The sequence below is a fragment of the uncultured Brevundimonas sp. genome (genome assembly GCF_937870815.1).
In the GTDB taxonomy this organism is placed as follows: Bacteria; Pseudomonadota; Alphaproteobacteria; order Caulobacterales; family Caulobacteraceae; genus Brevundimonas.
This window is the reverse complement of sequence record NZ_CALMZS010000138.1, coordinates 1-53,993: the sequence shown is the minus strand read 5'-3', so window position 1 is coordinate 53,993 and position 53,993 is coordinate 1. Positions and strand designations below refer to the sequence as shown.

Below are 53,993 nucleotides of genomic sequence, written 5' to 3'. Positions count from 1 at the left end.
CATTTCGAATAGGCGCGGTCCGGCGTCATCTTCAGGTCGTGCATCGAGTACAGGATGCGGCGGTGAACCGGCTTCAGCCCGTCGCGCGCGTCCGGCAGGGCGCGCGAGACGATGACGCTCATGGCGTAGTCGAGATACGAGCGGCGCAGCTCGTCCTCGATGGTGATGGTGGAGATATCGCCGCCTGCGCCCGACGAAGGCGGCAGGGCGTTGTCATAGGTGTCGTCGGTCAAGGAAATCGGGCTTTGAATGGCCGGAATCGGAACGTGATCCGCTGACGGTTTTCTAGCATCCGGGGGCTGCGGAGGCAAAGCGAAGCCGCCGAACGACGCCCGCTACGCAGGGATTTTGACCCATGCGCCCCGTCCGCGTCGCCGCCCTCGCCATCGCGCCCGTCGCAGCCGCCCCGTGAATCAGGCTCCAGCCGGGCTGGCCGGCCTCAGTCGGCCCGGAACTGCAGCTCCGCCAGCCGGGCGTAGAGGCCGCCGCGGGCCATGAGCGCGGCGTGGGTCCCCTCCTCGACCACCTGGCCGTCGTCCATCACCACGATGCGGTCGGCCCTGAGGACGGTGGCGAGCCGGTGGGCGATGACGATCGTGGTGCGGGCGGCCATGGCCGACTCGAGGGCCGCCTGCACCAGCCGCTCGCTCTCGGCGTCCAGGGCCGAGGTCGCCTCGTCCAGAAGCAGGATCGGGGCGTCGCGGACCAACGCCCGGGCGATGGCCAGCCGCTGCCGCTGGCCGCCGGACAGGCTCTTGCCGCGCTCGCCCAGGGGCGTGTCGAAGCCTTGCGGCAGGGCCTCGATGAACCCCAGGGCCTGGGCCTCGCGGGCGGCCGCCCGCACCTCGTCTTGGCTGGCCGTTTCTCTACCGAAGCGGATGTTTTCGGAGGCGGAACCGGAAAACAGCGGGGCCTCCTGCGAAACCCAGGCGAAGCGGTCGCGCACCGCCGTGGGATCGACCTCGCGCACGTCGACGCCGTCCACGGAAACCACGCCGGCCTGCGGGTCGTAGAAGCGCAGCAGCAGGCGGAACACCGTGCTCTTGCCGGCTCCGGACGGACCGACCAGGGCCACCGTCTCGCCGGGCCGCACGGTCAGGGAGAAGCCCTTCAGGGCCGGCAGGTCGGGCCGGCCGGGGTAGCTGAAGTCCACCGCCGACATGGACACCTCGCCCACCGGGGGCCGCGGCAGGGGGCGCGGCGAGGCCGGCGCGGCGATCTGGGGCGCGCTGCGCATCAGCTCGTCGATCCGCTCCATGGCCCCGGCCGCCTTCTGGACGTCGCCCCAGCTCTCGCCGAGCGCGCCGACGGCCGCGGCCGAGAACACCGACAGCAGCACGAACTGCAGCAGGGCGCCGGGCGTCATGCGGCCGGCGATCACGTCCTGCGCTCCCAGCCACAGCACCAGGGTGACGCCGCCGAACATCACCGCGATGATCATCGCCGTCATCAGGGCCCGCGCCCGGATCCGGACCAGCGACACGCCGAAGGCGGTTTCGACCGCTTCGCCGAAGCGGGCGATGGCGCTCTTTTCGCGCCCGAAGGCCTGCACCGTCTCTATCGCGTCGACGCTCTCGCCGGCGAAGCCGACGGCGCTGGCGAAGCGGTCCTGCGACGCCACGGTCAGCCGGCGCACCTTGCGCCCGAACAGGAACAGCGGCCCCAGCAGCAGCGGCACCACCAGCAGCACCAGGCCGGTCAGCTTGGGGCTGACGATGAACAGCAGGATGGTCCCGCCGATCAGGGTCAGGAAGTTGCGCAGGGCGTAGGACACCGAGGTCGTCAGCAGGGCCTCGACCAGGGCGATGTCGGTGGTCAGGCGCGACAGCACCTCGCCGGTGCGCATCCGGGCGTAGAACGACGGGTCCAGCGTCAGGATGCGCTCGAACAGGCCCTTGCGCACGTCGGCGACGACGCGCTCGCCCGTCTTGGTGACGAAGAAATAGCGGACCGCGGTGGCGAGGCCGAGGAACAGGGCGTTGGCGGCCAGCACCAGGAACCACAGGTTCAGCTGCTCGCCCCCGTCGCTGAAGCCGTTGTCGATGGCCCCCCGGGCGGTCACCGTCAGGCCCAGCGAGGCGACCGTCGACAGGACGAGCCATACGGCGGCCATGGCCATATGCCCGCCATGGCGCAGGGCGTAGGGCAGCAGCCGGGCCAGCGGACGGACGTCGCGGCGCCGGGCCCGACGCGCTCCGGCCTCGCCCATCTGTTCGATCAGCAGGGCGCCGGCGCCCGGCCGTCCGCGAAGGTCGGCGGCGTCGGAGGCGGGAGCGGTGGTATCTGTCATGGCGCGCGCCTCTTGCCCCGGAACGCCCCCCGGTGTAAACGCCGCCGCTCATTCCCGCCCAGCCCTTCCGCAGGGATGTCGGCGGGTTTTCTCATTTTCGCGCACGGACGGTCGGCATCGTCACCGCGCAGAGACCGGACAACGACCATGAAGGCCGATACCCACCCCGACTATCATTTCATCACCGTGACGATGACGGATGGAACCACCTACAGGACCCGCTCGACCTACCAGAAGGAAGGCGCCGTGCTGAACCTGGACATCGACCCGCTGACGCACCCGGCCTGGACCGGCGGCAACCAGCAGCTGATGGACCGCGGCGGCCGGGTCTCGCGCTTCAACAACAAGTTCGGCGGCTTCATCAAGAAGTAGGTCTGGCATTGGGGCCACACCCGCGGCCAAGACGTTCACGAAGGCGTCGGTTCCCGGACCGGCGCCTTTCTGTTTGTCAGGAACGCCGATAACATGATGGTGTTGGACCACCGGTGGCGCGACGCAAGTCCCGCGTGGCATGGGCGAAGAGCATAGTGATGAATCGACGGCAATTGGGTCTGGGCGCGGCGGCCGCGGCCCTCGCGTCGGCCAGCGGGATGGCCGCGAGGGCCCAGACCCGCGATCCCGCGGCTGTCGCCTTCTACGACACCTTCAACGACCAGCTGGCGCGGCTGCCGACCGCGATCCAGCCGGACGTGCGCGCCTTCTACGAGATGAACGGCTGGCGGCCGGTGTGGACGCCGGAACGCCTGCGCGGCCTGCGGGCCGTCGCCGGACGCGCCGAACGTCACGGCCTGTCCCAGGGCGATTTCTTCGACTTCGACGCCCTGGCCTCCGCCCCCGCGGCGGCCGAGATGCGCACCACGGCGGCCGCCCTGGGCTATGGCCGGGTGCTGGCCGAGGGCCGGGTGCGGCCGGAGACCGTCGAAGACCTGTGGGAGATGCAGAAGAATCGCGTCGACCTGCCCGCGGGCCTGAACGACGCCCTGGCCCAGAATCAGCTCGTCGACTGGTTCGAGGGGCTGGCCCCGACCGACATCGGCTATGCCAACCTGTCGGCCGGCTATGTGCGTTACCGCCGGATGATCCGCGACGGGCGCAGCTGGCCGGCGTTCCGGCCGGGCCCGACCATCGAGCCGGGCATGAGCGATCCGCGCATTCCGGTCCTGATCGAACGGCTGGTCGCCGAGGGCGACCTCGCCCCGGCCGCCGGCGCCCGCCCGCCCGGCATGGAGACGGTCTACGGCCCCGAGCTGGAAGAGGCCGTGCGGGGCTTCCAGGTCCGGCACGGCCTGGCCTCCGACGGCCGCATCGGCGTTGGCACCCAGCGCTCCCTGTCCGCCTCGGCCGAGGATCGCGCCCGGCAGATCGCCCTCAACCTCGAGCGCCGCCGCTGGCTGAAACGCGACATCGCCCCCGAACGGATCGAGGTCAACACCGCCGCGGCCATCATGGTCTACTGGAAGGACGGCAAGCCGGTCCATTCGAACCGCGTCATCGTCGGCTCGCCGGCCCACCAGACGCCCAGCCTGGAGAAGCAGTTCGCCTCCGTGGTGGCCAATCCGCCCTGGTACGTGCCGGCCTCGATCGCGCGAAACGAAATCCTGCCACGGGGCCCGGCCTATCTGGCCAGCCAGAACATGTACATCTCGAACGGCATGGTCATCCAGCGCGCCGGCCCGACCGCCGCCCTGGGCTATGTGAAGTTCGAACTGCGCGACAGCTACGCCATCTTCCTGCACGACACGCCGGCCAAGTCGGCCTTCAGCCTGGCCATGCGGCAACGCAGCCACGGCTGCGTGCGGGTGCAGGATGCGGTCGAGTTCGCCCGCCTGCTGTTGTCGCCCGATCCGGTGCTTCTGGCCCAGTTCGACGCGGCCCAGGACGCGCGTCAGACCAGGCGCATCCAGACCGGCCGCGAGATCACCGTGCGCCTGCTCTACTGGACGGCCTTCGTCGACGGCCAGGGCCGCGTGGCCTTCCGCGAGGACGTCTACGGGCGCGACGACAAGCTGGCCGCCGCGCTCGGCATCGCGGTCAGCCTGCCCAAGGTGGTGGACGACGGCGGCGGCCGCGACGCCGACGACGTCGGGCCGTAGGCGTCAGTTCCGGAACGCCGCCGTCAGCCGGTCCAGCTGGCTCTGCACCGGATTGACCGCCTCTTCCTCCGGGGCGTCCAGATACATGCGCCGGTCGAGGTGCAGGACCCGGTCGTACAGCTTCTCGGCCCGGACCAGATACTCCACCAGGGCGATCGGCAGCTCGGGGTGGGTCGGTCCGGCCTCGATGTTGCGGTCCGCCAGCCGATAGCGGTCGGCGCACGCCGCCGCCGCGGTCATGTCGCCCTCGCGCACCGCCCGCTGCACCAGCAGCCAGGACGCGATCTGCATCAGCCGGGTGGTCAGCTTCATGCTCTCCCCGGCGTAGGCCAGGGCCGTGGCGCGCGACAGCAGCTTGGACTCGCGCCGCCCGTCGCCGTCGAGATAGGCCGCGGTCTCCTCGACCAGTTCCATCCCCTCGCGGAAGGTGCGGTCGAACAGCTCCGACCGGGCGAAGTCGTCGACGACGGCCGCGCGGCTTCGTCCGGCGGGGGGCATGGGATGGTCGCTGGGCATCAACTCGGTCTGACTCATGTGCGAGGCGCATCCGTAACACGGCCGGCACGGTTTCGCGCGGTGCATGAGCCGTTTGCAACGCCCATGCCAACCGGCTGATTCAAGGAGGTTTCAGGAGCGGAAATTGAACATGGCGTCGGCGGCGTTACGCTGCGAGGACTTGCCCTCGATGGCGGCGTTCGAGCGCGCGATCTCCGCTTCGAGCCCGGCGATACGCTGTTTCAGGTCCTCGACCGAATAGCCGTCCAGGTCCTCGCGCGTCAGCGCGATCAGGGGGGCGCCGCGCGCCGGACGGGGCTCCAGATCCTCGAACATCACCGCCTCCTTCTTGGCCAGTCCACAGGCAAGCGGCTATCTGAACGCCCGGACAGGGACGATTGCAAGAACGGGGAGCCGATGCGGGCTGTCGAAATCACCGGCGGGTCGGGTCCCGCGGAGGCGCTGACGCTGGTCGAAAAGCCCGATCCGGTCGCCGGGCCGGGCCAGGTCCGCATCCGCGTGCGCGCCGCCGGGGTCAACCGCCCCGACATCCTGCAGCGCCTCGGCCGCTATCCGGCCCCGCCGGGCGCGTCCGACATCCCGGGACTCGAGGTCGCCGGCGAGGTCGACCAGACCGGCGAGGGCGTCTCCCGCTGGGCCGTCGGCGACCGCGTCTGCGCCCTGCTCGGCGGCGGCGGCTATGCGGAATACGCCGTGGTCGACGCCCGCCACGCCCTGCCCGTGCCCGACGGCCTCGACCTCGTTCAGGCCGCCGCCCTGCCCGAGACGGTCTGCACCGTCTTCGCCAATGTCTTCGAGGCCGGCGCGCTGAAGGCCGGCGAGACCCTGCTGATCCACGGCGCGACCAGCGGCATCGGCGTCACGGCGATCCAGATGGCCCGGGCGGCGGGCGCCAGGGTGATCGCCACCTCCCGCGGCGCGGCCAAGGCGGAGGCCGCCCGGGCCCTCGGCGCGGATCTCAGCCTCGACGCCGGCTCCGACGACCTGGAGGCGGCCATCACGGCCTTCGGCGGCGTCGACGTGGTGCTCGACATGGTCGGCGCCGACTACGCCGCCCTGAACCAGGCGGTGCTGAAGCCGTTCGGCCGCTGGGTGGTCATCGCCACCCTGTCCGGCGCGCGGGCGGAGATCGACCTCGCCCGGCTGATGATGAACCGGATCGTGCTGACCGGGTCGACCCTGCGCGCCCGCCCGGCGGACGAGAAGGCCCGGCTGATCGCGGCGGTCGAGCAGAGGGTCTGGCCCTGGGTGGCGGCCGGCCGGGTCCGCCCGCCGATCGAGGCGACCTTCCCGCTGGAGCGGGCCGCGGCCGCCCACCTCAGGCTCGAGGCCGGCGACCATGTGGGCAAGGTCGTGCTGACGACCTGACCTCACCAGCGGCCGCGGCGGCCCACCGGACGGAGCGACGAGATGCGGTCGTTCATGCCGTGCTGTTGCAGGTTCCAGACGTCCTCGCTGAACGTGCGGCAGACGCCGCGGAAATAGGCGTCGGTGCAGGCTTCCCACACGCCGCGGAAACGCATCGAACTGATCACGTCGTTGAAGCCCGAATTGCGCAGATTCGGGATCGCTCCGCGGAAGGTGGCCGAGGCTCCGCGATAGTGGGCGTCGCGATAGACGGTGATCTCGCCGCCACCCTGACGGGGCCAGCCGTGCCCGTAGCCGTCGCCGTAGTCGTCGCCGTAGTCGTCGCGGCGGCGGTCCTCATAGGTCCCGCGGTAGGGACCGCAGGCCAGCCGGCCGTTGTCGTTGCGGATCTCGTAGTCTGAACAGCGATTCAACTCGATCGACGTGCCGCGGACATCGCCCCGGCGGTCGCGGCAGTCGGCGTAGAGCCGGCCGCGATTGACGTATTCGCCGCTGCAGCTGTCGCGGTAGTCGCCCCGCGGGGCGACATAGGGCGCGGCCTGCTGGACCGGGCCGGACATCAGGGCCGCCGCGGCGAGGGTTTCGACAAGCATGGGTTCCCTCCATCGAGATTTCCACGACGCGCAAGGCGTCGGCGCCACACTGTCCGGCCTCGCGGATGAACCGTGGCTGTATGCGGATGTCGGCTTTCGTTTTCTTTTGCCGCGAATGGGCCTATATCGAACCCTTCAGCGCCCGGCCGAAAGGTCGGGCGCCGTCGTCTCCGGAGTCCGCCGCGGCGGGCTGAAACAGAAGCAAAGACGCTCATGACCGACATCCTGATGCCCAAGGCCACCGCGGTCTGGCTGGTCGACAACACCTCCCTCACCTTCGAACAGATCGCCGACTTCTGCGGCCTGCATCCGCTGGAGGTGCGCGGCATCGCCGACGGCGACGTGGCCCGCGACATCCGCGGCGCCGATCCGCTGGTCAACGGCCAGTTGACCCGCGAGGAGCTCGACAAGGCCCAGAACGACGAAAACTACCGCATGCAGGCCGTGGTCAGCCGCCACGCCGAACTGCTCAAGAGCCACAAGCCGGCCCCGAAATACACGCCGGTGTCGCGGCGGCAGGACCGTCCCGACGCCATCGCCTGGTTCGTCCGCAATCACCCCGAGGTGACCGACGCCCAGATCGCCAAACTGCTCGGCACGACCAAGTCGACCATCGAGAGCGTGCGCAACCGCACCCACTGGAACAGCCCCAACATCAAGCCCGTCGACCCGGTGACGCTGGGCCTGGTCGGCCAGCTGGCGCTGGACGAACTGATCAGGAAGGCGGCCGAGAAGAAGGCCAAGGACGACGCCAGGAAGGGCGGCGCCACCCTGCAGCCCGCCGACGCCGCCGAGCCCGCCGAGCCGGAATTCGTGCCCGAGGCCCGCGAACGGCGCGGAGCCGAGCCGACCGCCGAGTCGGTGTTCGGCAAAAAGGACTGACGAAAACGGCCCCGGAGCACGCCCCGGGGCCGACCTCTGGTTTCAGTGCGGGAGGCGGAGCTAGTGGGCCCGCGCCTCCAGGCTGGTGATCTGTTCCTTGAGCCGGAGCTTCTTCTGCTTGAGCTCCCTTACACGAAGCGGGTCCGTCGAAGGGTGGGTCATTTCCCGCTGGATGGTCTGGTCCAGCAGGCGGTGACGATTTCCCAGTTCGCGGATACGAGCTTCGATGGTCATGGCTTGCGCCTCCATGTCATAGGGACCACTAGATTGAGCGCCCGGCTTGACCGGCTGTGGAATCACTTTCCGGTGAGGCCGCCGGCCGTCCGGACCCGACGACCGTGGACCCGAATATGGCCGATGATGTGAACGGAGCCGTACGGAACCCGCCGGCGCCGCCCCGCCCGCGCCTCGTCGTCGGAATTTCCGGAGCCTCCGGCGCAGCTTACGGGGTCCGGGCCCTTGAGGCGCTGCGTGACCTCGGGGTCGAGAGCCACCTCGTCGTCACCCGCGCGGCCCTGCTGACGCTGTCCCAGGAGACCGATCTGTCGGCCGACGAGCTGATGGCTCGCGCCGATGTGGCGCACCGGCTGAACGACGTCGGCGCCTCGATCGCCTCGGGGTCGTTCCGGACCATGGGAATGATCGTCGCCCCCTGTTCGGTGCGGACGATGAGCGAGATCGCCACCGGGGCGACCTCGACGCTGCTGACCCGCGCCGCGGACGTGGTGCTGAAGGAGCGCCGGCCGCTGGTGCTGATGGTGCGCGAGACGCCGCTGCATCTGGGCCATTTGCGCACCATGACGGCGCTGACCGAGATGGGCGCGATCATCGCCCCGCCCCTGCCCGCCTTCTATGCGAAGCCTGCCTCGATCGAGGAGATGGTCGACCAGTCGGTGGGCCGGGCCCTGGACCTGTTCGGGCTCGAGTGGTCGGGGGTCCGCCGCTGGGCGGGGCTGAAGGCCGCGCCGGCGAAATGACGGCCGGCGACTCCCTCTGGACCTGGGCGGTGCGGGCCTATGGCTCCCGGGGCGTGGCCGAGGCCTGCCTGCACCTGCAGGACGCCGCCGGCCAGAACGTGCCGCTGCTGCTCTGGGCGGCGTGGGCGGCGCGGACCGGGCGCGCCCCCGACGCCGACACTCTGGAGGCGGCCTGCGACATCGCCCGGGCCTGGCAGGAGGCGGTCATCGCGCCGCTGCGCGAGGTGCGCCGCGCGCTCAAGGGCCGCAACCCCGATCTGGACGACGCCGACCGCGAGGCGGTCCGCGCCCAGGTCAAGGCCGTGGAGCTGGAGGCGGAGCGCCGGCTGCTGGCGGCGCTGGAGGCGCTGACCCCGGCGCCGGAGGGTGCCCCGCGCCCGGTGCTTGCGGCCCTGATCGCGGCGGCGCGGCAGTGGTCGCCGATGACGCCGCGTCCCGGCCTGACCGCCCTCGCCGAACGGCTTCCGGCGTGAACCGGCGCGCGCTATAAGCCCGCCTCCGGGGCCCGACCATGAACGACGACGATCCGTTTCTGAGCGAGGAAGAGCAGGCGCTGCACGCCCGGCTCAAGGAGTTGCGCCAGGAGCATGCCGACCTCGACGCCTCGATCGAGGCCCTGGGCCATATGCCGGTGCCGGACCAGCTGATGATCGCCCGGCTCAAGCGCAAGAAGCTGACCCTGCGCGACGAGATCGTGAAGATCGAGGCGATCGTCCTGCCGGACATCATCGCCTGAGGATCAGGCCAGAAGACGTTTCACCGTCTCCGGGTCTCGGCGAATGGCCGTCAGATAGGCTTCTGTCGCCGAGTCAGCCCGCGTTCGACCCTGTTCGAGGTCTCTCAATCGCCCCACCTTGAAGCGATAGGTCCGGGCGAACGCGACCTGCGACAATCCCGTGGCCCGGCGCGCCAATCTGACTTTCCGTGCGGCGAGCATACGGTCCAGCTGATCACCGGACAAAGGTTGGGCGTCCGGGTCGGCGGCGGCCCGGGCCTCAACCTCTTCTTCCGGCAAGCCGTCCAGAAGGGCGCGCTGTTCATCAGACAGGCTGAAGGGCTCGCCCCTACGAAACCGATTCATAGGCTTTTCGCTCATGCGCCAAGGCCTTTCGAGCCGATATGATCCGGATGAGCGCGTCGGTCTTCTCCGTGTAGACCACGAAAAGCAGACCGGCCCGCGACCGGCCGATCGCGCGGCCCCGATATTCCCCGCAGCTGTCGCGGTCTTCGTCGATCAGCAAACGGTCGTCGTCGAACACCTCGGTGGCCAATTCGAACGGAACCCCGTGCTTGGCGAGGTTCGCCGCCGCCTTCGCCGGGTCCCATTCGAACTCCACACATAGCTCCCTTATATACGGAAATTCCGTATATGCCAATCACCGCCCCTTCTTGCGCACCCACATGGCGGCGTCGGCCTCGGCCAGCCAGACCTCCGGATCGGTATGACCGGCGAAGGCGCGGACGCCGAACGAGCCGCCGAGGCCGGCCGAGCGGCCTTCCCATTCGAACGGCGCCTCTTCGAGGGCGGCGGCCAGCCTCCGGGCCTTCTCCCGGCCCTCCTCGAGACCGGCGTTGAGCATCAGCAGGCCGAACTCGTCCCCCCCCAGCCGGCCGACGGCGTCGGACTCGCGCAGGTTGGCGCGCATCATCTCGGCCACATGCACCAGGGCGGCGTCGCCGGCGGCGTGGCCGAGGCGGTCGTTGACGCCCTTGAAGCCGTCCAGATCGAGGTAGAGCAGCACGGCCGGCACCTCATGGCGCTGGCAGAAGGCCATGGCGCTCTTCATGGCGGCGATGAAGCCGCGCCGGTTCAGGGCCGGGGTCAGCACGTCGTGGTCGGCGGCGGCCTCGGCCGCCTCGGCGCGGCGGCGCAGCGCCTCGACCTCGGCGCGCAGTCGCTCGATCTCGGCGATGGGGTCGATGACGGCCGCGTCGGTCACAGAAGAAAATCACTCCCCGGCCGGCGACTCACCAGGCTCCGGCCCGGAATGAGCCTAACGCCGTCGGTTGCGGGCGCAACGCGAGTCCTGTATCGCGCCGCTTTCCCGCGAAAAGGGCGCGCATCGATGGCGACCGAGACTCCCCCCGTGGCGATCATCATGGGCAGCCGCTCGGACTGGCCGACCATGAAGCACGCCGCCGACGCCCTCGACCGGCTGGGCGTAGCCTGGGACGCCCGGGTGGTCAGCGCCCACCGCACCCCCAAACGCCTGGTCGACTTCGCCACCGGCGCCCGGGCCGCGGGCTTCAAGGTCATTATCGCCGGGGCCGGCGGCGCCGCCCACCTGCCGGGCATGGCCGCCTCGATGACCGAGCTGCCGGTGCTGGGCGTGCCGGTCGAATCGAAGGCCCTCAAGGGCATGGACAGCCTGCTGTCGATCGCCCAGATGCCCGGCGGCATTCCAGTGGCGACGCTGGCCATCGGCGAGGCCGGCGCGAAGAACGCCGGCATCCTCGCCGCCCAGATCCTGGCCCTGTCGGATCCGGTGCTGGCCGGGCGCCTGACGGCCTTCCGCGAAGCCCAGACCGAGGCGGTGCACGAGACGGTCGAGGACTGAGTGACGACGCTTCCCCTGCCCCCCGGCTCGACCCTCGGCATCCTCGGCGGCGGCCAGCTCGGCCGGATGCTCAGCCAGGCGGCGTCGCGGCTGGGCTTCAACGTCGTCATCCTCGATCCGGAGGAGAACAGCCCGGCCGGCCGCGTGTCGCAGGGCCAGATCGTCGCCGCCTATGACGACCCCACGGCCCTGACCGTGCTCGGGCGGGTGGCCCGGGCGGTGACCTTCGAATTCGAGAACGTGCCGGCCGCCTCGGTCGAGCGGCTGGTCGAGGGCGGAGCCCTGGTGGCGCCCGGCCCGAGGGCGCTGGCCGTGGCCCAGGACCGGGTCGAGGAGAAGACCTTCCTCAACGGCGTCGGCGCCGGCACCGTCGACTTCGTCGCCGTCGACGACCTCGACGACCTGCTGGCCGGGCTGGAGCGGCTGGGAACGCCGGCGCTGCTGAAGACCCGCCGCGAAGGCTATGACGGCAAGGGCCAGGTCTGGGTCCGCTCGGCCGCCATGGCCGCCGACGCCTGGCGCGCGGTCGGCGAACGGCCCGCCATCCTCGAGGCGAAGGCCGACTTCGCCCGCGAACTGTCGGTGATCGCCGCCCGCGGCGCCGACGGCAAGATCGCCGTCTATCCGCTGGGCGAGAACATCCACAGGGGCGGGGTCCTCAAGACCACCCTCGCCCCCGCCGCCGTCGACGCGAAGACCGAAAAACGGGCGAAGGCCATCGCCAGGGCCGTCCTCGAGGGCCTCGACTATGTCGGCGTGCTGGGCGTCGAACTGTTCGACCTCGGCCGCGGCCGCCTGCTGGTCAACGAGATCGCGCCGCGGGTCCACAACACCGGCCACTGGACCCAGGACGGCTGCGTCTGCGACCAGTTCGAACAGCACATCCGCGCCATCGCCGGCTGGCCGCTGGGTCCCACGGCCGCCCACGCCAGGGTCGAGATGACCAATCTGCTGGGCGACGAGGTCGAGCAGTGGAAGACCCTGGCCGGCAAGCCCGACGCCCGCCTGCACCTCTACGGCAAGGCCGAGGCCCGCCCCGGCCGCAAGATGGGCCATGTGAACCGGGTGAAGCCGCTGTAGGCCGGGTGTCCAGATTGGTCGGATAAGCAGCTCGTGCTATATGTCCGATATGTCCAATGACACGAATATCGAGCTGTCTGAAGCAAAACGGATCGTGGAAGGCGTTCTTCGGGAACGGCTGGGATCCGCCGGTTTCGCGCGCGCCATGGTCACTGAAGGTCGAGATCTGGATGGAAACCGGATTCTAAAAATCCGTTCCGTTTTCAAGAAGGGCAAGACATCGCTGCGCGGCCTTGATTCGATCAAGGCAATTCACGAGGTGCGGCGCGCCTTGCTCAAAGCCGGTGATGATCGATTCCCCCGGATCGTCCACGAACTGCCGGAAGACAAGGCCGCTTGAGCGAACTTATCAAGACTGCTCGGCGGCTGGCCAATGCGACTGGACACAAGCCGAGTCAGGCGGATTTACGCAGAGCCGTCAGCACCGCCTACTACGCCATGTTCACTGCGCTGGCGACGCTATGCGCTAATCAAGTGGTTGGTTCGTCTCCCCAGAAGCGGGCGCTTCCGGAATGGGCTCGCACCTTCCGTGCTTTGGATCACGGACGGAGCGAAACCGTAATGAATGAACTCGACCCAGAACGAAAATCGAAGGCAAGGCGGGGCATTGCTTCGTCCATCGATAACTCCGTCGAGATTTTCGCCGAAACGCTCGAACGCCTTAAGCTTGAGCGCCACGCAGCTGACTACGATCCGACTCCCTTGAAGCTCAAGCGCAAGAGTGTCTTGAATCTGATCGACGAGGCCGAGGCCGCCAACTTGTTGCTTGATGGCGCACCTGACGACGCAAAGAGGCAATTGGCGTTCGCTTGCGTAGTGGGCAAGCGAAAAGGGAGCTAACCCCTCGCCCCATACCGCATCCGGCTCAGCGCCTCCGTCATCTTCCTCAGCGGCGCGTCGAAATCCTTGCCGGCCTTCCATTTCTCGAAGGCCATGACGTTGTCGATGCGGCGGGCCACGAAGGCCTCGGCGGCGTCCCGGCCGTCGAACCAGCGCAGGGTCAGGGCCGGGATCAGGATGCCCGACAGGATGGCCCGCTTCGAATAGTGGTTCCAGTCGGTGGCCGTGTCCCCGGCCCAGTTCCACAGCTGGTCGGCGCTCTCCCACGCCAGCTTCAGCCCCAGGTCGGCGTTGGGCGGCAGGGCGAGGAAGGCGGCGCAGCGGCGCGTCGCCTCCAGATCGGCCGCCCCCGCCTCCAGCCGGGCCGAGACGGCGCGGGCGATTCGCTCGCGAATCTTCAGCGACGCGGGATCGAGGTCCGACAGGGCCGCCAGCGCCCGTGCGTCGTGGCGCCGCGACAGCAGGGCGGCCAGATCGCGCGCCCCATTGGGCAGCAGCAGTTCCTCATCCCCCCGCGATAGGCCGTTCGCCGCGCAGGCGGCGCGGACCATGCGACTGTTCCAGCCCAGGGCCGGGGCGCGCTCGATCGCCGCGTCCAGCACCGCCTGTTCCGTGCGGTCGGCCCAGTCGGCTTTGGGAGCCTCGGCTTTGAGAGCCTCCCCCTGCGGCGGCTCGTTCGACAGGTGTGGCGCGTCGGTCATGGCGCCAGCATATGCCCGTCCGGCGGGCGTTTCGACCCTTCACATCTTGCCGCGGCGATCTGGACAGGGCGGGGCCGCTCGTGTATCAGCCCGCCTTCACTCGCGGACCCCCGTCTGACGAGGATGAGATTTATTTGTCTGCCCGTCTCCCTCACAGGACGCGGCGGGCGGCCAAAGGAGAGTTTCACCTGGTTCAGATTTTCGTCCGCGACAACAACGTCGATCAGGCCCTCAAGGCGCTGAAGAAGAAGATGCAGCGCGAAGGCAGCTTCCGCGAGATGAAGCGCCACGTCCACTACGAGAAGCCCTCGGAGAAGCGCGCCCGCCAGAAGGCCGAGGCCGTGCGCCGCGCCCGCAAGCTGGCCCGCAAGCGCGCCCAGCGCGAAGGCCTGCTGCCGCCGCCGAAGCCCCGGGTTCCCGGCGTGGGCGGCCCGAGCCGCGGCTAGGCCGACGTTCCGGACAGAAGATCAAAAGGCCGCCCCCGGGAAACCGGAGCGGCCTTTTTCATTGCGCACCTGGCTTCCTTCTCCACCAAGGGGAGAAGGTCGACGGCGCCCCTATCGCCCCCGGCCGATCGCCCCGGCGAAGCTCCTCCAGTTCAGCTTGACGTCCGACAGGGCGCCGGCCCGGAAGGCGCGGCCGGCGATCCACACCATCAGCAGGGCGAAGGCGAACATCCCCGCCATGGTGCCGGCGATCTCGATCATCGGCGGCTCCGACGGGGCGCGGGCGCTCATCAGGAAGGGGGTGAAGAACGGCACCCACGACAGGACCTGCACCACCGGCGCGTCCGGGGTGCGGATGGCCATCTGCATGACCAGCAGCGGCACGACCAGGATCATCATGATCGGCCCCATCAGCGTCTGGGCGTCGCGCGGCGTCTCGCAGAAGGCCCCGATGGCGGCGAACAGCACGGCGTACATCAGATAGCCGCCGACGGCGTAGAGGGCGAAATAGCCGATCAGGCCGCGCTCCAGCAGCACCTCGCCGATCATCGGCGCATACTGCGGCAAGCCGGCGATCAGCCCGGCCGCGCCGATGCCGCCCCAGGCCAGCAGGACGGTGACGGTCAGCAGGGCCACGCCCAGCACCTTTCCGGTCAGGATCTCGGTCGCCGAGGCCGACGACAGCAAGACCTCGAGAATCTTGTTGGACTTCTCCTCCATCACGCTGTTCAGCAGGATCGAGGCGCCGGTGATGATCAACGACCACAGCAGGAAGCCCGAGGCGAGGCCGATGATGCCCGGCAGTTCGTCGCGGAAGGAGGTTTCCCCGCCGCTGGCCGAATTCGGCGACAGCGTCCTGACCTCGGGCTCGAACCGCTGGGTCGACTCCACCACCGCCAGGTCGATGCCGGCCGACCGGAACACCTCGCGGCGGTGGGCGTCCTTCAGGACGCGCCCGACGAAATTCGCGACCGCACCATCCGAGGCCCGGCGGGTCCACACCCGGGCGCCGGGCCCCTCCCCCGTGCGGTCAAGCAGCACCACCGCGTCGAGCCGCCGCTGGGCCGGCGCCTCGTCGCCGAGATGGCGGCGAACCAGCCGCTCGCGCGCCGTCCCGGGCGGCGAGGCGGCGAGGTCGGCGGGCGGCGCGACGATGGTCATCTTCGGCCCGTCCAGCTGATCCAGCGCGGCGCCCGCGGCGGAGGCCCCGGCGGCCGCCTCGCGGAGGCGGTCACGGCTGGCCTTCTCGTCCTGCAGCGCCGCCTGCACGGCCGCCGCCAGACCGGCGGCCTGCGGCCCCTCCTCCAGCACCACCACCTGCCGTATCGGCTCGCTGGTCTTCATCAGGATGGGCACGGCGCCGCCCAGCACGGCGAACAGCGGAAAGGCCAGCAACGACAGCCAGAAGCCGACGGTCCTGGCGTAGGCGGCGAACTCGCGCCGGGCGATCAGCAGGGTGCGGTTCATCGGGCGGCCTCCGCGGCCTGGACGGACTGGTCCTGATCGGGGTTGTCGCCGGTCAGGCCGATGAAGGCGTCGTGCAGGCCGGGCTCGCGCAGTTCGAAGCGGCGCACGTCGAGACCGCCGAGGAAGGCGGCCCTGAGCGCGTCCTGGCCCTGGCCTCCGGGCGCCAGCGCCGCCTTGAGGACGCGGACGCCGTCCGCATGGGAGATCACCTCGACGCCGCTGACGCCCGGCAGGCCCGCCGCCTGCTCGGGGGCGATGGCGCCTTCCAGTTCGAGAAAGCGCGGGGTGGTGGCCCGGGCCTCGGCGACAGTGCCCTCGAACGCCTTCCGGCCGCGGGCCAGCAGCACCACCTTGTCGCACAGCCGCTCGGCGTGCTGCATCACATGGGTCGAGAACAGCACCGTGGCCCCGTCGGCGGCGAGGCCGCGAATCATCGCCTCCAGCCCCTGCTGGTTGACCGGGTCGAGGCCGGAGAACGGCTCGTCGAGGATCACGAACTCGGGGCGGTGCACGACCGCGGCGATCAGCTGCACCTTCTGGGACATGCCCTTGGACAGCGCCTTCATCTTCTTTCGCTTCGCCTCCCCCAGGCCCTGGGCGTCGAGCATCTCGCGGGCGCGGCGGCGGGCCTCGCCGGTCGGCAGGCCCTTGAGCGCGCCGAAGAAGGCGATGGCGTCGACTGGCGTCATCTTCTTGTAGAGGCCGCGCTCCTCGGGAAGGAAGCCGATGCGGTCGCGCACCTTGCGGCCGTCGTCGGCGCCGAGAATGGTGATGCGGCCCGAGGTGACGGGCTGCAGGCCGAGAATCATCCGGATGGTCGAGGTCTTGCCCGCGCCGTTCGGGCCCAGGAAGCCGCAGATGGAGCCCTTCTCCACCGCGAAGCTGAGATCGCGCACGGCCTGGAAGTCGCCGTAGCGCTTGCCGACCCCGTCGAGCGTCAATGCCGCCGCCATATGCCCTCCGCGGTTTCCGGATTCCGCCTGCCTTGGTAGGTCTGTAAAGGGTGTTTTACAACAGAAGATCGCCGCATCCCCGTGCCCCTGTCATGAATTCCGTGTCATGCTCGCGGCATAGAAGTCGGCTCCCCGACCGGAACCCCGAATGCCCTACGATATCTCGCCCTCCCCCGTCGCGCCGCAGGCGGGGTCGCGGCTGTGGACCGCCGGGGCCAGCGCCGCCATCGCCATCGCCGTGCTGCTGGGACTGGCCGTGCTGCAGCCCGAACTGTCCTGGCCGTTGCTGGCCGGCGCGGTCCTGGGGGCGCTGACCGTCTGGGCGGCCAACCGGCGGCCGGCCCGGACCTCCCGGCCGGACGCCCGCGCGGCCGAGACGGTCCCCGACGCCCCCGCCGCCGACACCGTCCTGCTGGAGCAGGTGTTCGAGGCCCTGGCGGACCCGGTGCTGGTGGTCGCCGGCAGCGAGGCCGACGACATCTCGGACCGGCGCATCCTGGTCGCCAACGCGGCGGCGCGCGAGCGGCTGAGAATCGCCCGCGGCGGCGCCCTGCTGGTCTCGGCCCTGCGCGAGCCGGCGGTGCTGGAGGCCATCGACGAGGCCCTGTTCGGCGGGGTGGAGCGCAGCACCGACTACGCCGGCGTCGGGGCGCAGACCCGCCACTGGCGGGCGCTGACCCGCCCGCTGTCGCCGGTCGACGGGCGGGCGCTGGCCCTGGTGGTGCTGCGCGACGAGACCGATGTGCGCCGCATGGAGCTGATGCGGGTCGATTTCCTCGCCAACGCCAGCCACGAGCTGCGCACGCCCCTCGCCTCCCTGTCCGGGTTCATCGAGACCCTCAAGGGACACGCCCGGGACGACCCGAAGGCGCGCGACAAATTCCTCGACATCATGGCGACCCAGGCCGACCGGATGGGCCGGCTGGTCGCCGACCTGCTGTCGCTGAGCCGGATCGAGCTGAACGAGCATATTCCGCCCGCCGGCCGGGTCGACCTGGCCCGGGCGGCGTCCGACGTCATCGACGCGGTCAGCGTCCTGTCGGCCGAACGCCAGGTGCGGGTCGTGCTGAAGGCTCCCCTGACCGGCGCCCCGGTCCACGGCGACCGCGACGAGATCGTGCAGGTCGTCCAGAACCTGGTCGACAACGCCATCAAATATTCGACCGCGGGCGACACGGTCGAGGTCGTGGTCCGGCCGGACCTGACCCTGGAGCAGGTCGCCGCCCCGTGGTCCGGCGGCAGTCGGGGCGAAGGCGCGACGCGGCTGCCGCTGGTCACGCCGGACCGCCTGGCGGGGCTGCGATACGCCGCCGTGGCCGTGCGCGACCACGGCCCCGGCCTGGCCCGGGAACACCTGCCGCGGCTGACCGAGCGATTCTACCGGGTCGAGGGCCAGAAGAGCGGCGAACGGCTGGGCACCGGCCTCGGCCTGGCCATCGTCAAGCACATCGCCACCCGCCACCGCGGCGGCCTGACCGTCGAGAGCGCGCCCGGCCAGGGCGCTGAATTCACCGCCTACTTCCCGGTGGCCGCCCCGAAGGCGGGGTCCGGCCGCTCATGACGGAGGTGTGGCGCGGGGACGGCCGGCGTAACAGAACTGTCACTGACGCGTCGTAATCCGCTGACCATTCGCGGGCAGGTTCCGCCGCGAACGACGGGGCCGCCCCGGCCGCTCCGATTCTCCCGGTTCCCGGACCCGCATGACCTGGCTCTTCCTGCCGATCCTGATCGCCGCCGCGGCGGCCGCCTATGTCGGCGCGCGCCTCATGGCGCGGCGGCGCCAGAAGGGCGTGCGGGCCCATTCCCGGCCCGGGCAGTTCGGCGCCTGGGCGCTGATCTGGACCCTCGTGCCCGGGCTGGTCGTGCTGATCGCCGCGGCGCTGCTGACCCCGTCGATCGAGAGCGGCCTGATCGTCGCCGGCGCGCCCGAGGCCGTGGCCGAGCTGGAGCCGCTGCGCCGGACCGCCTTTTTCACCGACGCCCGCGCCGTCGCCGCCGGACAGCCGGCCGCGCAGGTCTGGACCACGCCCCATGCCGAGCTGCTGGCGGCGGAAGGCGCGCGCATGGCCTGGATCGGCCGGATGCTGGATCTCGCCGGCGTGGTGCTGGCGGCGCTGGCCGCCCTGGCCGGGGCCCTGTTCGCCTTCAGCCGCATCCGCCCCGACATGCGGGCGCGCAACCGGGTCGAAGCCTGGATCGTGGGCCTGCTGTTCGCCAGTTCGGCCGTCGCCGTCCTGACCACGGTCGGCATCATCGCCGCCCTGGTGTTCGACTCGATCCGCTTCTTCGCCTCGGTGCCGATCGCGGAATTCCTGCTCGGAACCCAGTGGAGCCCGCAGACCGCCATCCGCGCCGACCAGGTCGGGTCCAGCGGAGCGTTCGGGGCCCTGCCGCTGTTCGCCGGCACCTTCCTGATCATGCTGATCGCCATGGCCGTGGCGGCGCCGGTCGGCCTGTTCGCCGCCATCTATCTGTCGGAGTACGCCGGCCCGGTGTTCCGCGCGACGGTCAAGCCGGTGCTGGAGGTGCTCGCGGGCGTGCCGACCGTAGTCTACGGCTTCTTCGCCGCCCTGACCGTGGGGCCGGCCTTCCGGGAATTCTTCAACGGCCTCGGCGTCATGCTGGCCGGCGGGCCGCTGGACGGGATCGGCCAGTATCTGATGCTGGTCCAGAACCAGATGGCCCTGGTGGCCGGGGCGGTCATGGGGATCATGCTGATCCCCTTCGTCAGCTCCCTGTCCGACGACATCATCAACGCCGTGCCGCAGTCGCTGCGCGACGGCTCCTACGCCATGGGGGCGACCAAGTCCGAGACGGTCAAGCGCGTGCTGCTGCCCGCCGCCCTGCCCGGCGTGGCCGGGGCGATGCTGCTGGCCATGTCGCGGGCCATCGGCGAGACCATGATCGTGACCATGGCGGCCGGACTGGCGGCCCGCCTGACCCTCAATCCTCTGGACACGGTGACGACGGTGACGGTGCAGATCGTCACCCTGCTGACCGGGGACCAGGAGTTTGACAGCACCAAGACCCTGGCCGCCTTCGGCCTCGGCCTGACCCTGTTCCTCGTCACCCTGGCGCTCAACATCGTCGCCCAGCGCATCGTCCACACCTACCGGCAGCAATATGACTGAGGCGGCGATCCCTTCGGACCAGCGGACGCCCGCGGCCCTGGCGGCGCGCACCGAGCGCCTGCGCGCCGGTCTCAGACGCCGCTACGCCCGCGAGGGGCGGTTCAAGCTGTACGGCCTGCTGGCCATCGGCGTGGCGGTCGGATTCCTGCTGCTGCTGCTCGGCCGGATCATCGAACAGGGCCACACCGCCTTCTACGCCCACACCGTGACCGTGCCGGTCTATCTGGACCCGGCCCGCATCGACCGCGCCTATCCGCAGGGGACCAATTTCGAGCTGCTGGTCGCCGAGCAGCAGCTGGCCCGCCTCGGCCTCGAGAACGATCCCGCCGGCGCCGCGGCCACGGCCATGCGCGGCCTGTTCTCGTCGGAGCTGAAATTCGTCGTCGCCGAACAGATCGCGGAGCAGCCCGGGCTGATTGGCCGGACCCTTCCGGTCGCCGCGCCCCTGTCCGACGACGCCGACCTGTATCTGAAGGGCGAAATCTCGCGCGCCACCCCGGCCGCGCAGCGCCGCCTGTCCGACCGGCAGATCGACTGGCTGGACCGCATGAAGGCCGAGGGCCAGGTCGCCAGCCACTTCAACCGGACCCTGCTGACCCGCGGCGACTCCACCGAGCCGGAACAGGCGGGCCTGCTGGGGGCCCTGGTCGGGTCCGCCCTGATGCTGCTGGTCACCGCCCTGCTCGCCCTGCCGCTGGGCATCGGCGCGGCCGTCTACCTCGAGGAGTTCGCGCCCCGGGGGCGGCTGACCAATCTGATCGAGGTCAACATCAACAACCTGGCGGCCGTGCCCTCGATCATCTACGGCCTGCTCGGCCTGGCCCTGTTCATCAACTGGATGCACCTGCCGCGGGCCAGTCCCCTGGTCGGCGGCCTGGTGCTGGCGCTGATGGCCCTGCCCACGATCATCATCGCCACCCGCTCTTCGCTGAAGGCGGTGCCGCCGTCGATCCGCGAGGCCGCCCTGGCCATGGGCGCGTCCAAGACCCAGACGGTCTTCCATCACACCCTGCCGCTGGCCATGCCCGGGGTGATGACCGGGGCGATCATCTCCATGGCCCACGCCCTCGGCGAGACCGCCCCGCTGCTGCTGATCGGCATGATCAGCTTCGTGCCGGGCATACCGCAGGCGGTGACCGAGCCCTCGGGCGCCCTGCCCTCGCTGATCTACATCTGGGAGAACGCCTCGGAGCGGGCGTTCCACGAGCGCACCGCCGCGGCCATCATGGTTCTCCTCGCCTTCATGATCGTCATGAACGCCGCCGCCGTCCTGTTACGGCGCCATTTCGAACGCCGGTGGTAGTCCTATGAAATTCAAACTGTTTCGAGCACCGGACGACACCCAGGGCGGGTCCTCCGCCGAGCCGTCGGTGATCGCCCCGCCGCCGGTCCAGCACAGCGCCGATCCGGACGCGCCGATCAAGATTTGCGCCCGCGACGTGTCGGTCTTCTATGGCGACAAACAGGCCCTGTACGATGTCTCGATGGACATCGCGGACAAGACGGTGACCGCCCTGATCGGACCGTCGGGCTGCGGCAAGTCGACCTTCCTGCGGACCATGAACCGCATGAACGACACCATTGCGGGCGCCCGCGTCACCGGACGGATCGAGATCGACGGCGAGGACATCAACGCCAGGACGGTCGATCCGGTGCTGCTGCGCGCCCGCGTCGGCATGGTGTTCCAGAAGCCGAACCCCTTCCCCAAGACCATCTACGAGAACGTCGCCTACGGCCCGCGCATCCACGGCCTCGCCGACGGCAAGGACGAGCTGGACGGCATCGTCGAGGCGTCGCTGAAGCGCGCCGGCCTGTGGGACGAGGTCGCCGAACGCCTGCACTCGCCGGGCACCGGCCTGTCGGGCGGCCAGCAGCAGCGGCTGGTCATCGCCCGGGCCATCGCGGTCGAGCCCGAGGTCATCCTGATGGACGAGCCCTGCTCGGCCCTCGATCCGATCGCCACCGCCCGGATCGAGGAACTGATCGACGAGCTGCGCGAGCGCTACTGCATCGTCATCGTCACCCACTCCATGGCCCAGGCCGCCCGGGTCAGCCAGCGCACCGCCTTCTTCCACCTCGGCCGGCTGGTCGAGATGGGCGACACGGAGGAGATCTTCACCAATCCGCGCGAACGGCGCACCCTCGACTACATCACCGGCCGCTTCGGCTAGGACCCGCCATGACCCAGCACACCGTCAAGGCCTATGGAGACGAACTGGATCAGTTGACCGCCGAGGTGGCCCGCATGGGCGGCCTGGCCGAGGCCCAGGTCGCCGACGCCATCGAGTCCGTCGCCCGGCGCGACGTGGCCCTGGGTCGGTCCGTGGTCGAGCGGGACGCCCGGCTGGATTCGATGCATCGCGAGATCGAGAAGAAGGCCATCCGCCTGATCGCCCTGCGCCAGCCGGTCGCCTCGGACCTGCGCCGCACCCTCGCCGCGATGAAGCTGGCGGTCGATCTGGAGCGCACCGGCGACCTCGGCAAGAACATCGCCAAGCGCGGCCTGATCCTCGCCGAGAGCGAGCCGATGCAGCCGCTGACGCGGTCGATCGAGCGTATGGGCAAGCTGGTCTCGATGCGTCTGCGCGACGTGCTGGACGCCTACGCCGCCGGCGAGCTCGACCGCGCCGTGGCGGTCTGGAGCACCGATGACGAGGTCGACGAACACTACAACAGCCTGTTCCGCGAGCTGCTGACCTACATGATGGGCGATCCGCGCACGATCGGGGCCTGCACCCACCTGCTGTTCATGGCCAAGAACCTCGAGCGCATCGGCGACCACGCCACCAACATCGCCGAGACCATCCACTATGAGATCACCGGCGAGGAATTCCTCGGCGAACGGCCGCGCTGGAACCCCGACGACGCCGAGGCCTCACCCGAACCGCCGACGACCGCCTAAGCCCGGAGAATTGCGTTGCAGCCTTATGTTCTGGTGATGGAAGACGAGGACGCCCTGGCCACCCTCGTCCAGTACAACCTCGAAAAGGAAGGCTACCGCGTCGTCATCGCCGCCGACGGCGAGGAGGGCATGCTGCAGATCGAGGAGCGGCTGCCGGACCTGGTGCTGCTGGACTGGATGCTGCCCAAGCTGTCCGGCATCGAGGTGTGCCGGCGCATTCGCGGCAAGGCCGAGACCCGCAACCTGCCGATCATCATGCTGACGGCGCGCGGCGAGGAGACCGACCGCGTGCGCGGGCTGGACACCGGCGCCGACGACTATATGACCAAGCCGTTCTCGATGGTCGAGCTGAACGCCCGCATCCGGGCCGTGCTGCGCCGCATCCGTCCCGGCCTGGCCGACGACCGCCTGACCCACGGCGACATCGTCATCGACCGGGTCGCCCACCGGGTCCGCCGCGCCGGGACCGAGATCCACCTGGGCCCGACCGAATTCCGCCTGCTCGACCACCTGATGCAGCACCCCGGCCGGGTGTTCAGCCGCGAACAGCTGCTGGACGCGGTCTGGGGCAGCGACGTCTACGTCGAGGCGCGCACCGTCGACGTCCACGTCGGCCGCCTGCGCAAGGCCCTGAACATCGAGGGCACGGTCAATCCGATCCGGACGGTGCGCTCGGCGGGCTATTCGCTGGACCTGGGGGGCTGACGGGAATCGACCCCGTCGCGGCGGGCCGGTCCACCGGGGCGGAACAGGCCGCCGCCGCCGCCGCGGAGGAGGCCTTCTGAGGAGGCCTTCTTCCATCAGGTGCGCGAGTTCAAGCCGGAAGCGATGCGGGCCCACCAGACGTACTGCCGGGCGATCCGCCCCTGACCGACGCGACGGCTTCACATGGCGCGTTGTCGCGCAGGGTTCCCCGGCTCGCGAGGGCGGCCGGGCCCGAACGCCGTCGCCGGGCCCAGGCCCTGCCGGCGCGCCCTGTCAGAATCCCTTCGGATTCGGTCCGAAGCGGTTGTCGCCCGGCTGGCTGTCGGTGAGACCGATCCACAGCAGGAAGCCGAGCCCGACCAGGAATATCAGGCCGAACAGGCCGATCGCCGGACCGATCAGGGCGATGATGGCCGCCGGATCCTCGTTCTCGAGCGCCGCCATGTTCATGAAGGCGGTGGCGCCGATCATCATGGCGGCCACGATGGCGCCGACGATGCCGACCGCATAGGGGATGGCCGCGAGCCAGCCCGTGTGCCCCATGTCGTGCAGCCGCTTCACCGTGATCGCCAGGTTCGGCCAGATCAGCGCGATCGAGAGGATGAAGCCCAGCAGCGGGATCCAGCCCAGCACGACCCCGAGGCCGAAGCAGACCAGCCAGCCGATCCAGAAATGCGATCGCCGCGTGCGGCCCTCGAACGAAAAGAACAGGTGCTTCCAGTCGAAGCTCTGCACCTGGGTGGGCGATTCCGTGGTCATCCGATCCTCCCCTGAACGACGGGGGAGCATGACGGACCGGACAGGGCTTCGCAAGCCGGTGTTCGTCGGGGCCAAGCTGACCTTCGCGGCCGGCGAACTCGCCCGGCATGGCGGAGGGGCGGCCACTGACCGCCCCTCCTGTTGTCGGAGATCCGGCCTTACCTGACGCCGATCGGGTCGGGGTTGCCGTCCGGATCCCCGATCACCGGCCCGCCGTTGCGGACCGCCCCGGCCAGCAGAAGGCCGGCGAGGTGGGGCGTGGCCATCGAGGTGCCGCTGATGGTGTTGTAGCCAGCGTCCTTCCAGGTCGATTTGATCGACGAGCCCGGTTCGGCATAGTCGATCGGAGGGTTCCCGAAGTTCGAATAGGAAGCCCAATTGTCGCCGACCGCGAAGGCCGAGACGGTGTAGACGTTCGGGCCATTCGCCCGGGCGGGCGAGTGGTTGTTGGCGTTATTGCTGTCATTGCCCGCGGCAAGGGCGAAACGAACACCGCCCGAGGCGGCCGAAACGACGGCGTCGTCGAGCGCCTGGCTGACGCCGCCGCCGAGGCTCATGTTGGCCACGTCGCCCGACCGGCCGTATTGGGCCACATAGTCGACCCCGGCGATGACGCCCGAGGTGGTGCCGCTGCCCCGTCGGTCGAGCACGCGGACCGACACCACCGAGGCTCCGGGCGCAACGCCGATCACACCGATGGTGTTGTCCAGGGCGGCGATGGTCCCGGCCACGTGGGTGCCGTGTCCGTTCAGGTCATTCGGCGAGCTGTCATTGGAGAGGAAGCTGCGGCTGCGCGCAACGTCGACCTGCAGGTCCGGGTGGTCGAGATCGATCCCCGTATCGATCACCCACGCGGTGGCGAACGTGCCGGCCGCCCCGCCGTTGACCCGTGCAATGCCCCAGGGGGTCTCCTGGGCGGGTTGAACGCCGCCGCCGGGCCTCGCTTGAGCCCTGATCGGAGGAATGGAGAAGACCCGGTCCTGCTCGCAGTAGGCGATATTCGCACTGGCCGCCGTGACACGTTCCAGCGCCTGCGGCGGGAGGTCGGCCGCAAAGCCCTGAATGGCCACGCTGTAGACGTGCTTCACCCGGCCCCCGCCGGCCTGGACCGCCCGGTTGGCTTCCGCCCGGGCGTTTCCGCGAGACACTGCGCCCTTCTTGAACACGCAGACGTAGCTGCCGGGAACGACATCACCGGCCTCCTGGGCCTGGACCTGGGCCGGCAGGGCCAGGGCGGCCAGTGAGACGCTCGCAATACCTAGAATTGTAAGTTTCAACACACCATCTCCCTCTGATGTTGTGAATACGGTCAAGCTCGCCGGTCACAACCGGATTGATGCTATGAACAACATTTCGCCGTGTCGATGAAAAATTTCGTCACAATCAAATATTGCTCAAATAATTATACAGTCGATCAGGCACGAAATATTGCCCACGGCGCAGACACGTCGTGGTCTTTGGTCAAGCAGGACTGTTGATGGGCTCAGATCACTGCGTCAATCCGGCCTCATCGGTAATAAGGCGCGCTTCGGACTGATTTTCGAAACGGCGGTGACGAACGATGCGTGGCGTAATGATGATGTAGAGTTCGGTCTTCGAACGGGTCGACCGATCGACACGGAAGAGGTTTCCAAAGAGGGGAACGTCTCCCAGCAGAGGAACCCGGGACGTGGTGGTGAGCGTATTCTCCTGCGTCAGTCCTCCGATCACGAAGGTCTCGCCGTCCCGCACCGACGCCGAGGTTTCCGCCTCCCGCTGGCTGATCGTCGGATAGCCCTGGGAAAATCCCGTCACTGAGGAGACCACGCAGTAGATTTGCGACGTCACGAACCCGTCTGAGCTCACGCGCGGCGCGATCTGCAAGGTCACCCCCACATTGACGTACTGGACCTGCTGCGAGACGGCGTTGACCCCGGACAAGGCGATCGACGTCAGGATCGGCAAGGCGTCGCCGGTGATGATCTTCGCGGTCGCGCCGCTTTGCGCGGCGATCCGGGGGCGGGAGACGATCCGCCCCTCGCCGAGCTGCACCTGCGCATAGATGCTGGCCTGCAGCGCGCCCGAGGGGAGCGTCATCTCGGGGTCGAGCCCGAAGGGCAGGTTCGATCCAGTCTGCAGCGTCCCGACCGCGATCTGTCCGGCCGGATTGTTCAGGTCGATGCCGAGGTTGCGAACGCCCTGCTCGGTGAGTTCGACGAACTGGGTCTCCAGAATCACCGAGTCCACCGGGATGTCGATCAAGGCGATCTGCTCCTTGATCCGCGCAATTCGCTCCGGCGTGCCGGTGATCCAGATGGCGTTCAGGCGGCGGTCGATCGCGAGACCCTGGCCGGGGAAGGACTCGCCCAGGGGCACGCTCTCGCGCTGCTGCTCGATGCCGTTGTTGAAATTCTGCTGCGTGCTCGACCCCACCGACCCGAACCCCGGCTCGCGCCGGATGAAGACGTTGTTGGGCTCGATCGTCTGGCCTTCGATGAGCAGGCCGATGACTTCGCTGACGTCGGCGTATCTCAGCGGTACGAGTTCCGAAGCGTCGCCCCAGATGTCGCCGCCGGCCGGGGCGCCCTGGGCGTAGGCCGGAAGGTCGCTCGCGGGGACGACGGCCTCGCCCGTCGAGCCCAGGGGCCGGACGCCCGTGGCCTCTTCCTCGCTGATCCGGGTCAGCGTAACCTGAAATGCCCTGTCTCCGGCCGGCTCGACCTTGATGGAAGCGGGCTCGGAGGTGTTGAAGCCGAGGCGGAGGTCGCCGCCGGAACTGTCGAAATTGACCTGCCGGACGAGGCCGTTCGGGAGCCTCGGGGGGACGACGCGAGGCGCCCGGAGCGTCGATCGCAACACCAGTTCCGGCCGCCGCGGGTTCGTGTTCACCGCCGCATGGGGCGGCTCCGCCGGCGAGAAGCGCAGCAGGAAGCCCGCCTGGCTGTCGCCTTGGGTGATCAGGGACATCTCCTCAAGCACCGACGGCACTTGAGCTGTGCCCGGGGCCGCGCTGAAGAGCACGCTGGCCGCCATCAACACACTGGCCACCCAGCGGAAAATTACCGTCTTGTTGGCTTGCAAATGACCTGGACCCGCACCTTGGGACGGTCAGCCTAGTGCACGCCGATCGGATATCAAGCCCTCGGTATGAAGTGTAGGCGCCTGTACAAAACCGGCCGGAACCAGAAATGCCAATTTCGCCAGCCCAAGTAGAGCCGGCCCAAGTAGATTCGTCTAAACTTCTTCCCGTCGTCGGCTCGCCGAGATCCTAGTTTATTTCGGGCCCTGGAGGCAGGCGTTAGACTGAAAACCACCTCCCGTTGCCGAAGCTTGACTGTAAAGAAGGTCGAGGTTTTCGAGGAGACCGCGCCGTTGGGTCGGGCCCTACCCTTCCCCGACGTCTTCCGGCTCGAGCTCGTAGACGGTGGCGCAATACTCGCAGGTCACCCGGATCTTGCCGTCGTCCTCGACCATCTCCGCCCGCTCCTCCGGGGAGAAGGAGGACAGCACCGTGCCGATGCGGTCCCTGGAGCAGCGGCATACGGCGCGCAGGGCGCGGGGGTCCTCCAGCCGCACCCCGTCCTCATGGAACAGGCGGAACAGCAATGTCTCGGGCGACAGGGTCGGGTCGATCAGCTCGTCGTCGCCCAGGGTCTGGAACAGGGCGCGCGAGCGGTCCCAGGCCTCCTCGGTCGAGCCGCGGGCGGCGTCGCCGGCGATCAGCTGGATCAGCGCCCCGCCCGCGCGCCAGACCGTGCCCGCCCCGATGATCACGGAGCCGATGGCCAGCCGCACCCGGGTCGGGATCTGCTCGGACTGCTGGAAATAGTGTTCGGCGGCCAGCGACAGGCTCTCGCCCTCGATCGGGGTGATGCCCTGGGTGCGCTCGAAGTCGGGGCCGCGGTCCAGCGTCATCACGAACAGCCCCTCGCCCAGCAGGGTCCGGGCGCCGGGGCGGACGAACCCTTGCGAGACGGCGGCGACCTCGGCCGCGTCGAAGCGGCAGTAGCCGCGCAGATGGCCCCGGGTGTCGTAGTCGGCGACGACGTAGCGGACCGGCCCGTCGCCCTGGGCCTGGACGATCAGCCGGCCCTCGAACTTCAGGCTGGAGCCGATCAGGGCGGCCAGGGCGCAGGCCTCGCCGAGCAGGGCCGCGACCGGTTCCGGATAGGCGTGGGCCGACAGGATGGCGTCGATGGTCGCGCCCAGCCGGACCAGCCGGCCGCGCACCGGCCAGCCCTCGATCTGGAAGGCGGCGGCGAGATTGTCGGCCGCGGGAGCGGCGGGCGCGCGATCGGTCACGGCGGTCCTTCGGGAGGCGGAGATGCGGAAGCGCCGCAAGATAGGCGCCCGTATCGTGATTGGTAAGGGCGGCGTGCTAGAGCAGGAACCGGCGGGATTCCGGTCCCGTTCCGAATGAGTCCCCGATCCTTTGCAGCCGGCCCGTTTCATGACCAAAGCGACGCTCAAGCCCCTGAAGCAACAGGCCATCGTGGTCACCGGCGCGACCTCGGGCATCGGCCTGGCGGTGGCCCGGCGGGCGGCCCGGGCCGGGGCCTGCGTCTTCCTGATCGCCCGCGGCGAGAGCGATCTGAAGGCCCTGACCGAGGAGTTGCAGGCCGCCGGCGCGCGGGCGGCGTGGGCCGTCGCCGACGTGGCCGATTACGACGCCCTCGCCGAGGCGGCGGACAAATGCCGGCGGCTGTTCGGCGGCTTCGACACCTGGATCAACAACGCCGGCGTTTCGATCTTCGGGGCGATCCGGGAGACGGCGCTGGAAGACCAGCGGCGGCTGTTCGAGACCAACTACTGGGGCGTGGTCAACGGCTCGCTGGTCGCCGCCGAACACCTGCGGGGGCGGCCCGACGGCGGGGCCATCATCAACGTCGGCTCGATCCTGTCCGACGCGCCGATCCCGGTCCAGGGCGTCTATTCGGCCTCCAAACACGCGGTCAAGGGCTTCACCAACGCCCTGCGCATGGAGCTGATGCGCGACCAGGCGCCGATCACCGTCAGCCTGGTCAAGCCGGCGGCGATCGACACCCCCTACAACCGGCACGCCCGCAACCTGACCGGCCAGGCGGTGCAGAATCCGCAGCCGGTCTATGCGACCCATGTGGTGGCCGACACCATCCTGTACTGCGCCGAGCACCCGATCCGCGAGATCACCGTCGGCGGCGGCGGCCGGCTGATCGCCAGCTTCTATTCGGTCCTGCCCGGGGTGGCGGAACCTCTTTTCGCCCGGTTCGCTCCCTCCCTGATGCGGGACAGGCGTTCCGCCTGGCAGCCGGACGAGGACGGGCTCTACGACCCGACCGAGGACGGTCTCGATGAAGAGGTCTACTATCCGATGGTCCGACAGTTCTCCGCCCTCGCCGAAGTCAGGAAACACCCCGGCGTCGCCGCCGGCGTGGTCGCCATCCTGGCCGGCGTCGGCCTCGCCACCCTGCTGCTGAACCAGCGCACCGGGCCGACGCGGCTGGAAACCCTGCGCGGCCGCCTCGATCCGCGCGGCTGGGTCGACGGCCATGGCCTGCGCACCCGGCTCGAGGATCTGACCGAAACCGTGCGGCGCGGCGTCGGCGAGGCCGGCGAACGGGCCGCGGACCTCGGCGGCGACGCCCGTCACCGGTCGCGCCGGTTCTTCGAGGACACCCGGCACAGCTCGCGCAAGGCGCTGAAAAAGCACGGCAAGCGGGCCCGTCTCTACGCCTCCGAGGCGGGGACCTACGCCCGCGGCCACGCCCGGGAGGGCGGCGCCATCCTGGCCCTGGCCACGATTGCGGCGGCGGTCGGCGCGGCGGCGATGGACGCCCGGCGGCCGGACAGCCGGCTGCGCAGCCTCGGCCGCTTCTGACGCCACCGCGATCCCGCCATTGCTGCGACTGCGAAGGTGGGCCAAGGTCGCCCCATGGCTGACCCTATCTTCGTTTTCGACTTCGATTCGACCCTTGTCCGCATAGAGACGCTTGAGGCCCTGGCCGACCTGGCCCTGGCCGGGGCCGCGGACGGAGACGCGATCAGGGCGGAGATCAGCCGGCTGACCGATCAGGCCATGGCCGGAGAGATCGCCTTCGGCGAGGCGCTGCGCCGCCGCCTCGCCCTGCTGCCGCTGACCCGCGAGCACGTCGTCTCCCTCGCCGAGCGCATCCTCGACGAGGGCACGCCGTCGGTGCGCAAGAACCTGGCCTTCTTCCGCGACCGGCCGGGCCGCATCGTCATCGTCTCGGGCGGCTTCCGCGAGATCATCGCCCCCGTCGCCGGGCGGCTGGGCGTCGCTCCGGACCGGGTGCTGTGCAACGATCTGGTCTACGACGCCGCGGGCCGGGTCGCCGGGGTCGACGAGGCCAACCCCCTGTCGCACGCCGGCGGCAAGGCCACGGCGCTGAAGGCCCTCGGCCTGGCCGGCCCGGTCGTCATGATCGGCGACGGCTGGACCGACGCGGAGGTCAGGCAGGCCGGCGCCGCCGACCGATTCTACGCCTTCACCGAGGTGGTGCGCCGCCCCCCGGTGGTCGCCGCCGCCGACGCCGAGGTGCGCTCGATCGACGAATTCCTGCATCTGGAAGGACTGTCGGGCCGCTGGTCCTATCCGCGCAGCCGGATGCGCATGCTCCTGCTCGAGAACATCCACCCCGCCGCGGTCGAGCGGCTGGAGACGGCCGGCTACCAGGTCGAGACCGCCGCCGGCGCCCTGGGCGAGGACGCCCTGATCGAGCGCATCCGGGGGGTCCATGTGCTGGGCGTGCGCTCCAAGACCCAGGTCAGCGCCCGCGTGCTCGACGCCGCCGACAGGCTGATGGCCGTCGCCGCCTTCTGCATCGGCACCAACCAGATCGACCTCGACGCCGCCGCCGGGCGCGGGGTGGCGGTGTTCAACGCGCCCTACTCCAACACCCGTTCGGTCGTCGAGCTGGCGGTCGGCCTGACCATCGCCCTGTTGCGCGACGTCGCCGACAAGTCGACGGCCATGCACCGGGGCGAATGGAACAAGTCGGCGACCGGCTCGCGCGAGCTGCGCGGCAAGACTCTGGGCATCGTCGGCTACGGCGCCATCGGCTCGCAACTGTCGGTTCTGGCCGAGGCGCTGGGCATGCGGGTGATCTTCCACGACCTGACCGAACGGCTGGCCCTGGGCAATGCGCGGCGCATGCCCTCTCTCGAGGCCCTGCTGACCGACAGCGACGTGGTCAGCCTGCACGTCGACGGGCGGGCCGCCAACGCCAACCTGATCGGCGCCGCCGAGCTGTCGCGGATGAAGCCCGGAGCCCTGCTGCTGAACCTGTCGCGGGGGCATGTCGTCGATGTCGGGGCCCTGGCCCAGGCGCTCGGCTCGGGCCGCATCGGCGGGGCCGCCCTCGACGTCTTCCCGGACGAGCCGGCGACCAACGCCGATCCGTTCGACAGCCCGCTGCGGGGCCTGAAGAACGTCATCCTGACCCCGCACATCGGCGGCTCGACCGAGGAGGCCCAGGAAGCCATCGCGGAGTTCGCGGCCGAGCGTCTGCTGGCCTATCTGAACCGCGGCGACACCACCTTCTGCGTCAACCTGCCGAACGTGCAGCTGGCCGAGGTGACCGGGGCCCACCGCATCCTGCACATCCACCGCAACCAGCCCGGCGTCCTGGCCGAGCTGAACCGCGCCCTGGCGGCGGCGGGGCTGAACATCCTCGGCCAGCATCTGAAGACCGACGAGCGCACCGGCTATGTGATCACCGATGTCGACCGCGACTACGATCCGGCCGCCCTGAAGGCGCTCAGGAATGTGGCCGGGACGCTGCGCTTCCGGATGCTGCACTGAAAGCTTCCCCGACGGCATCTTGCGCGCGCGCGAAAGCGGCGCAGAGTGTCATGCAACGGTCGCATGATGACGGCCGGGGGAGGATTTTCGATGTCACGTTTCCTGCGTAACGCGGCCGCCGCCGCGCTGACCGTCGCCGCCGTCGGCGCCTTCGCGTTCACCGCCAGCGCCCAGAGCTACGGCCGTCTGGTCGTGTTCGGCGACAGTCTGAGCGACAACGGCAACCTCTACGCCCTGATCGGCCAGCCGACCTCGCCGCCCTACTACCAGGGCCGCTTCTCGAACGGTCCGGTGTTCACGGAACTGCTCGGCTTCGACGCCGGACGCTTCACCGCCGGCGCGCCCGTGACCGGCAGCGTCAACTACGCCTTCGGCGGGGCGCGCACCGACAACGCCGCCCTGCCCCCCGGGATGCGCAACCAGTTGCTGGCCTACACCGGCGGCGGCGGAACCTTCGGGGCCAATGACCTGGTCAGCGTCCTGGGCGGGGCCAACAACATCTTCCAGGCGTTCCCGGCCGCGGCGGCGAACCCCTTGACCGCCCAGTCGACCATGCAGGCGGCCGCCACCGCCGCGGCGGCGGACATCAGCTTCATCGTCAACTCCGTCGCCGGAGCCGGGGCGGGCACGATCCTGGTCGGCAACCTGCCGCGTCTGGGCGTCACGCCGCAGTTTTCACCGACCAATCCGCTTGTGGGGCCCAACGGCTCGGCGCTCGCCGATTTCGCCGGCACGACCTTCAACTCCGCCCTGGCGACGGGCCTGTTCGCGGTCGCGGCGAACCAACCCGACGCCAACATCATCCTGATGGACCTCTACAAGATCAGCGATCCGCTGGCCGCCAATCCGGCCGCCTTCGGCCTGACCAATGCCCGCGACGCCTGCTTCAACGGCGTCACCGTCTGCGCCAGCCCCGACACCTATCTGTACTGGGACAGCGTCCACCCCACGGCCGCGGGGCACCGCCTGATCGCCGCCCTGGCCGACGACTATCTGCGCTACGGCGACCGCGGCGCCCAGTCGGCGGTCCAGGCCGAGACCGGCTTCCGCCAGCGGGAGGATCTGCTCGACCTCGCCGGCGAGGGCCTGTCGGCGCGCGGGACGTGGGAGCCCGGCTCCCACCTGACCTTCGACGCCCTTTACGACAGCGTCGAGACCGACGCCCGCGGCGTCATCGCGGCGGCCGACGCCACCGGCTGGGGCGGGCGGCTGGGGCTCGACCACGTCATGTCCGAGACCCTGCGCTTCGGCCTGGCCGGAACCTTCCGCACCGCCGAGGTCGGGGCCGGGCCGATGGCCTTCGACGTCGAGACCTACGCCTTCGACCTCTACGCCGGCTGGCGGGCGGGGTCGATGTTCGTCAGCGCCACGGCGGGCGGCTCGATCGACCACTACGACGACATCACCCGCGTCACCGCCCTGGCTCCGGTCGTCCACAGCGGCGAGACCGACGGCGGCGGCCTCGGGGCCCGCGTCCAGGCCGGGGCCTGGTTCGACATGGGCGGCGTCGCCCTGTCGCCGCGCGTCGCCGTCACCTTCGTCTCCACCGACGTCAACGGCTACGTCGAGCAGGGCGCCGCCGCCCAGTACCAGTACGAGGACCGGACGGTGCAGGGCGCGGCCGCCGAGGTCGCCCTGCGCGCCGAAGGCGGCGGCGACGGGATGAGTTTCTGGGTCGAGGGCGGCTATCGCGACAGCTTCGCCGAGAGCAGCGACGCGGTCCGGGTCGGCATCGCCGGCAACCCGGCGCGGATTCTCGAACATGAGGTCGAAGACCCGTTCGGCGGCTCCCTGATCGCCTCGGCCGGGCTTGAGGCCGAGGTCGGCCCGGGCACGGTTTCGCTGGGCTACCGCGGCCGTTTCGGCGACGCCGCGGACAGCCACATGGGGGCCGTCACCTTCCGCCTGCCGCTGCCATAGTCGCGGGCCGGATCACCGACGGGCGCGCCAGTCTTCGGACGGCGCGCCTTTTTCGATTTCAGGATTTTGCTGATTTTGTTCGCCTTTTTATGGCTCCGCTGCGACTTCCTGTCGCCCCGGCGGAACCTTTTCGGCCCCAAAGTCGCCCGGCCCGCCCCCTAGAAAGGCGGTTGTCCCGGTCGCCGGCCGAGAGCGTCGCCAGTCGTGCGGCCCGTCGGCGCCCTTCACCGCTCAATGAGCCGAAAAGACGGAGCTGACGCCGCCCATGCGACGACTGTTGCCGACCGTACGGTCGTTCCTGTTTCATTCCGGTCAGGCCGCCGCCCTGGCCTCGGTCGCCGTGCTGGCCATGGCCGCGGCTCCCCCGCCGGAGCCCTACCAGCCGCCGACCGAGGCCGAACGGGCCGAGCCCGAGGCGCCTCCGGTGACCGCGGTGGCCCGTCCGGCCGGCCCGATGACGCGCCTGATCGCCTTCGTGACGCCGCTCAAGGGCTACGCCATCAACTCGGCCTTCGGGTTGCGCCGCCTCGCCGGCGAGGCCCGGGCGCGCCAGCACAAGGGCGTCGACATCGCCGCACCGCAGGGCACCAGCGTCTTCGTCGCCAGCGAGGGCGAGGTGACGCGCACGGGCTATGAGGCCGCCGGCTACGGCCGCTTCATCGAGGTCCGCCACCCCAACGGCATGAGCACCTTCTACGCCCACCTGAACCGGATCGACGTGGCGCCGGGCGATCGCCTGGCCTCCGGCGAGGCCATCGGCCTGGTCGGATCGACCGGTCGCTCCACCGGGCCGCACCTGCATTTCGAGGTCCGCCGCGACCGCGCCCAGGTCAATCCGACCTCGGTGCTCGGCCAGGCCTTCGAGGTCGAGGTCGAGGTGTCCGTCTAAGATTTTCGCCACAGCCACGGTTTCTTCACCCCTTGGCCGGATGCTGTCCGGTCATAAGGGGGCGACGTGGACCGGATCCTGTACTGCCTGGTGGTCGAGCACGACTGGCGCTGGACGCTGGCGGCCGCGCTGCTGTGCGTCCTCGGGCTCGGCGTCGCCTTCCGGCTGCTGGTCGAGGCCCAGACCCTGCCGCGGGCGCGGCGCCGGGAAGTCGCCCTGCTCGGCGCCGTGGTCGGCGGGGTGGCGGCCTTCTCGACCCATTTCCTGGCCATGCAGGGCTACGACGCCGGGGGCGAGATCCGCTACGGCCTTGCGCTGACCCTGCTGTCGCTGATCCTCGGCGTCGGCGGGGTGGCGATCGGCTCGGTCATCATCCTGGCGAGGTGCGGCCGCCTGAACCGCGGGCTCGGCGGCATGGTCGGCCTCTCGGGCGTGGCGGCCATGCATTTCGTCGGCGTCGCCGCGCTGGACCTGCCGGGCCGCGTCATCGGATGGCATCCGGGTCTCGCGGCGGCGGCCGTCGCCGGCGGCCTGGCCGCGGCCCTGCTGACCGGGGCGGTCGTCTACGGCCCGGGCGCGGCGCGGTTCGTCGCCGCCTGCGCGTCCGGCGCCCTCTCCATCGTCATTCTTCACTTCACGGCCATGAGCGCCATGGTGGTCGCGCCCGACCCGGCGGCGGCGGCCCACGGCCTCGGCCCGAGCCTCTCCGCCCCGGCCATGCTGGCGGTTCTGGTCCTGATGGTCATGGGCCTTGTCGCCGTGGCCGGCGCGGTCTCCTGGATGGGCTATATCTCGCGTTCGGGCGCGCTGAGGCAGATTCGCGAGGCGATCGACGCCATGCCCGACGGCCTGGCCTTCTTCGACGCCGACGACCGGCTGGTCCTGTGGAACAACCGCTACGACGAGGTGAACCCGGAACTGTCGTCCAATCTCCAGGTCGGCATGACCTTTCGGGAGATCATCCGGATCGGCCTCGAAGAAGGGCTCTACGCCGAAGCCAGGGGGCGCGAGGAGGCCTGGCTGGCCGAACGGCTGGAGGCCCGGCGCGCCCTGTCGGCCACCATGGAGCAGCGCATCGCCGGCGATCGCTGGCTGCGCGTCGCCGACCGCCGCACCGCCGCCGGGGGCATCGTCACCGTCTGCACCGACATCACCGATCTCAAGAACGACGCCCGGGCCCTGGCCGAGGCGCGCGACGCCGCCGAGGCGGCCAACGCCGCCAAGAGCCAGTTCCTGGCCAATATGAGCCATGAGATCCGCACGCCGCTGAACGGGGTCATCGGCGTCGCCCAGGCCCTGGTCCATACCGGCCTGACGCCCCGGCAGACCGAGATGCTCGACCTGATCCAGTCGTCCGGGCGCACCCTGCAGGTGCTGCTCAGCGACATCCTCGACCTCGCCCGGGTCGAATCCGGCCGGCTGGAGCTGTCCGAAGAGGCGTTCGATCTCGGCCGCGCCGTCCGCGACGCCGCCCATCTCTATGAGGCGTCGGCTCGCGACAAGGGGCTGCAGTTCTTCGTCGAGATCGCGCCGGAGGCCGACGGCTGGATCGAGGGCGACGTAGTGCGCCTGAAGCAGATCCTGACCAACCTGGTGTCCAACGCGGTCAAATTCACCACTGAGGGCTTCGTCAGCCTCACCGCCGCCGCCGGCCCCGACCGGGACGGCGTTCCGACTCTCCGCTTCTCCGTCGAGGACACCGGCATCGGCTTCGACAGCCAGACCCGCGAACGTCTGTTCAGCCGGTTCGAACAGGCCGACGGCGCCATCACCCGCAAATTCGGCGGCTCGGGCCTCGGCCTGGCCATCTCGCGCCAGCTGGCCGGGATGATGGGCGGCGACCTCGACTGCGAAAGCGAGCCCGGGGGCGGTTCGGCCTTCATCCTGACCGTGCCCTTCAGGGCGGCCCAGGCGCCGGCCGCCGCCGTCGAGGGCCCGGCCGGAACCCTCGCGGCGACCAGGGGAACCGTCCGTGTGCTGCTCGCCGACGACCACCCCGTCAACCGCCGCGTCGTCGAGATGATCCTGGCCCAGGCGGACGTGGCCCTGACCTCGGTCGAGGACGGCGCCCAGGCCGTCCAGGCGTTCAGGGACGGCGGCTACGACATCGTGCTGATGGACATGCAGATGCCGGTCATGGACGGGCTGACGGCGACCCGGGAGATCCGTCTGCACGAGGCGGCCATGGGCCTGGGCCGCACGCCCGTCGTCATGCTCACGGCCAACGCCCTGCCCGAACACATCGCCGCCGCCCGGGAGGCCGGGGCCGACCTGCATCTGCCCAAGCCGTTCGACGCCGCCGAGCTGATGAACCTGATCGCCACCCTGCCGGCGGCGATGGCCAGTTCGATGGCCGCCTGATCCCGCCTATTCGTAGCCGTGCGCGGCCTCGTTGATGACCTGCGAGGGCATCGACGAGAAGTCGACGCTGACAGATTGGGCCGCCTTGGCGCGGAAGGTCTTGATGACGTGCTCGAGGCGCCGACGCACCTCGCGCTCGGCCTCGGTTCCGTCGGTCAGGTTCAGCGGGGCGAGGCAGAAATCGATGATGGCGGTGGGATTGTTCAACGGTTGCATGGGACGTCTCCTGCTTATTCGGCCGCCACGAACTGGGCGGTCTCGGTGGAATCCTTCAGCGCCGTGGTCGACGACTGGCCGTTGGAGATGACGGTGGCGACCTGGTCGAAATAGCCGGTGCCGACCTCGCGCTGGTGGCGGGTGGCGGTGTAGCCGGCGGCCTCATTGGCGAACTCGCGCTGCTGCAGTTCGGAATAGGCGGCCATGCCGCGGTCGCGGTAGCCGTCGGCCAGTTCGAACATCGCATTGTTCAGGCTGTGGAAGCCGGCCAGGGTGACGAACTGGAATTTGTAGCCCATGGCCCCCAGTTCGCGCTGGAATTTGGCGATGGTGGCGTCGTCCAGCTTCGCTTTCCAATTGAAGGACGGCGAGCAGTTGTAGGCCATCAGCTTGCCGGGATGCTCGCGCTGGATGGCCTCGGCGAACCGCCGGGCGTCGTCGAGATCGGGGTGCGAGGTCTCCCACCACAGCACGTCGGCGTATCGGGCGTAGGCCAGGCCGCGGGCGATGCAGTGGTCGAGGCCCGTGCCCTCCTTCAGGCGGAAGAAACCTTCCGGCGTGCGGTCGTCGCGCCGGATGAAGGGATGGTCCCGTTCGTCGACATCCGAGGTGATCAGCTGGGCGCTCTCGGCGTCGGTGCGGGCCACGGTCAGGGTCGGCGTGCCCATGACGTCGGCGGCCAGTCGCGCGGCGATCAGGTTACGCTCATGCGCCGCCGTGGGGATCAGCACCTTGCCGCCGAGGTGGCCGCATTTCTTTTCGGAGGCCAGCTGGTCCTCGAAATGGACGCCGGCGGCCCCCGCCTCGATGAAGGCCTTCATGATCTCGAAGCTGTTCAACGGCCCGCCGAATCCGGCCTCGGCGTCGGCGACGATGGGGGCGAACCAGTCCCGTCTGGCCCCGCCCTCGGCGTGCTCGATCTGGTCGGCGCGCTGCAGGGTGCGGTTGATGCGGCGGCACAGTTCGGGCGCGGCGTTGGCCGGATACAGCGACTGGTCGGGGTACATGGCCCCGGCGGTGTTGGCGTCGGCGGCGACCTGCCAGCCGGACAGATAGATGGCCTTGAGGCCGGCGCGGACCATCTGCATGGCCTGGTTGCCGGTCACCGCGCCGAGGGCGTTCACGAACGGCTCGTCGTGCAGCAGCTGCCACAGGCGGTTGGCCCCGCGCTCGGCCAGGGTGTGGGTGATCGGCAGCGAGCCGCGCAGGCGCAGGACGTCGTCCGGCGTATAGGGGCGGTCGATGCCGTCGAACCGGCCGGCGGGCGAAGGGACGAGATCTGAAAAGTCGGTCACGGTCGGGGTTCTCCACTCGGTCTCGGCCGGTCGGCCTTGCGTAGAGAGAACACCGGCAAAGTCACAAATGATACTGCATACGCCTCTATTTTCGTGTCATATAGTCACGATATGACATTTGCTGTTAAGTCATTTCATGACATCATGCAGCCATGGAAGCCGCCACGGACCGCAAACTCTTCCTCGGAGGCCGTCTCAAGCGGCTGCGCCGGGAACTGGCGCTGACCCAGACCGCCATGGCCGCCGATCTCGGCGTTTCGCCCAGCTATCTCAACCACATCGAGCGGAACCAGCGACCGGTGTCGGCGCAGCTGCTGTTGCGCCTCGCCGACACCTATGACGTCGATCTGCGCACCTTCGGGCCCTCGGGCGGCCCGGCCACCGAATCGGCCCTGGCCGAGGCCCTCGCCGATCCCCTCTTCCAGGGGCTGGCCGTGCCCCGCCACGAGATCGTCCAGCTGGCGGAGGACCAGCCGGCCGCCGCCGACGCCCTGCTGCGGCTCTACCGCGCCTTCGCCGACCGCCGGGCCCGCGACCGGGCCGAGGCCGACATCGCCGGCGGCGCGGCCGACGACAGCCCCGCCGACTGGGTGCGCGAACATGTGCAGGGGCGCCGCAACCACTTCCCCGAACTCGACGCCCTGGGCGAGGCCCTGGCCGACGGGCTCGAAGCCGAAACCCCGGGCGAGTCGTTCGAGGCGCGGGCCCGGGCGCGCCTGCTCGCGCGCCACGGCCTGTCGGTGCGCACCCTGCCCGCCGAGGTGATGGTCGAATGGACCCGGCGCTACGACCCGCATCGCCGGCGGCTGCTGCTGTCCGAGACGCTGGCCCCGGCCTCGCGCGCCTTCGCGGTCGCCTACCAGCTGGCCCTGTCCGAGCACGACGTCGACCTGACCGCCCTGGCGGCCGCGGCCGCCGCGCCGGACGAGCCGACCCGCCGCCTGTTGAAGGTGTTCCTGACCAACACCCTGGCCGCCGCCATCCTGATGCCCTACGCGGCCTTCCAGCAGACCGCCGAGGCCGCCGGCTACGAGCTGGCCCGCCTCCAGGCCCGCTTCGGCGTCAGTTTCGAACAGGCGGCGCACCGGCTGACCACCCTGTCGCGGCCGACCGCCCGCGGCGTGCCCTTCTTCCTGATGCGGGTCGACCAGGCCGGCAACATCTCCAAGCGCTTCGCCTCGGGTGCCTTTCCCTTCTCTCGCTTCGGCGGGGCCTGTCCGCGCTGGCGGCTGCACAGCGCCTTCCGCACCCCGGGCCGCATCGTCACCCAGATCATCGAGACCCCGGACGGACAGCGCTGGTTCACCCTGGCCCGCACCGTCGACCGGCAGGGGCATGACGCCTTCACCGAAGGACACGACCTGGCTGTCGGCCTGGGCTGCGAGCTCAGGCACGCGCACCGCCTGGCCTATGCGCGCGGCCTCGACCTGCAGGATCCGGAGGTCACCCCCATCGGCCCCGCCTGCCGCCTGTGCCACCGTCACCCCTGCGCCGAGCGGGCCGCCCCGCCGATCGACCGGCCGCTGATGGTCGACGACTGGTCGAAGTCGGTCAGTCCCTGGCCGTTCGCCGGGGGCTGACGGACGCCGGTCCGGGCGGGCCCGCGCTCAGGCCGGGGCCCGCTCGAGGGCGCGCTGCGCCGCCGCCACTTCGCCGGCCATGACCGTCTTCAGCCGGGCGGGGGCGACGATCCGGACCCGGTCGCCCCAGGTGAACAGATGCCAGGCCAGTTCGCGCATGCCGGAGGCGCGGAAGCGGACGACCACCCCGCCGTCCGGCTGGTCCTCGAGGCTCTGGGTCGGATGCCAGCGCCAGGCCCGCGCCTCGTCCGCGCCTTCGGGAGAAATCGCCAGCACCACGTCCTCGATCTCGTCCTGGTAGATGCCGAAGGACTGGCTGGCGAACGCCTGCAGGTCGAAATCGGCGGGCGGCGACGCCACCCCCGCCTCGGCCCGCACCGCGCTCATCCGGTCGAGGCGGAAGGTCTGGATGCGGCCGCTCTCGCGGTCGGCGGCGACCAGATAGTTGGCGCGGCCGAACATCACCCCGCACGGGGCGACGCTGCGGCGGCGCGCCTCCGCCCCCGGCCGGCTGTAGATGAAGCCCAGCGGCCGCCCCGCGAGAATGGCCTGGCGGATCTCGGCCAGCACCGCCTCGTCGGCCGAGGGCCGCGGCCCGGCCTGGACGGCGATGGTCTCGGCCCGCACCAGCGCCTCGAGATCGGGGGCCAGCCGGTTCAGCGTGGTCGAGCGCATGGCCGACTTCAGCTTGCGCTCCAGCCCCTCCAGCGCCGCCGCCCGGCCCGGCTCGCCGCTGGCCCGAAGCGCCTGGGCCGCCTTGGCCAGTTCGATCAGCTCGGCCGTGGTCGGGGCCTGTTCGAAGGCGGACAGGCCGCCGCGGATGCGCCAGCGCTTGTTGGGCGGGTCCGGGACCTCCTCGGCCTGGGGGAACAGCAGGGTCACCGCGTCGCGCAGGCGTTCGGCGGTGCGCCGGCCGACCTCCAGTTCGCGCTCGATCTCGCCCAGCGTCAGGCCCTCGGCGCTGGCCGCCATGCGCCGCGCCAGATCGATGACCATGGCCGCCTTGTCGTGTCTCACGCGGCCACTGAAGCATACGTCCGATTTTGACGCAACGCTGGTTCACAATCCGACCATCGACAGAAACACCGCTTCAGGAGTTCCCTCCATGGCCCGCAGCTTCGCCCCCCACGCCGCCCCGCAGAGCCAGGGCGCCGCCTCCCGCTATCTGATCGTGCCGTGCGAGGCCGACGGCTGCGGCGACCTCGCCGTGATCTGGGACCGGCTCGAGGAACAGGTGATCGACGTCATCGACGCCCGCGCCTCGGCCCGCTACGCCGACGAGGACGCCCTGTGGGACGAGGCCCGCCCGGCCTTCGACCCCGCCGGGGACTTCCGCCTGGCGGCGTGACCGGCCGGGGCCGGCGCATGCGGACGCACGGGTCTCGGCCCGGAGCACCGTCAGGTCGGGCAGGGAGCGGCGGGGTCGGTCTGGCCGCCGCCGCTGCCCACAGTCATTTCAGGTAGCCCCCGAGGCGGACGCCCTGAGCAGGCCCGCGACGCCGACATCTTCGTCGAGGTCAGGCCAATGGATACCGAGGCCGGCGGCGGCCTCTTCCCAGTTTGCGCGCTGCGCGGGCGTTGCGGCTTTCAGGCGGGGGAACCAGTCCAGCGGCGCCGCCAGTCGTCGGCCGTCGCGCAGGCGCACGATCAGCTCGTCGTCGGTGACCTCGACCCCGGCGGGACTCAGCCAGACCTTGGCCGAGCGACCGCCCTTGTCGATGTGAATGTGCGGCGGCCCGAAGCCCTCGTTCGAGAAGAAATAGAAGCGGTATCCGTTCCAGCGCAGGACAGTGGGCATGACCTCACAGCCCCTTCACAATCCCCTCGACCATCTTCTTGGCGTCGGCGAACAGCATCATGGTGTTGTCGCGGAAGAACAGCTCGTTCTCCACCCCCGCATAGCCGCTGCCCATGCCGCGCTTGATGAACAGCACCGTGCCCGCCTTCTCCACGTCCAGCACCGGCATGCCGTAGATCGGCGATTGCGGATCGGTCTTGGCGGCCGGATTGGTGACGTCATTGGCGCCGATGACGAAGGCCACGTCGGCCGACGAGAACTCGGAGTTGATGTCCTCCAGCTCGAACACCTCGTCATAGGGGACGTTGGCCTCGGCCAGCAGCACGTTCATGTGGCCGGGCATCCGACCCGCCACGGGATGGATGGCGTATTTGACCTCGACCCCCTCGGCCTTCAGCTTGTCGGCCATCTCGCGCAGGGCATGCTGCGCCTGCGCCACCGCCATGCCGTAGCCGGGGACGATGATCACCTTGGAAGCGTTCTTCATGATGAAGGCGGCGTCCTCGGCCGAGCCCTGTTTGACCGGCCGGGTCTCGACCGCGCCGCCGCCGGCCGCGGCCGTCTCGCCGCCGAAGCCGCCGAGGATGACCGAGATGAAGCTGCGGTTCATGCCCTTGCACATGATGTAGCTGAGGATCGCGCCCGAGCTGCCGACCAGGGCCCCGGTGATGATCAGGGCGATGTTCTCCAGGGTGAAGCCCAGCGCCGCCGCGGCCCAGCCGGAATAGGAGTTGAGCATCGACACCACCACCGGCATGTCGGCCCCGCCGATCGGGATGATCAGGGTGGCGCCGAGGATCAGGGCGATCAGGAACACGCCCCAGAAGGCCCAGGTCGCCGTCCCGCCCGAACCGATCATCACCCCGATCAGCAGCACGAGGCCGAGCGCCAAGGCGATGTTGATCAGGTGCCGCGCCGGCAGCAGGATCGGCGCCCCGCTCATGTTTCCGTTCAGCTTGGCGAAGGCGATCACCGAACCGGTGAAGGTCACCGCCCCGATGGCCACCCCGAGGCTCAGCTCGATGATCGACAGGGTCTTGATGCCGCCCGCGGCGGTGGCGATGCCGAAGCTGTCCGGCGCATAGACCGCGCCGACCGCCACAAGACAGGCCGCCATGCCGACGAGCGAGTGGAAGGCCGCCACCAGTTGCGGCATCTGGGTCATCTGCACCCGCGCCGCGATCAGCGCCCCGGCCCCGCCGCCGACCACCACCCCGCCGCCGATCAGTCCCAGGGTCAGCGGATCGAGCGTTCCCGTCGACCACAGCGTCAGCAGGGTCACGGCCACGGCCAGCGCCATGCCGACCATGCCGAGCGTATTGCCCCGCCGGCTGGTCTCCGGGCTCGACAGGCCGCGCAGGCTGAGGATGAACAGGACGCCGGAGACCAGATAGGCCAGGGCCGCGAAGGATGCGTTCATTCGATTTCTTCCCCCAACGCCTTGCGAGCACCAGCGATCAACGGCGGCAGCGATCGCCGAACGATATCCACCACGCGCTCCATCCGAAGCTTGGCGTAGCCATGAACAAGAATATTTCTGAAGCCGGCCGCATCACGCAGTTCGAGCTCCGCGATTCCTTCCGGTTGCTTCTTCAGGATTTGAGCGGCGGCTTCACCGACGATCTGGACCGTTCGCAACACCGCGTGCTCGCGGAGGCGGTCCGCGAGAATGGCCTTGGCGTCGAGGTCGCCGACGGTCTCCAGGGCCTCGCTGCCGTAGGCGACGATATCCTCCAGCAGAAAGCGGATCGCGGGGTTCTTCACAGCGATACCAGATCCCGGGCCATCCAGGTCCATCGTTCCGGAATCATCATCTCACGGTCCACCAGGTCCACTTTCCGACCGACCGCGTCCTCCAGATCCTTCTGAAGCCCGCCCAGCCGCCAATAGTCCAGCTGTCCAACGACATCGAAAACCACATCCACATCGCTGTCGCCTGTTGCCTCGCCGCGCGCGACCGATCCGACGACACCGACGAATTCCACACCCACGGCACGGGCCCGTGGTCGAAAGGCGCGCAGCACCTCCAACACCTGATCCAGAACCGTCACCGGCTTGTCCACGATCACCGCCCTCCCGGCGGGCAGGCCGTGCGCGCCAGCCGCCACAGGGCGGCGGCGATGAACAGCGGGGCGACGAAGACCACGGCCCAGTCCCACGGGCTCATCGGCCGGTCCTGGGCCACGATGCGCAGCAGGATCGAGGCGAACAGCAGCGCCACCCCGCAGTCCAGGAAGCGCAGCTTGCGAATGGCGGCCTTCACGCCGAACCCGCTCCACGGCCACAGGCCGCCGCCGACCGCCGTGGCGACCCGGGACGCGCCGACCGCGAACTGCTGGACGTCGGGGGTCATCCGGCCTCGGCGGACGCCGCCGGCGGGCGTTCCTTCTTGCGGTACATGGCCAGCATGCGCCGGGTGACCATGAAGCCGCCGAAGATGTTGACGCTGGCCAGGGTGACGGCCGCCACCCCCGCGCCCTTGGCGATCCAGCCGTCGTCGCCGCCGGCCGCCGCCGCCGCGATCAGCCCGCCGACCACGATCACCGACGAAATGGCGTTGGTCACCGCCATCAGCGGCGTGTGCAGCGCCGGCGTGACGCTCCAGACGACATAGTAGCCGACGAAGATGGCCAGCACGAAGATGGCGAGGCGGAAGATGGTGGGGTCGACGGGGACGTGTTCCATTCAGATCACCCTCTTCAGGCGGTTTGAGGCGGCGTCCCGGATCGTGGCGACCACGCCGTCGATATCCCGTTCGACCTGCCGCGTCGAAAAACGAAGCACCAAATAGCCTTGAGCGTTGAGCCAGCCGTCTCGCCCCAGATCACGAAGGGCGACCTCAGGCAGTTCGTGCACGCCACCGTCCACCTCGATCACGAGGTTGGCGCGATGACAGACGAAATCCACGACGTAAGCTCCCATGGGCTCCTGACGTCGGAACCTCACCGGCAAGAGTTTCAGGCGGTCCCACAGCCTCGCCTCGGTCCAGGTCGGCTTGGCGCGCAGGGCTTTCGCACGACGGACCAATGATCCGGGCTTCCGATCGTCCCGAACGAAGTTTGAAAAGCCCTCCCCCTCGACGGGGGAGGGTTGGGTGGGGGTGTTCGAGCCGTCGTCAGAAGATCGAGCGCATGAGGCGCTGTCGACAAAGCCTTTCGCGCCCTCTTCCGCGAAGCCGGCGCGCGCACCCCCAACCCCGGCCCTTCCCCCGTCGAGGGGGAAGGGAGTCGACGAACCCCTCATCCCCTCACCCCCTCATGCACCACCGCCCCGCCGTGGGTCACCGCCGCCGCCTTGAGGATCTCGTCCTCCAGGTCGACCGCCAGCGCCCCGTCCACGACCATCAGCCCGACGAAGGCGCTCAGGTTGCGCGCATAGAGGGCCGAGGCGTCGGCCGGGATGCGGCCCGCCATGTTTGTCCAGCCGACGATCTGCACGCCGCCCGCCGTGGTGACCACCTCGCCCGGCTTCGCCCCCTCGACGTTGCCGCCGTTGTCGATGGCCAGGTCGACGATCACCGACCCCGGCTTCATCGAGGCCACATGCGCCGCCGTGACCAGCCGCGGCGCCGGGCGGCCCGGGATCAGGGCGGTGGTGATGACCACGTCCTGTTTGACGATGTGGCTGGCGGTCAGCTCGGCCTGTTTGGCCTGGTATTCGGCCGACATCGGCCTGGCGTAGCCGGCGGCGGTCTCGGCCGCCCTGAACTCCTCGTCCTCGACGGCGACGAATTTGGCCCCGAGGCTCTCGACCTGTTCCTTGGAGGCCGGCCGCACGTCGGTGGCGGTGACCACCGCCCCCAGCCGCCGCGCCGTGGCCACGGCCTGCAGGCCGGCGACACCCGCGCCCATGACGAAGACCTTGGCCGGGGCGACCGTGCCCGCCGCCGTCATCATCATCGGAAAGCCCTTGCCGAAGGCCCAGGCCGCCTCGATCACCGCGCGATAGCCGGCCAGATTGGCCTGGGACGACAGGGCGTCCATGACCTGCGCCCGGCTGATCCGGGGCACGAACTCCATGGCGAAGGCGGTGACGCCCGCCCCCGCCAGCGCCGCCACCGTCTCCCTGTCCCGATACGCGTCCAGCAGGGCCACGACCACCGCGCCGGGCTTCAGCGCGCTGGTCTCCTGGGCGGTCGGCCCGCGCACCTTGAGCAGGATGTCGGCCCCGGCCAGCACCGCCTTGATGTCCGGCTTCACCGCCGCGCCGGCCGCTTCATAGTCCGCGTCGGGAATGGATGAACCCGCGCCGGTCCCGGCCTCGACGGCGACCGTCGCGCCGAGGCCGATCAGCTTCTTCACCGTCTCCGGCGTGAGGGCGCAGCGCGTCTCGCCGTCACGGCGTTCGCGGGTCACGGCGATGGCGACAGCCAAGCGAATCCCTCCATCTTCTCTCGACGGCCGGACGTTAGGCTGATCGGGGACGGCCCGTCAAAGCGGGCCGTTTCAGAGGCTGCCGTGATCATTGTTCGCGCTCGGGCCACCGCGTCGCGAGCGTCGGCGCGCCCTAATGCTGCGCCTTCCTCTTCGAGCGCAGGGCGAAGACGCCGATGACCAGCAGCACGAACGCCGCGATGAGGCCGCCGACGAAGCTGCCGCCCGGCTGGAACCACAGCAGCAGGAAGACGATGGCGACCGCGGTGGCCAGCGATCCCCATTTGGCCAGGCCGATGAACAGCGCGAAGGTCGCCGCCTGTTCGCTGATCTCCTGCGAGCCGCGGACGTAGTCGTCGTGCGCGTGGGCGTCGGCGGGGTGCGGGTCGGCCATGCGGGCTCCGGGAATCTGGAAGAGCGGTTGGCGTCCTTATAGCGGGGCCGGGGCCACGCTCAAGCGGGCGGCGACAATTCGCGCGCGCCGGGCCTCAGACCAGCGCCTCGAACCGGTCGATCAGACCCTCCAGCCGCCTGGTCCCGATGGTCCAGAAGGCCGGGTCGCGCGGGTTCAGCCCGAACGGCGCCAGCGCCTCGACATAGCCCCTGGATCCACCGCCGGCGAGCAGTTCGCGATACAGCGGCGTGAACCCGGCCGGGTCCCTGGCCCGGGTCTCCATCAGCGCCGCCACCAGCAGATCGCCGAAGGCGTAGGCGTAGACATAGAAGGGCGAGTGGACGAAGTGGCTGACATAGCTCCACCAGTGTTCGTAGCCGGAGTTCAGCGTCACCGCCGGGCCCAGCGATCCGCCCATCTCCTCCAGCCAGATTTCGCCGATCCGCTCGACCGCGACCTCGCCCTTCGCCCGTTCGTCATGGAAACGGGTCTCGAAGCGGTGGAAGGCGATCTGGCGCACCACGGTGTTCAGCCCGTCCTCGATCCGACCCGCCAGCAGGCCGCGCTGCTCGGCCTTCGGCGCGGTCGCCAGCAGCCGGTCGAAGGTCAGCCCCTCGGCGAAGATCGAGGCCGTTTCCGCGAGCGTCAGCGGCGTATCGGCCAGCAGGCTGCCCTGCCCGGCCGCCAGCGTCTGGTGCACCCCGTGGCCCAGCTCGTGCGCCAGGGTCAGGACGTCACGCCGCTCGCCCATCCAGTTCAGGAACACATAGGGGTGGCGGTCCGAGGTCACCGGATGGGCGTAGGCCCCCGACTGCTTGCCCGGCCGCGCCCGGCCGTCGATCCACGGCCGCTCGAAGAAGCCCCGCGCCCGGTCGGCGAACTCGCCGCCGAGATCGCCGAAGCTCTCCAGCACCAGCGCCTTGCCCTGCGCCCAGTCGTAACCGCGCGGCGCCCTGGTCTCCAGCGGGGCGTTGCGGTCCCACTGGTCCAGGGTCGCCCTGCCCATGGCCCGGGCCTTCAGCGCGTAATAGCGGTGCGACAGGCGCGGAAAGGCCGCCGCCACCGCCTCGGCCATGGCGTCGACCGCCTCGCCGTCGACCTCATTGGCCAGGTGGCGGCTGTCGGCCGGCCGTTTGAAGCCGCGCCACCGGTCCTCCAGCGCCTTGTCGGCGGCGACGGTGTTGAGCACCAGCGCCATGGTCTGCACCCGGGCGGCCAGCGCCTCGTTCAGCCCCTCGGCCGCCGCCTTGCGCCGCGCCGCCTTCGGGTCGGACAGCCGGTTCAGCGCCTCGGCCAGGGTCAGGTCGTCCTTGCCGGCCTTGACCCGCATCGCCGCCAGCGTCTCGTCGAACAGGCGCGGCCACTGGGCGCTGATCGGGGCCCGCTCGGCCAGGAAGGTCTCCAGCTCGTGCGACAGCTCGTGCGGCTTCATCGCCCGCACCCGCCGCAGCCAGGGCCGCCAGCGCGCCGCGGCCGGCGAGGCCGCCAGCGCCGCCTCGACCTCGGCCTCCGTCAGCTGGTTGATCTCCAGCGTGACCCAGACCGTGGGGGTGGCGATCGCGCTGATCCTCTCGCGCATGGTGGCCTCGAAGCCCTGCGCCCCGGCGTCGTTGCGATCGGTCGATGCCGCCAGGAAGGCGTAGGCCGACAGGCCTCCGAGCCGGTCCGACGCCTGTTCGTACAGGCTCGCCGCCCGGTCCAGCCGCTCGCCCAGCCGGGCGGGGTCGCCTCTTGCCTCGAGCAGCCGGCCGCGCAGGGCGTCGAGCTCGGCCACCCGCCCGCGGGCGTGGTCGAGGTCGGCCTCCAGGCGCGGATCGCGCCGGGAGGCGTAGAGGTCGGACAGGTCCCACTGGGGGGCTTCGGCCGCATCGGCGGGGGTCTGGAAGGGTGCGTTCATGTCTCCCGTTGTGGGGACGGCCGGCCTCCGGCGCAACGGCCGAAAACCGCCAGACGCCGCCGACGGGGCCTGTCATACCCCGTCATGCCGCGCCGCCAGGGAGAGAGACCGATGAGCTTTCGCATCCGCCCCCTGCCGCTGGAGCCGTTCCAGCCGCTGTTCGCGCTCGACGACGACGGCCTGCTCGCCCTCGGCGCGCGGCGCATGGTCGCCGACGCCCCGCACAGCGCCCCCTGCCGCGTCAGCCTGGTCGACGCCGGGCCGGGCGAGCGGCTGATCCTGGTCAACCACAGGCATCTCGACGCCCCCTCCAGCCCCTACCGCGGCGACGGGCCGATCTTCGTGCGCGAGGCCGCGGCGGAGGCCGCGCCGGCGCCCGGCGAGGCCCCGGACCTGCTGACGCGCCGGCTGCTCTCGGCCCGCGTCTATGACGCCGACTGGATGATGGCCGACGCCGACGTGGTCGAGGGCGCGGACCTCGTCGCCCGGCTCGAGGCATGGTTCGCCGATCCGGCCGCCGCGACCGTCCACCTGCACACCGCCCGCCGCGGCTGCTTCCTGGCCGCGGCCGAGCGCGCCTGAGGCGCCAGGCGTCGCGGAGCCGTCGGCCCCGCGAACGCGCCCCGCGTCGCGTTCCGCGACCATCGGGCCCCAACGAAAACGGCGGCGGAGATCGCTCTCCGCCGCCGTCCGGTTTCCTTCGGTCCTGTCGATCAGGCGCCCAGCGACGCCGGGTCGATCTTGAAGCCCGGCCCCATGGTCGAGGACAGGGTGATGCGCTTGACATAGGCGCCCTTGGCGCCCGACGGACGGGCGCGTTGCAGGGCGTCGACATAGGCCTTGACGTTGGCCTCCAGGGCTTCCTGGGTGAAGGAGGCCTTGCCGATGCCGCCGTGGGCGATGCCGGCCTTCTCGACGCGGAACTCGACGGCGCCGCCCTTGGCGTCCTTGACCGCCTGGCCGACGTTCGGGGTCACGGTTCCGACCTTGGGGTTGGGCATCAGGCCGCGCGGGCCCAGCACCTTCCCCAGACGGCCGACGAGGGCCATCATGTCCGGGGAGGCGATGACGCGGTCGAAGTCCATGAAGCCGCCGTTGATCTTCTCGTACAGATCCTCGGCGCCGACGATGTCGGCGCCGGCCGCGCGGGCCTCGTCGGCCTTGGCGTCCTTAGCGAAGACGGCGACGCGAACGTCACGGCCGGTGCCCGACGGCAGGTTGACGACGCCGCGGACCTGCTGGTCGGCGTGACGCGGATCGACGCCCAGGTTGACGGCGATCTCGATCGACTCGTCGAACCTGGCCGAGGCGTTGTCCTTGACGGCCTTGATGGCGTCGGCGAACGGCATGTTGACCGTGGTGTCGCCGGTGCGGGCCTTGAAGCGCTTGGTTTGCCTGGCCATGTGCTCAGCCCTCCACGACGTTGAGGCCCATGGCGCGGGCCGAGCCTTCGATGATCTTGGTCGCCGCGTCCAGGTCGTTGGCGTTCAGATCCTTCATCTTCTTTTCGGCGATCTCGCGCAGCTGGCTGCGCTTGATCTTGCCGGCCACTTCGCGGCCGGTCATCTTCGAGCCCGAGGTGATGCCGGCGGCCTGTTTGATGAAATGGGTCGCGGGCGGGGTCTTGGTGACGAAGGTGAAGCTCTTGTCCTGGTAGACGGTGATCACCGTCGGCAGGGGCGTGCCCTTCACCTCCTTCTCGGTGCGGGCGTTGAACTCCTTGACGAAGCCCATGATGTTGACGCCGCGCTGGCCGAGGGCCGGCCCGATCGGCGGCGACGGCGTGGCGGAGCCGGCCGGCACCTGCAGCTTGATGTAGCCGAGAATCTTCTTGGCCATTGGTCTCTCCTATGATGACCCGAAGCTAATCGGGCCGGTGAGCCGTGGTCGTGGCATGGCGGCCTCCCACGGATTTATGCGGGCGAACCCGCACCGCCCCTCGGAGCGAGGCGCGCGTGTAGCAGAAGCCTCCCCGCGACACAACCGAGCGGTTGGCCCCGTCCGTAACCGTGCTACGGTCAGATTGATATCGGGGGAATGGCGATGGAAGAAAAGCAGCCGCGGCGGCTTGGCCTTCCCTTGGGCATCGGGGTCATCCTGCTGCCCATCGTCTTTGCTTGGTTCACCCTCCGTCGGAGCTATTCCTCAGGCACCCGTATCGCGGCGTTCGTCTGGCTGGGCGTGAATCTGGCGTTCGCAGCTGTCCGCCTGGCCGGACCCTCGTACTGAACCTCAAAAGCAAACGGCGCCCCCTGAGGGCCGCTGCTGCGATATGTCTTCGTTGTCACGGGTGTCGACGATATCCCGCAACTCATTGTCGCGGATGTCTCGCCCGCAATGTATTGGTCGAAACGGGCTTAGCCCGCGTTCTTCTCGACCTGGCTGTACTCCAGATCCACCGGGGTCGGACGGCCGAAGATGGACACGGCCACGCGCAGGCGGGCCGCGTCCTCGTCGACGCTCTCGACCTGGCCGTCGAAGCTGGCGAACGGGCCGTCGATGACCTTGACGGTCTCGCCGATGTCGAAGCGGATGGTGGGTTTCGGACGCTCGACGCCCTCCTCCACCTGGCCGATGATGTTCTGGACTTCCTTCTCGGACACCGGCAGCGGCTTGGTGCCCCCGGCGGCGCCGAGGAAGCCGGTGACCTTCGGGGTGTTCTTGACCAGGTGGTAGGCCTCGTCGGTCATCTCCATCTTCACCAGCACATAGCCGGGGAAGAATTTGCGCTCCGAATTGACCTTGCGGCCGCGGCGGATCTCGACGACGTCCTCGGTCGGCACGAGGATTTCCGAGAAACAGTCCTCCAGCCCCTGCTGGCGCGCCTGGTCCTGCAGGTGCTGGGCCACCTTCTTCTCGAAATTCGAATAGGCGTGGACGATATACCACTTGTGGCGCGGATTGGCGGGCTTCGCGGGGGCGGCGTCGGTCATGGGCGGGTCTCTTACTGGCCGATGGCCAGGATGAAGCGCGAGGCGAAGGCCAGGCCGGTGTCGACCAGGAAGAAGAACACCGAAGCGATCGCCACCATGATGAAGACCATCACCGAGGTGATCCAGGTCTCCTTGCGGCTCGGCCACACGATCTTGCGGCGCTCGGCGTTCACCTGGTTGAGGAATTGCGGAATCGAGACCCGCGGCTTCTTCGGCGCGTCGGCCGCGACGGCGGCGCCCGCTATGGCGGGCTGGGCGGTCTGGGGGCGGCGCCCGGGGGTCTTGGCCTTGGCCATCACTGTTCCGTCAAAGAATTGATCCTGCCGCCCCAGATAGGGGCTCCCATCCGGCGGCGACAGGGGAAATGGCAGGAGTTGGGGGACTCGAACCCACGACCCCCGGTTTTGGAGACCGGTGCTCTACCAGCTGAGCTAAACTCCTAGACAAACATCGGCACGCCCAGGGGGCGCGTGTGATCGCCAGACCGGGGCGTATGCCCGACGCCGACCCGGTTTTCAAGGGCGGAACGGTCAATCCGCGTTGTGGGCCGCCACCGCGCTCGCCTCGTCCTCGGACTTGACCACCTGCCGGAACAGCAGCTTGTCGATGCGGCGGTCGTCCATGTCGATGACCTCGACCTCGAACCGGCCCAGCTGCAGCACCTCGCCCTCGTCCGGCACCCTCGACAGCTGGTGCAGCACCAGGCCGGCGACGGTGTGGAACCCTTCGGCCACGCCGAAATCCTCGCCCAGGGCGTCGGCCAGTTCGTCGATGTCGGTCTGGCCGTCGACCAGCCAGTCGCCGTTCTCGCGGCGGCGGATACAGGCCTCCTCCTCGTCGTGGCCCTCGTCGAAGTCGCCGGCGATCATCTCCAGCAGGTCGGTGGCCGTCACCACCCCCTCGAAGGCGCCGAACTCGTCGACCAGGAAGGCCATGTGGACCTTGGACGACTTGAGGATCTCCAGCGCCTTCAGCACCGAGGTCGACTGCGGAATGAAGGCCGGCGTCTGCACCAGCCGCTCGACGTTGAACTCGCCGTTGTCCAGCAGGCTGTCGAGCAGATCCTTCTTGTGGACCACGCCCAGCGGGTTGTCGACGTCGCTCTCGCGCGCCACCACGATGCGCGAATAGGGGCAGGTGCGGATCTCCTGGCGCAGCTGCGCCTCGCTGTCGTCCAGGGCGATCCAGAAGACCTCGTGGCGCGGCGTCATGGCCACCCGGATGGGACGGTCGCCGAGGCGCAGGATCTCCTCGATCATCTCCTGCTCCTCGGGCTCGATCAGGCCGGACGCCGTGCCCTCGGCGATCATGGTCTCGACCTCCTCCTGGGTGACGTCGGAGCCGTCGCGGTCCTTGACTCCCATGACCTTGAGGATGCCCGAGGTGGACGCCGTCAGCAGCACGACGAACGGCTTCAGCACCTTGGCCACGATCGAGATCGGGGCCGCCATCTTGGAGGCGATCGGCTCGGGGAAGATCAGGGCCAGCCGCTTCGGCACCAGTTCGCCGACGATCACCGACACATAGGTGATGAAGACGATCACCACGACCGTCGAGAACACCTCCGTATAGGCGGTCAGACCGGGCAGGATGTCCTCGAAGATCAGGTTCAGCTCGCCGGCGATGGCCGCCTGGCCGTAGGCGCCGGCGGCGATGCCGATCAGGGTGATGCCGACCTGCACGGCCGAGAGGAAATGGGTCGGCTCCTCGGCCAGCCTCAGCGCCGCCCGGGCCCCCCGGTCGCCGCGCTCGGCACGGCTCTGCAGCTTGGATTTCCGGGAGGACACGACCGCGAGTTCGGTCATGGAGAACAGGCCGTTCAGCACCACGAGCAGCAGTACGACGACGATGGCGATGGCTAACATCTAGGGGAAGCGGGACCGGCGCGGCGCGACCGTCGGCGTCCGCGCCGCGGATGATAGGGGGGATTTCCCCCCGCCGCCACGAATTCCTTCGCGGTCAGCGGCTGCGGCCGGCCTCGACCGACCCGTAGGGGCCGTAGGTCGAGCCGTCGTCCGGCCCGAGGGCCGCGCAGGCCGACATGCCCAGCAGGGTGCCGATGAACAGTCCGGTCCGAAGCGCGCGCCGCATGGTTACCCAATCCCTAACGTCCGTGGGCCGAACGTAGGGACCGGTTCCCGGTTCCGTGCAAGCGTCTGCACGGCGCCGGGGGCGCCTTAACCGTCCTTCTCCCCCGGGAAGCGAGGCCGCACGGCGGAACGGCCCCCGGATGGCTCCGGGGGCCGTCATTGTTGTTTGGCCCATGCTCGCCCCGCGGAGGCTCGCGGCTTGAGGC

The 53,993-nt window shown here is 69.9% G+C and carries 62 protein-coding genes, 1 tRNA gene and 1 pseudogene (1 of these 64 running past the window's edge); 28 read left to right on the top strand and 36 right to left on the bottom strand.

Annotated elements, in window-relative coordinates; all coding sequences use genetic code 11:
• Together gyrA and Q0588_RS09035 are read right to left on the bottom strand one after the other, a co-directional pair.
• On the bottom strand, positions 1-233 hold the start of the coding sequence (gene gyrA, locus Q0588_RS09040) for a DNA gyrase subunit A (RefSeq protein ID WP_298745624.1). The gene continues 2,533 nt to the left of window position 1, outside the view; 233 of the gene's 2,766 nt are visible here — the first part of the coding sequence; it begins with the start codon at positions 231-233; the stop codon falls past the left edge of the window.
• 206 nt (positions 234-439) lie between these two features.
• Complete coding sequence (locus Q0588_RS09035; protein WP_298745623.1) at positions 440-2,290, bottom strand: ABC transporter transmembrane domain-containing protein; 1,851 nt, start codon at positions 2,288-2,290, stop codon at positions 440-442.
• 147 nt (positions 2,291-2,437) lie between these two features.
• Between Q0588_RS09035 and rpmE the strand changes: the two genes are divergently transcribed.
• Both rpmE and Q0588_RS09025 read left to right on the top strand, forming a co-directional pair.
• Positions 2,438-2,662 carry a 50S ribosomal protein L31 gene (gene rpmE / locus Q0588_RS09030; protein WP_298745622.1) on the top strand — a complete coding sequence of 75 codons (225 nt, stop codon included), beginning with the start codon at positions 2,438-2,440 and terminating at the stop codon, positions 2,660-2,662.
• A gap of 158 nt (positions 2,663-2,820) precedes the next feature.
• A complete protein-coding gene (locus Q0588_RS09025; protein ID WP_298745621.1) occupies positions 2,821-4,383 on the top strand; it encodes a L,D-transpeptidase family protein in 1,563 nt (520 codons plus the stop codon).
• Between the two features lie 3 nt (positions 4,384-4,386).
• Here Q0588_RS09025 and Q0588_RS09020 read toward each other — a convergent pair whose 3' ends face one another.
• Positions 4,387-4,881: a DUF1465 family protein gene (locus Q0588_RS09020; protein ID WP_298745634.1), complete on the bottom strand. Its 495-nt coding sequence runs from the start codon at positions 4,879-4,881 to the stop codon at positions 4,387-4,389.
• 129 nt (positions 4,882-5,010) lie between these two features.
• A complete protein-coding gene (locus Q0588_RS09015) occupies positions 5,011-5,214 on the bottom strand; it encodes a DUF1192 domain-containing protein (protein WP_298745620.1) in 204 nt (67 codons plus the stop codon).
• Positions 5,215-5,295: 81 nt separating this feature from the next.
• Here Q0588_RS09015 and Q0588_RS09010 point away from each other — a divergent pair, with 81 nt between their 5' ends.
• Positions 5,296-6,267, top strand: coding sequence for an NAD(P)H-quinone oxidoreductase (locus Q0588_RS09010; RefSeq protein WP_298745619.1), 972 nt, complete (start codon positions 5,296-5,298; stop codon positions 6,265-6,267).
• Positions 6,268-6,269: 2 nt separating this feature from the next.
• On the opposite strand, the gene Q0588_RS09005 is transcribed toward Q0588_RS09010, so the two are convergent.
• Complete coding sequence (locus tag Q0588_RS09005; protein ID WP_298745618.1) at positions 6,270-6,860, bottom strand: beta/gamma crystallin-related protein; 591 nt, start codon at positions 6,858-6,860, stop codon at positions 6,270-6,272.
• Positions 6,861-7,073: 213 nt separating this feature from the next.
• On the opposite strand from Q0588_RS09005, the gene Q0588_RS09000 reads away from it, so the two are divergent.
• Positions 7,074-7,742, top strand: coding sequence for a cell cycle transcriptional regulator TrcR (locus Q0588_RS09000; protein ID WP_298745617.1), 669 nt, complete (start codon positions 7,074-7,076; stop codon positions 7,740-7,742).
• Between the two features lie 60 nt (positions 7,743-7,802).
• Here the strand turns inward: Q0588_RS09000 and Q0588_RS08995 are convergent, their stop codons facing one another.
• Positions 7,803-7,976, bottom strand: coding sequence for a DUF465 domain-containing protein (locus Q0588_RS08995; RefSeq protein WP_298745616.1), 174 nt, complete (start codon positions 7,974-7,976; stop codon positions 7,803-7,805).
• A 116-nt stretch (positions 7,977-8,092) separates the two neighbouring features.
• On the opposite strand from Q0588_RS08995, the gene Q0588_RS08990 reads away from it, so the two are divergent.
• Genes Q0588_RS08990 through Q0588_RS08980 form a run of 3 tightly spaced genes read left to right on the top strand, consistent with a single transcriptional unit; the run spans position 8,093 to position 9,455 of the window.
• Positions 8,093-8,719, top strand: a complete 627-nt coding sequence (locus Q0588_RS08990; RefSeq protein ID WP_298745615.1) for a UbiX family flavin prenyltransferase — start codon at positions 8,093-8,095, stop codon at positions 8,717-8,719.
• Complete coding sequence (locus Q0588_RS08985; RefSeq protein ID WP_298745614.1) at positions 8,716-9,192, top strand: TIGR02444 family protein; 477 nt, start codon at positions 8,716-8,718, stop codon at positions 9,190-9,192. Before Q0588_RS08990 ends, Q0588_RS08985 begins: the two co-directional genes overlap by 4 nt.
• Before the next feature lie 38 nt (positions 9,193-9,230).
• On the top strand, positions 9,231-9,455 hold the full coding sequence (locus Q0588_RS08980; RefSeq protein ID WP_298745613.1) for a DUF465 domain-containing protein: 225 nt from the start codon (positions 9,231-9,233) through the stop codon (positions 9,453-9,455).
• 3 nt (positions 9,456-9,458) lie between these two features.
• Here the strand turns inward: Q0588_RS08980 and Q0588_RS08975 are convergent, their stop codons facing one another.
• Genes Q0588_RS08975 through Q0588_RS08965 form a run of 3 tightly spaced genes read right to left on the bottom strand, consistent with a single transcriptional unit; the run spans position 9,459 to position 10,659 of the window.
• The gene (locus Q0588_RS08975; protein ID WP_298745612.1) at positions 9,459-9,815 is read right to left on the bottom strand and encodes a hypothetical protein; all 357 of its coding nucleotides are present in this window, start codon (positions 9,813-9,815) and stop codon (positions 9,459-9,461) included.
• Positions 9,784-10,095, bottom strand: coding sequence for a BrnT family toxin (locus Q0588_RS08970; protein ID WP_298745611.1), 312 nt, complete (start codon positions 10,093-10,095; stop codon positions 9,784-9,786). Before Q0588_RS08970 ends, Q0588_RS08975 begins: the two co-directional genes overlap by 32 nt.
• Positions 10,096-10,659: a GGDEF domain-containing protein gene (locus tag Q0588_RS08965; RefSeq protein WP_298745610.1), complete on the bottom strand. Its 564-nt coding sequence runs from the start codon at positions 10,657-10,659 to the stop codon at positions 10,096-10,098.
• Positions 10,660-10,785: 126 nt separating this feature from the next.
• On the opposite strand from Q0588_RS08965, the gene purE reads away from it, so the two are divergent.
• The 4 genes from purE to Q0588_RS08945 are packed head-to-tail and all read left to right on the top strand — an operon-like array spanning position 10,786 to position 13,197.
• Positions 10,786-11,277 (top strand): 5-(carboxyamino)imidazole ribonucleotide mutase, encoded by a 492-nt coding sequence (purE, locus tag Q0588_RS08960; protein ID WP_298745609.1) that lies wholly within the window; start codon positions 10,786-10,788, stop codon positions 11,275-11,277.
• Entirely contained in the window at positions 11,278-12,357 is a 1,080-nt protein-coding gene (locus Q0588_RS08955) for a 5-(carboxyamino)imidazole ribonucleotide synthase (protein WP_298745608.1), read from the top strand.
• Positions 12,358-12,397: 40 nt separating this feature from the next.
• Positions 12,398-12,697 (top strand): hypothetical protein, encoded by a 300-nt coding sequence (locus Q0588_RS08950; protein ID WP_298745607.1) that lies wholly within the window; start codon positions 12,398-12,400, stop codon positions 12,695-12,697.
• Complete coding sequence (locus Q0588_RS08945; RefSeq protein WP_298745606.1) at positions 12,694-13,197, top strand: hypothetical protein; 504 nt, start codon at positions 12,694-12,696, stop codon at positions 13,195-13,197. Before Q0588_RS08950 ends, Q0588_RS08945 begins: the two co-directional genes overlap by 4 nt.
• Here Q0588_RS08945 and Q0588_RS08940 read toward each other — a convergent pair.
• On the bottom strand, positions 13,194-13,898 hold the full coding sequence (locus Q0588_RS08940) for a COQ9 family protein (protein ID WP_298745605.1): 705 nt from the start codon (positions 13,896-13,898) through the stop codon (positions 13,194-13,196). The genes Q0588_RS08945 and Q0588_RS08940 overlap by 4 nt on opposite strands.
• Before the next feature lie 188 nt (positions 13,899-14,086).
• Here Q0588_RS08940 and rpsU point away from each other — a divergent pair, with 188 nt between their 5' ends.
• Positions 14,087-14,344, top strand: a complete 258-nt coding sequence (rpsU, locus tag Q0588_RS08935; protein ID WP_298745633.1) for a 30S ribosomal protein S21 — start codon at positions 14,087-14,089, stop codon at positions 14,342-14,344.
• A 111-nt stretch (positions 14,345-14,455) separates the two neighbouring features.
• On the opposite strand, the gene Q0588_RS08930 is transcribed toward rpsU, so the two are convergent.
• Positions 14,456-15,811 carry an ABC transporter permease gene (locus tag Q0588_RS08930; protein ID WP_298745604.1) on the bottom strand — a complete coding sequence of 452 codons (1,356 nt, stop codon included), beginning with the start codon at positions 15,809-15,811 and terminating at the stop codon, positions 14,456-14,458.
• On the bottom strand, positions 15,808-16,764 hold the full coding sequence (locus tag Q0588_RS08925) for an ATP-binding cassette domain-containing protein (RefSeq protein WP_298745603.1): 957 nt from the start codon (positions 16,762-16,764) through the stop codon (positions 15,808-15,810). The genes Q0588_RS08930 and Q0588_RS08925 overlap by 4 nt, the downstream gene beginning before the upstream one ends.
• 148 nt (positions 16,765-16,912) lie before the next feature.
• Here Q0588_RS08925 and Q0588_RS08920 point away from each other — a divergent pair, with 148 nt between their 5' ends.
• From Q0588_RS08920 to phoB, 6 genes are all read left to right on the top strand, one after another.
• Positions 16,913-18,325: an ATP-binding protein gene (locus Q0588_RS08920; protein WP_298745602.1), complete on the top strand. Its 1,413-nt coding sequence runs from the start codon at positions 16,913-16,915 to the stop codon at positions 18,323-18,325.
• A gap of 139 nt (positions 18,326-18,464) precedes the next feature.
• Positions 18,465-19,895, top strand: coding sequence for a phosphate ABC transporter permease subunit PstC (pstC, locus tag Q0588_RS08915; protein WP_298745601.1), 1,431 nt, complete (start codon positions 18,465-18,467; stop codon positions 19,893-19,895).
• The gene (gene pstA, locus Q0588_RS08910) at positions 19,888-21,198 is read left to right on the top strand and encodes a phosphate ABC transporter permease PstA (protein ID WP_298745600.1); all 1,311 of its coding nucleotides are present in this window, start codon (positions 19,888-19,890) and stop codon (positions 21,196-21,198) included. The genes pstC and pstA overlap by 8 nt, the downstream gene beginning before the upstream one ends.
• Positions 21,199-21,202: 4 nt before the next feature.
• Positions 21,203-22,066, top strand: a complete 864-nt coding sequence (pstB, locus tag Q0588_RS08905) for a phosphate ABC transporter ATP-binding protein PstB (RefSeq protein WP_298745599.1) — start codon at positions 21,203-21,205, stop codon at positions 22,064-22,066.
• Positions 22,067-22,074: 8 nt separating this feature from the next.
• Positions 22,075-22,797: a phosphate signaling complex protein PhoU gene (gene phoU, locus Q0588_RS08900; protein WP_298745598.1), complete on the top strand. Its 723-nt coding sequence runs from the start codon at positions 22,075-22,077 to the stop codon at positions 22,795-22,797.
• 15 nt (positions 22,798-22,812) lie between these two features.
• Positions 22,813-23,502: a phosphate regulon transcriptional regulator PhoB gene (phoB, locus tag Q0588_RS08895; protein WP_298745597.1), complete on the top strand. Its 690-nt coding sequence runs from the start codon at positions 22,813-22,815 to the stop codon at positions 23,500-23,502.
• Positions 23,503-23,775: 273 nt separating this feature from the next.
• Here phoB and Q0588_RS08890 read toward each other — a convergent pair whose 3' ends face one another.
• From Q0588_RS08890 to Q0588_RS08875, 4 genes are all read right to left on the bottom strand, one after another.
• A complete protein-coding gene (locus tag Q0588_RS08890; protein ID WP_298745596.1) occupies positions 23,776-24,261 on the bottom strand; it encodes a DUF805 domain-containing protein in 486 nt (161 codons plus the stop codon).
• A 158-nt stretch (positions 24,262-24,419) separates the two neighbouring features.
• Positions 24,420-25,538, bottom strand: a complete 1,119-nt coding sequence (locus Q0588_RS08885) for a S8 family serine peptidase (protein ID WP_298745595.1) — start codon at positions 25,536-25,538, stop codon at positions 24,420-24,422.
• A gap of 211 nt (positions 25,539-25,749) precedes the next feature.
• The gene (locus Q0588_RS08880; protein ID WP_298745594.1) at positions 25,750-27,321 is read right to left on the bottom strand and encodes a secretin N-terminal domain-containing protein; all 1,572 of its coding nucleotides are present in this window, start codon (positions 27,319-27,321) and stop codon (positions 25,750-25,752) included.
• A gap of 303 nt (positions 27,322-27,624) precedes the next feature.
• On the bottom strand, positions 27,625-28,542 hold the full coding sequence (locus Q0588_RS08875) for an Hsp33 family molecular chaperone (RefSeq protein WP_298745593.1): 918 nt from the start codon (positions 28,540-28,542) through the stop codon (positions 27,625-27,627).
• Positions 28,543-28,690: 148 nt separating this feature from the next.
• On the opposite strand from Q0588_RS08875, the gene Q0588_RS08870 reads away from it, so the two are divergent.
• From Q0588_RS08870 to Q0588_RS08850, 6 genes and pseudogenes are all read left to right on the top strand, one after another.
• Positions 28,691-30,097 (top strand): SDR family oxidoreductase, encoded by a 1,407-nt coding sequence (locus Q0588_RS08870; protein WP_298745592.1) that lies wholly within the window; start codon positions 28,691-28,693, stop codon positions 30,095-30,097.
• Positions 30,098-30,151: 54 nt separating this feature from the next.
• A pseudogene (locus Q0588_RS16045) lies at positions 30,152-30,682 on the top strand (HAD-IB family phosphatase); the annotation flags it as partial.
• 129 nt (positions 30,683-30,811) lie between these two features.
• Positions 30,812-32,041, top strand: a complete 1,230-nt coding sequence (gene serA / locus Q0588_RS08865) for a phosphoglycerate dehydrogenase (RefSeq protein ID WP_366872798.1) — start codon at positions 30,812-30,814, stop codon at positions 32,039-32,041.
• Between the two features lie 90 nt (positions 32,042-32,131).
• Complete coding sequence (locus Q0588_RS08860; RefSeq protein ID WP_298745590.1) at positions 32,132-33,961, top strand: autotransporter domain-containing protein; 1,830 nt, start codon at positions 32,132-32,134, stop codon at positions 33,959-33,961.
• Positions 33,962-34,226: 265 nt separating this feature from the next.
• Complete coding sequence (locus tag Q0588_RS08855; protein WP_298745589.1) at positions 34,227-34,850, top strand: M23 family metallopeptidase; 624 nt, start codon at positions 34,227-34,229, stop codon at positions 34,848-34,850.
• 66 nt (positions 34,851-34,916) lie between these two features.
• Entirely contained in the window at positions 34,917-37,211 is a 2,295-nt protein-coding gene (locus Q0588_RS08850) for an ATP-binding protein (protein ID WP_298745588.1), read from the top strand.
• A gap of 6 nt (positions 37,212-37,217) precedes the next feature.
• Here Q0588_RS08850 and Q0588_RS08845 read toward each other — a convergent pair whose 3' ends face one another.
• Positions 37,218-37,427 carry a hypothetical protein gene (locus Q0588_RS08845; protein ID WP_298745587.1) on the bottom strand — a complete coding sequence of 70 codons (210 nt, stop codon included), beginning with the start codon at positions 37,425-37,427 and terminating at the stop codon, positions 37,218-37,220.
• A gap of 14 nt (positions 37,428-37,441) precedes the next feature.
• Positions 37,442-38,722 carry an isocitrate lyase gene (gene aceA, locus Q0588_RS08840; RefSeq protein ID WP_298745586.1) on the bottom strand — a complete coding sequence of 427 codons (1,281 nt, stop codon included), beginning with the start codon at positions 38,720-38,722 and terminating at the stop codon, positions 37,442-37,444.
• Positions 38,723-38,874: 152 nt separating this feature from the next.
• On the opposite strand from aceA, the gene Q0588_RS08835 reads away from it, so the two are divergent.
• The gene (locus tag Q0588_RS08835) at positions 38,875-40,302 is read left to right on the top strand and encodes a short-chain fatty acyl-CoA regulator family protein (RefSeq protein ID WP_298745585.1); all 1,428 of its coding nucleotides are present in this window, start codon (positions 38,875-38,877) and stop codon (positions 40,300-40,302) included.
• A gap of 27 nt (positions 40,303-40,329) precedes the next feature.
• Here the strand turns inward: Q0588_RS08835 and Q0588_RS08830 are convergent, their stop codons facing one another.
• Positions 40,330-41,319, bottom strand: coding sequence for a WYL domain-containing protein (locus Q0588_RS08830; RefSeq protein ID WP_298745584.1), 990 nt, complete (start codon positions 41,317-41,319; stop codon positions 40,330-40,332).
• A gap of 88 nt (positions 41,320-41,407) precedes the next feature.
• Here Q0588_RS08830 and Q0588_RS08825 point away from each other — a divergent pair, with 88 nt between their 5' ends.
• Positions 41,408-41,650 carry a hypothetical protein gene (locus Q0588_RS08825; protein ID WP_298745583.1) on the top strand — a complete coding sequence of 81 codons (243 nt, stop codon included), beginning with the start codon at positions 41,408-41,410 and terminating at the stop codon, positions 41,648-41,650.
• A gap of 108 nt (positions 41,651-41,758) precedes the next feature.
• Here the strand turns inward: Q0588_RS08825 and Q0588_RS08820 are convergent, their stop codons facing one another.
• From Q0588_RS08820 to Q0588_RS08775, 10 genes are all read right to left on the bottom strand, one after another.
• Positions 41,759-42,100 (bottom strand): DUF2442 domain-containing protein, encoded by a 342-nt coding sequence (locus Q0588_RS08820; RefSeq protein ID WP_298745582.1) that lies wholly within the window; start codon positions 42,098-42,100, stop codon positions 41,759-41,761.
• Positions 42,101-42,104: 4 nt separating this feature from the next.
• Positions 42,105-43,520 (bottom strand): NAD(P)(+) transhydrogenase (Re/Si-specific) subunit beta, encoded by a 1,416-nt coding sequence (locus Q0588_RS08815; protein ID WP_298745581.1) that lies wholly within the window; start codon positions 43,518-43,520, stop codon positions 42,105-42,107.
• Entirely contained in the window at positions 43,517-43,897 is a 381-nt protein-coding gene (locus Q0588_RS08810) for a HepT-like ribonuclease domain-containing protein (protein ID WP_298745580.1), read from the bottom strand. Before Q0588_RS08810 ends, Q0588_RS08815 begins: the two co-directional genes overlap by 4 nt.
• Positions 43,861-44,169, bottom strand: coding sequence for a nucleotidyltransferase domain-containing protein (locus tag Q0588_RS08805; RefSeq protein ID WP_298745579.1), 309 nt, complete (start codon positions 44,167-44,169; stop codon positions 43,861-43,863). Before Q0588_RS08805 ends, Q0588_RS08810 begins: the two co-directional genes overlap by 37 nt.
• Positions 44,166-44,453, bottom strand: a complete 288-nt coding sequence (locus Q0588_RS08800) for a hypothetical protein (protein ID WP_298745578.1) — start codon at positions 44,451-44,453, stop codon at positions 44,166-44,168. The genes Q0588_RS08805 and Q0588_RS08800 overlap by 4 nt, the downstream gene beginning before the upstream one ends.
• A complete protein-coding gene (locus Q0588_RS08795) occupies positions 44,450-44,785 on the bottom strand; it encodes an NAD(P) transhydrogenase subunit alpha (protein WP_298745577.1) in 336 nt (111 codons plus the stop codon). The genes Q0588_RS08800 and Q0588_RS08795 overlap by 4 nt, the downstream gene beginning before the upstream one ends.
• Positions 44,786-45,343: an endonuclease domain-containing protein gene (locus tag Q0588_RS08790; RefSeq protein WP_298745576.1), complete on the bottom strand. Its 558-nt coding sequence runs from the start codon at positions 45,341-45,343 to the stop codon at positions 44,786-44,788.
• Complete coding sequence (locus Q0588_RS08785; RefSeq protein WP_298745575.1) at positions 45,340-46,473, bottom strand: Re/Si-specific NAD(P)(+) transhydrogenase subunit alpha; 1,134 nt, start codon at positions 46,471-46,473, stop codon at positions 45,340-45,342. Before Q0588_RS08785 ends, Q0588_RS08790 begins: the two co-directional genes overlap by 4 nt.
• A gap of 133 nt (positions 46,474-46,606) precedes the next feature.
• Complete coding sequence (locus Q0588_RS08780) at positions 46,607-46,867, bottom strand: aa3-type cytochrome c oxidase subunit IV (RefSeq protein ID WP_298745574.1); 261 nt, start codon at positions 46,865-46,867, stop codon at positions 46,607-46,609.
• A gap of 94 nt (positions 46,868-46,961) precedes the next feature.
• Positions 46,962-48,764 (bottom strand): M3 family oligoendopeptidase, encoded by a 1,803-nt coding sequence (locus tag Q0588_RS08775; RefSeq protein ID WP_298745573.1) that lies wholly within the window; start codon positions 48,762-48,764, stop codon positions 46,962-46,964.
• Between the two features lie 111 nt (positions 48,765-48,875).
• Here Q0588_RS08775 and Q0588_RS08770 point away from each other — a divergent pair, with 111 nt between their 5' ends.
• Complete coding sequence (locus tag Q0588_RS08770) at positions 48,876-49,346, top strand: DUF1203 domain-containing protein (protein ID WP_298745572.1); 471 nt, start codon at positions 48,876-48,878, stop codon at positions 49,344-49,346.
• 131 nt (positions 49,347-49,477) lie between these two features.
• On the opposite strand, the gene rplA is transcribed toward Q0588_RS08770, so the two are convergent.
• Positions 49,478-50,167 carry a 50S ribosomal protein L1 gene (rplA, locus tag Q0588_RS08765; RefSeq protein WP_298745571.1) on the bottom strand — a complete coding sequence of 230 codons (690 nt, stop codon included), beginning with the start codon at positions 50,165-50,167 and terminating at the stop codon, positions 49,478-49,480.
• Positions 50,168-50,171: 4 nt separating this feature from the next.
• Positions 50,172-50,603, bottom strand: coding sequence for a 50S ribosomal protein L11 (gene rplK, locus Q0588_RS08760; protein ID WP_292124760.1), 432 nt, complete (start codon positions 50,601-50,603; stop codon positions 50,172-50,174).
• Positions 50,604-50,801: 198 nt separating this feature from the next.
• Here rplK and Q0588_RS08755 point away from each other — a divergent pair, with 198 nt between their 5' ends.
• A complete protein-coding gene (locus Q0588_RS08755; protein ID WP_298745570.1) occupies positions 50,802-50,993 on the top strand; it encodes a hypothetical protein in 192 nt (63 codons plus the stop codon).
• Between the two features lie 128 nt (positions 50,994-51,121).
• Here Q0588_RS08755 and nusG read toward each other — a convergent pair whose 3' ends face one another.
• The 5 genes from nusG to Q0588_RS08730 form a co-directional block, all read right to left on the bottom strand.
• Positions 51,122-51,697, bottom strand: coding sequence for a transcription termination/antitermination protein NusG (nusG, locus tag Q0588_RS08750; protein WP_298745569.1), 576 nt, complete (start codon positions 51,695-51,697; stop codon positions 51,122-51,124).
• 11 nt (positions 51,698-51,708) lie between these two features.
• Complete coding sequence (secE, locus tag Q0588_RS08745) at positions 51,709-51,993, bottom strand: preprotein translocase subunit SecE (protein WP_298745568.1); 285 nt, start codon at positions 51,991-51,993, stop codon at positions 51,709-51,711.
• A 69-nt stretch (positions 51,994-52,062) separates the two neighbouring features.
• Positions 52,063-52,138, bottom strand: a tRNA-Trp gene (locus Q0588_RS08740).
• A gap of 89 nt (positions 52,139-52,227) precedes the next feature.
• Positions 52,228-53,562 carry a hemolysin family protein gene (locus tag Q0588_RS08735; RefSeq protein ID WP_298745567.1) on the bottom strand — a complete coding sequence of 445 codons (1,335 nt, stop codon included), beginning with the start codon at positions 53,560-53,562 and terminating at the stop codon, positions 52,228-52,230.
• 94 nt (positions 53,563-53,656) lie between these two features.
• Positions 53,657-53,788 (bottom strand): hypothetical protein, encoded by a 132-nt coding sequence (locus tag Q0588_RS08730; RefSeq protein ID WP_298745566.1) that lies wholly within the window; start codon positions 53,786-53,788, stop codon positions 53,657-53,659.
• Between the last annotated feature and the right edge of the window lie 205 nt (positions 53,789-53,993).

Excerpts from the sequence above, each read along its gene's own strand:
- Q0588_RS08735 (WP_298745567.1), bottom strand. The coding sequence starts at position 53,562 with ATGTTAGCCATCGCCATCGTCGTCGTACTGCTGCTCGTGGTGCTGAAC.
- Q0588_RS09025 (WP_298745621.1), top strand. The coding sequence starts at position 2,821 with ATGAATCGACGGCAATTGGGTCTGGGCGCGGCGGCCGCGGCCCTCGCG.
- phoU (WP_298745598.1), top strand. The coding sequence starts at position 22,075 with ATGACCCAGCACACCGTCAAGGCCTATGGAGACGAACTGGATCAGTTG.
- Q0588_RS09035 (WP_298745623.1), bottom strand. The coding sequence starts at position 2,290 with ATGACAGATACCACCGCTCCCGCCTCCGACGCCGCCGACCTTCGCGGA.
- Q0588_RS08925 (WP_298745603.1), bottom strand. The coding sequence starts at position 16,764 with ATGGCGGCGGCATTGACGCTCGACGGGGTCGGCAAGCGCTACGGCGAC.
- Q0588_RS08890 (WP_298745596.1), bottom strand. The coding sequence starts at position 24,261 with ATGACCACGGAATCGCCCACCCAGGTGCAGAGCTTCGACTGGAAGCAC.
- Q0588_RS08800 (WP_298745578.1), bottom strand. The coding sequence starts at position 44,453 with ATGACCCCCGACGTCCAGCAGTTCGCGGTCGGCGCGTCCCGGGTCGCC.
- Q0588_RS08985 (WP_298745614.1), top strand. The coding sequence starts at position 8,716 with ATGACGGCCGGCGACTCCCTCTGGACCTGGGCGGTGCGGGCCTATGGC.
- Q0588_RS08810 (WP_298745580.1), bottom strand. The coding sequence starts at position 43,897 with ATGGACCTGGATGGCCCGGGATCTGGTATCGCTGTGAAGAACCCCGCG.
- pstB (WP_298745599.1), top strand. The coding sequence starts at position 21,203 with ATGAAATTCAAACTGTTTCGAGCACCGGACGACACCCAGGGCGGGTCC.
- Q0588_RS08780 (WP_298745574.1), bottom strand. The coding sequence starts at position 46,867 with ATGGCCGACCCGCACCCCGCCGACGCCCACGCGCACGACGACTACGTC.
- Q0588_RS08855 (WP_298745589.1), top strand. The coding sequence starts at position 34,227 with ATGCGACGACTGTTGCCGACCGTACGGTCGTTCCTGTTTCATTCCGGT.
- Q0588_RS08820 (WP_298745582.1), bottom strand. The coding sequence starts at position 42,100 with ATGCCCACTGTCCTGCGCTGGAACGGATACCGCTTCTATTTCTTCTCG.
- Q0588_RS09000 (WP_298745617.1), top strand. The coding sequence starts at position 7,074 with ATGACCGACATCCTGATGCCCAAGGCCACCGCGGTCTGGCTGGTCGAC.
- Q0588_RS08930 (WP_298745604.1), bottom strand. The coding sequence starts at position 15,811 with ATGAACCGCACCCTGCTGATCGCCCGGCGCGAGTTCGCCGCCTACGCC.
- Q0588_RS08790 (WP_298745576.1), bottom strand. The coding sequence starts at position 45,343 with ATGAGGGGTTCGTCGACTCCCTTCCCCCTCGACGGGGGAAGGGCCGGG.
- Q0588_RS08920 (WP_298745602.1), top strand. The coding sequence starts at position 16,913 with ATGCCCTACGATATCTCGCCCTCCCCCGTCGCGCCGCAGGCGGGGTCG.
- Q0588_RS08815 (WP_298745581.1), bottom strand. The coding sequence starts at position 43,520 with ATGAACGCATCCTTCGCGGCCCTGGCCTATCTGGTCTCCGGCGTCCTG.
- pstC (WP_298745601.1), top strand. The coding sequence starts at position 18,465 with ATGACCTGGCTCTTCCTGCCGATCCTGATCGCCGCCGCGGCGGCCGCC.
- Q0588_RS08755 (WP_298745570.1), top strand. The coding sequence starts at position 50,802 with ATGGCGATGGAAGAAAAGCAGCCGCGGCGGCTTGGCCTTCCCTTGGGC.
- Q0588_RS08975 (WP_298745612.1), bottom strand. The coding sequence starts at position 9,815 with ATGAGCGAAAAGCCTATGAATCGGTTTCGTAGGGGCGAGCCCTTCAGC.
- secE (WP_298745568.1), bottom strand. The coding sequence starts at position 51,993 with ATGGCCAAGGCCAAGACCCCCGGGCGCCGCCCCCAGACCGCCCAGCCC.
- Q0588_RS09005 (WP_298745618.1), bottom strand. The coding sequence starts at position 6,860 with ATGCTTGTCGAAACCCTCGCCGCGGCGGCCCTGATGTCCGGCCCGGTC.
- Q0588_RS09020 (WP_298745634.1), bottom strand. The coding sequence starts at position 4,881 with ATGCCCCCCGCCGGACGAAGCCGCGCGGCCGTCGTCGACGACTTCGCC.
- Q0588_RS08870 (WP_298745592.1), top strand. The coding sequence starts at position 28,691 with ATGACCAAAGCGACGCTCAAGCCCCTGAAGCAACAGGCCATCGTGGTC.
- Q0588_RS08940 (WP_298745605.1), bottom strand. The coding sequence starts at position 13,898 with ATGACCGACGCGCCACACCTGTCGAACGAGCCGCCGCAGGGGGAGGCT.
- Q0588_RS08845 (WP_298745587.1), bottom strand. The coding sequence starts at position 37,427 with ATGCAACCGTTGAACAATCCCACCGCCATCATCGATTTCTGCCTCGCC.
- Q0588_RS09015 (WP_298745620.1), bottom strand. The coding sequence starts at position 5,214 with ATGTTCGAGGATCTGGAGCCCCGTCCGGCGCGCGGCGCCCCCCTGATC.
- purE (WP_298745609.1), top strand. The coding sequence starts at position 10,786 with ATGGCGACCGAGACTCCCCCCGTGGCGATCATCATGGGCAGCCGCTCG.
- Q0588_RS08860 (WP_298745590.1), top strand. The coding sequence starts at position 32,132 with ATGTCACGTTTCCTGCGTAACGCGGCCGCCGCCGCGCTGACCGTCGCC.
- Q0588_RS08825 (WP_298745583.1), top strand. The coding sequence starts at position 41,408 with ATGGCCCGCAGCTTCGCCCCCCACGCCGCCCCGCAGAGCCAGGGCGCC.
- Q0588_RS08775 (WP_298745573.1), bottom strand. The coding sequence starts at position 48,764 with ATGAACGCACCCTTCCAGACCCCCGCCGATGCGGCCGAAGCCCCCCAG.
- Q0588_RS08980 (WP_298745613.1), top strand. The coding sequence starts at position 9,231 with ATGAACGACGACGATCCGTTTCTGAGCGAGGAAGAGCAGGCGCTGCAC.
- Q0588_RS09010 (WP_298745619.1), top strand. The coding sequence starts at position 5,296 with ATGCGGGCTGTCGAAATCACCGGCGGGTCGGGTCCCGCGGAGGCGCTG.
- nusG (WP_298745569.1), bottom strand. The coding sequence starts at position 51,697 with ATGACCGACGCCGCCCCCGCGAAGCCCGCCAATCCGCGCCACAAGTGG.
- Q0588_RS08795 (WP_298745577.1), bottom strand. The coding sequence starts at position 44,785 with ATGGAACACGTCCCCGTCGACCCCACCATCTTCCGCCTCGCCATCTTC.
- pstA (WP_298745600.1), top strand. The coding sequence starts at position 19,888 with ATGACTGAGGCGGCGATCCCTTCGGACCAGCGGACGCCCGCGGCCCTG.
- Q0588_RS08990 (WP_298745615.1), top strand. The coding sequence starts at position 8,093 with ATGGCCGATGATGTGAACGGAGCCGTACGGAACCCGCCGGCGCCGCCC.
- Q0588_RS08950 (WP_298745607.1), top strand. The coding sequence starts at position 12,398 with ATGTCCGATATGTCCAATGACACGAATATCGAGCTGTCTGAAGCAAAA.
- Q0588_RS08730 (WP_298745566.1), bottom strand. The coding sequence starts at position 53,788 with ATGCGGCGCGCGCTTCGGACCGGACTGTTCATCGGCACCCTGCTGGGC.
- Q0588_RS08770 (WP_298745572.1), top strand. The coding sequence starts at position 48,876 with ATGAGCTTTCGCATCCGCCCCCTGCCGCTGGAGCCGTTCCAGCCGCTG.
- Q0588_RS08835 (WP_298745585.1), top strand. The coding sequence starts at position 38,875 with ATGGAAGCCGCCACGGACCGCAAACTCTTCCTCGGAGGCCGTCTCAAG.
- rplA (WP_298745571.1), bottom strand. The coding sequence starts at position 50,167 with ATGGCCAGGCAAACCAAGCGCTTCAAGGCCCGCACCGGCGACACCACG.
- rplK (WP_292124760.1), bottom strand. The coding sequence starts at position 50,603 with ATGGCCAAGAAGATTCTCGGCTACATCAAGCTGCAGGTGCCGGCCGGC.
- Q0588_RS08995 (WP_298745616.1), bottom strand. The coding sequence starts at position 7,976 with ATGACCATCGAAGCTCGTATCCGCGAACTGGGAAATCGTCACCGCCTG.
- rpmE (WP_298745622.1), top strand. The coding sequence starts at position 2,438 with ATGAAGGCCGATACCCACCCCGACTATCATTTCATCACCGTGACGATG.